The organism is Mucilaginibacter sp. (genome assembly GCF_025362475.1).
Taxonomy (GTDB): domain Bacteria; phylum Bacteroidota; class Bacteroidia; order Sphingobacteriales; family Sphingobacteriaceae; genus Mucilaginibacter.
On the sequence record NZ_JANYGH010000069.1, the window covers coordinates 1 to 56,203 of the forward strand.

51 protein-coding genes are annotated in these 56,203 nt (G+C 41.3%); 24 read left to right on the forward strand and 27 right to left on the reverse strand.

Annotated elements, in window-relative coordinates; translation table 11 throughout:
- Positions 1–147: 147 nt before the first annotated feature.
- Positions 148–654 carry a GNAT family N-acetyltransferase gene (locus Q0R88_RS24150; RefSeq protein ID WP_295720992.1) on the reverse strand — a complete coding sequence of 169 codons (507 nt, stop codon included), beginning with the start codon at positions 652–654 and terminating at the stop codon, positions 148–150.
- Between the two features lie 325 nt (positions 655–979).
- On the opposite strand from Q0R88_RS24150, the gene hisS reads away from it, so the two are divergent.
- The 4 genes from hisS to Q0R88_RS24170 all read left to right on the forward strand — a co-directional run bounded on the left by hisS (position 980) and on the right by Q0R88_RS24170 (position 6,474).
- Complete coding sequence (gene hisS / locus Q0R88_RS24155) at positions 980–2,356, forward strand: histidine--tRNA ligase (RefSeq protein ID WP_295720993.1); 1,377 nt, start codon at positions 980–982, stop codon at positions 2,354–2,356.
- Positions 2,357–2,723: 367 nt separating this feature from the next.
- Positions 2,724–3,329, forward strand: a complete 606-nt coding sequence (locus Q0R88_RS24160) for a DUF4142 domain-containing protein (RefSeq protein WP_295720994.1) — start codon at positions 2,724–2,726, stop codon at positions 3,327–3,329.
- 90 nt (positions 3,330–3,419) lie between these two features.
- Entirely contained in the window at positions 3,420–5,846 is a 2,427-nt protein-coding gene (locus Q0R88_RS24165) for a zinc-dependent metalloprotease (protein ID WP_295720995.1), read from the forward strand.
- 244 nt (positions 5,847–6,090) lie between these two features.
- A complete protein-coding gene (locus Q0R88_RS24170; protein ID WP_295720996.1) occupies positions 6,091–6,474 on the forward strand; it encodes a hypothetical protein in 384 nt (127 codons plus the stop codon).
- 66 nt (positions 6,475–6,540) lie between these two features.
- Here the strand turns inward: Q0R88_RS24170 and Q0R88_RS24175 are convergent, their stop codons facing one another.
- Both Q0R88_RS24175 and Q0R88_RS24180 read right to left on the reverse strand, forming a co-directional pair.
- Positions 6,541–7,440 carry a sugar phosphate nucleotidyltransferase gene (locus Q0R88_RS24175; protein WP_295720997.1) on the reverse strand — a complete coding sequence of 300 codons (900 nt, stop codon included), beginning with the start codon at positions 7,438–7,440 and terminating at the stop codon, positions 6,541–6,543.
- 86 nt (positions 7,441–7,526) lie between these two features.
- Entirely contained in the window at positions 7,527–8,642 is a 1,116-nt protein-coding gene (locus Q0R88_RS24180; RefSeq protein ID WP_295720998.1) for a M42 family metallopeptidase, read from the reverse strand.
- Positions 8,643–8,909: 267 nt separating this feature from the next.
- Between Q0R88_RS24180 and Q0R88_RS24185 the strand changes: the two genes are divergently transcribed.
- Positions 8,910–9,824 carry a DUF6340 family protein gene (locus tag Q0R88_RS24185; protein ID WP_295720999.1) on the forward strand — a complete coding sequence of 305 codons (915 nt, stop codon included), beginning with the start codon at positions 8,910–8,912 and terminating at the stop codon, positions 9,822–9,824.
- Positions 9,825–9,984: 160 nt separating this feature from the next.
- Here Q0R88_RS24185 and Q0R88_RS24190 read toward each other — a convergent pair whose 3' ends face one another.
- Both Q0R88_RS24190 and Q0R88_RS24195 read right to left on the reverse strand, forming a co-directional pair.
- Positions 9,985–10,425 carry a GNAT family N-acetyltransferase gene (locus Q0R88_RS24190; protein ID WP_295721000.1) on the reverse strand — a complete coding sequence of 147 codons (441 nt, stop codon included), beginning with the start codon at positions 10,423–10,425 and terminating at the stop codon, positions 9,985–9,987.
- 101 nt (positions 10,426–10,526) lie between these two features.
- Entirely contained in the window at positions 10,527–12,068 is a 1,542-nt protein-coding gene (locus Q0R88_RS24195) for an acyl-CoA carboxylase subunit beta (protein ID WP_295721001.1), read from the reverse strand.
- A gap of 107 nt (positions 12,069–12,175) precedes the next feature.
- On the opposite strand from Q0R88_RS24195, the gene Q0R88_RS24200 reads away from it, so the two are divergent.
- From Q0R88_RS24200 to can, 5 genes are all read left to right on the forward strand, one after another.
- Positions 12,176–12,508: a hypothetical protein gene (locus Q0R88_RS24200; RefSeq protein ID WP_295721002.1), complete on the forward strand. Its 333-nt coding sequence runs from the start codon at positions 12,176–12,178 to the stop codon at positions 12,506–12,508.
- Between the two features lie 77 nt (positions 12,509–12,585).
- Positions 12,586–14,190, forward strand: a complete 1,605-nt coding sequence (locus Q0R88_RS24205) for a SulP family inorganic anion transporter (RefSeq protein ID WP_295721003.1) — start codon at positions 12,586–12,588, stop codon at positions 14,188–14,190.
- A gap of 9 nt (positions 14,191–14,199) precedes the next feature.
- The gene (locus Q0R88_RS24210) at positions 14,200–14,922 is read left to right on the forward strand and encodes a carbonic anhydrase (RefSeq protein WP_295721004.1); all 723 of its coding nucleotides are present in this window, start codon (positions 14,200–14,202) and stop codon (positions 14,920–14,922) included.
- Between the two features lie 175 nt (positions 14,923–15,097).
- Entirely contained in the window at positions 15,098–15,835 is a 738-nt protein-coding gene (locus Q0R88_RS24215; protein ID WP_295721005.1) for a YoaK family protein, read from the forward strand.
- A 37-nt stretch (positions 15,836–15,872) separates the two neighbouring features.
- Entirely contained in the window at positions 15,873–16,535 is a 663-nt protein-coding gene (gene can / locus Q0R88_RS24220) for a carbonate dehydratase (protein ID WP_295721006.1), read from the forward strand.
- A gap of 162 nt (positions 16,536–16,697) precedes the next feature.
- Here can and pruA read toward each other — a convergent pair whose 3' ends face one another.
- Positions 16,698–18,335 carry an L-glutamate gamma-semialdehyde dehydrogenase gene (gene pruA / locus Q0R88_RS24225; protein ID WP_295721007.1) on the reverse strand — a complete coding sequence of 546 codons (1,638 nt, stop codon included), beginning with the start codon at positions 18,333–18,335 and terminating at the stop codon, positions 16,698–16,700.
- 152 nt (positions 18,336–18,487) lie between these two features.
- On the opposite strand from pruA, the gene Q0R88_RS24230 reads away from it, so the two are divergent.
- From Q0R88_RS24230 to Q0R88_RS24235, 3 genes are all read left to right on the forward strand, one after another.
- Positions 18,488–18,937, forward strand: a complete 450-nt coding sequence (locus Q0R88_RS24230; protein ID WP_295721008.1) for a hypothetical protein — start codon at positions 18,488–18,490, stop codon at positions 18,935–18,937.
- A 232-nt stretch (positions 18,938–19,169) separates the two neighbouring features.
- Positions 19,170–19,466 carry a hypothetical protein gene (locus tag Q0R88_RS27220; RefSeq protein WP_366087910.1) on the forward strand — a complete coding sequence of 99 codons (297 nt, stop codon included), beginning with the start codon at positions 19,170–19,172 and terminating at the stop codon, positions 19,464–19,466.
- Positions 19,467–19,515: 49 nt separating this feature from the next.
- On the forward strand, positions 19,516–19,863 hold the full coding sequence (locus Q0R88_RS24235) for an MmcQ/YjbR family DNA-binding protein (RefSeq protein WP_295721009.1): 348 nt from the start codon (positions 19,516–19,518) through the stop codon (positions 19,861–19,863).
- A 610-nt stretch (positions 19,864–20,473) separates the two neighbouring features.
- On the opposite strand, the gene rpsJ is transcribed toward Q0R88_RS24235, so the two are convergent.
- The 6 genes from rpsJ to Q0R88_RS24265 form a co-directional block, all read right to left on the reverse strand.
- Positions 20,474–20,779, reverse strand: a complete 306-nt coding sequence (gene rpsJ, locus Q0R88_RS24240) for a 30S ribosomal protein S10 (RefSeq protein ID WP_022830652.1) — start codon at positions 20,777–20,779, stop codon at positions 20,474–20,476.
- Between the two features lie 132 nt (positions 20,780–20,911).
- The gene (gene fusA / locus Q0R88_RS24245; protein ID WP_295721010.1) at positions 20,912–23,023 is read right to left on the reverse strand and encodes an elongation factor G; all 2,112 of its coding nucleotides are present in this window, start codon (positions 23,021–23,023) and stop codon (positions 20,912–20,914) included.
- A gap of 144 nt (positions 23,024–23,167) precedes the next feature.
- Entirely contained in the window at positions 23,168–23,635 is a 468-nt protein-coding gene (gene rpsG, locus Q0R88_RS24250; RefSeq protein WP_091149764.1) for a 30S ribosomal protein S7, read from the reverse strand.
- A 19-nt stretch (positions 23,636–23,654) separates the two neighbouring features.
- Positions 23,655–24,077 (reverse strand): 30S ribosomal protein S12, encoded by a 423-nt coding sequence (gene rpsL / locus Q0R88_RS24255; protein ID WP_067190071.1) that lies wholly within the window; start codon positions 24,075–24,077, stop codon positions 23,655–23,657.
- 750 nt (positions 24,078–24,827) lie between these two features.
- Positions 24,828–25,022: a hypothetical protein gene (locus Q0R88_RS24260; protein ID WP_295721011.1), complete on the reverse strand. Its 195-nt coding sequence runs from the start codon at positions 25,020–25,022 to the stop codon at positions 24,828–24,830.
- Positions 25,023–25,144: 122 nt separating this feature from the next.
- Positions 25,145–25,267, reverse strand: coding sequence for a hypothetical protein (locus tag Q0R88_RS24265; RefSeq protein ID WP_295721012.1), 123 nt, complete (start codon positions 25,265–25,267; stop codon positions 25,145–25,147).
- An 82-nt stretch (positions 25,268–25,349) separates the two neighbouring features.
- On the opposite strand from Q0R88_RS24265, the gene Q0R88_RS24270 reads away from it, so the two are divergent.
- Positions 25,350–27,104 (forward strand): DUF885 domain-containing protein, encoded by a 1,755-nt coding sequence (locus Q0R88_RS24270; protein ID WP_295721013.1) that lies wholly within the window; start codon positions 25,350–25,352, stop codon positions 27,102–27,104.
- 313 nt (positions 27,105–27,417) lie between these two features.
- On the opposite strand, the gene Q0R88_RS24275 is transcribed toward Q0R88_RS24270, so the two are convergent.
- From Q0R88_RS24275 to sucD, 7 genes are all read right to left on the reverse strand, one after another.
- The gene (locus Q0R88_RS24275; protein WP_295721014.1) at positions 27,418–27,627 is read right to left on the reverse strand and encodes a cysteine-rich CWC family protein; all 210 of its coding nucleotides are present in this window, start codon (positions 27,625–27,627) and stop codon (positions 27,418–27,420) included.
- A 184-nt stretch (positions 27,628–27,811) separates the two neighbouring features.
- The gene (locus Q0R88_RS24280; protein WP_295721015.1) at positions 27,812–30,184 is read right to left on the reverse strand and encodes a ribonucleoside-diphosphate reductase subunit alpha; all 2,373 of its coding nucleotides are present in this window, start codon (positions 30,182–30,184) and stop codon (positions 27,812–27,814) included.
- Positions 30,185–30,358: 174 nt separating this feature from the next.
- Positions 30,359–31,330 (reverse strand): ribonucleoside-diphosphate reductase small subunit, encoded by a 972-nt coding sequence (locus Q0R88_RS24285; protein WP_295721016.1) that lies wholly within the window; start codon positions 31,328–31,330, stop codon positions 30,359–30,361.
- 574 nt (positions 31,331–31,904) lie between these two features.
- Positions 31,905–32,276 (reverse strand): methionine-R-sulfoxide reductase, encoded by a 372-nt coding sequence (locus Q0R88_RS24290; RefSeq protein ID WP_295721017.1) that lies wholly within the window; start codon positions 32,274–32,276, stop codon positions 31,905–31,907.
- A 208-nt stretch (positions 32,277–32,484) separates the two neighbouring features.
- Entirely contained in the window at positions 32,485–33,108 is a 624-nt protein-coding gene (locus tag Q0R88_RS24295) for a serine hydrolase (RefSeq protein WP_295721018.1), read from the reverse strand.
- Complete coding sequence (locus tag Q0R88_RS24300; protein ID WP_295721019.1) at positions 33,087–34,034, reverse strand: serine hydrolase domain-containing protein; 948 nt, start codon at positions 34,032–34,034, stop codon at positions 33,087–33,089. The genes Q0R88_RS24295 and Q0R88_RS24300 overlap by 22 nt, the downstream gene beginning before the upstream one ends.
- A 468-nt stretch (positions 34,035–34,502) precedes the next feature.
- Positions 34,503–35,381 carry a succinate--CoA ligase subunit alpha gene (gene sucD, locus Q0R88_RS24305; protein ID WP_295721020.1) on the reverse strand — a complete coding sequence of 293 codons (879 nt, stop codon included), beginning with the start codon at positions 35,379–35,381 and terminating at the stop codon, positions 34,503–34,505.
- Between the two features lie 463 nt (positions 35,382–35,844).
- Between sucD and Q0R88_RS24310 the strand changes: the two genes are divergently transcribed.
- Complete coding sequence (locus tag Q0R88_RS24310; RefSeq protein WP_295721021.1) at positions 35,845–36,255, forward strand: hypothetical protein; 411 nt, start codon at positions 35,845–35,847, stop codon at positions 36,253–36,255.
- A 76-nt stretch (positions 36,256–36,331) separates the two neighbouring features.
- On the opposite strand, the gene Q0R88_RS24315 is transcribed toward Q0R88_RS24310, so the two are convergent.
- A complete protein-coding gene (locus Q0R88_RS24315; protein WP_295721022.1) occupies positions 36,332–36,934 on the reverse strand; it encodes a hypothetical protein in 603 nt (200 codons plus the stop codon).
- Positions 36,924–37,196: a hypothetical protein gene (locus Q0R88_RS24320; RefSeq protein WP_295721023.1), complete on the reverse strand. Its 273-nt coding sequence runs from the start codon at positions 37,194–37,196 to the stop codon at positions 36,924–36,926. Before Q0R88_RS24320 ends, Q0R88_RS24315 begins: the two co-directional genes overlap by 11 nt.
- Before the next feature lie 616 nt (positions 37,197–37,812).
- Between Q0R88_RS24320 and Q0R88_RS24325 the strand changes: the two genes are divergently transcribed.
- The 3 genes from Q0R88_RS24325 (at position 37,813) to Q0R88_RS24335 (ending at position 39,609) form a co-directional block, all read left to right on the forward strand.
- Entirely contained in the window at positions 37,813–38,373 is a 561-nt protein-coding gene (locus Q0R88_RS24325; protein WP_295721024.1) for a hypothetical protein, read from the forward strand.
- A gap of 92 nt (positions 38,374–38,465) precedes the next feature.
- On the forward strand, positions 38,466–38,867 hold the full coding sequence (locus Q0R88_RS24330) for a transcriptional regulator (protein ID WP_295721025.1): 402 nt from the start codon (positions 38,466–38,468) through the stop codon (positions 38,865–38,867).
- A 238-nt stretch (positions 38,868–39,105) separates the two neighbouring features.
- Positions 39,106–39,609 carry a hypothetical protein gene (locus Q0R88_RS24335; protein ID WP_295721026.1) on the forward strand — a complete coding sequence of 168 codons (504 nt, stop codon included), beginning with the start codon at positions 39,106–39,108 and terminating at the stop codon, positions 39,607–39,609.
- A gap of 97 nt (positions 39,610–39,706) precedes the next feature.
- Here the strand turns inward: Q0R88_RS24335 and Q0R88_RS24340 are convergent, their stop codons facing one another.
- The 4 genes from Q0R88_RS24340 to Q0R88_RS24355 form a co-directional block, all read right to left on the reverse strand.
- Positions 39,707–40,165 carry a hypothetical protein gene (locus Q0R88_RS24340; protein WP_295721027.1) on the reverse strand — a complete coding sequence of 153 codons (459 nt, stop codon included), beginning with the start codon at positions 40,163–40,165 and terminating at the stop codon, positions 39,707–39,709.
- Between the two features lie 399 nt (positions 40,166–40,564).
- Positions 40,565–41,791 (reverse strand): dicarboxylate/amino acid:cation symporter, encoded by a 1,227-nt coding sequence (locus tag Q0R88_RS24345; protein WP_295721028.1) that lies wholly within the window; start codon positions 41,789–41,791, stop codon positions 40,565–40,567.
- Between the two features lie 140 nt (positions 41,792–41,931).
- The gene (locus Q0R88_RS24350; protein ID WP_295721029.1) at positions 41,932–42,711 is read right to left on the reverse strand and encodes a hypothetical protein; all 780 of its coding nucleotides are present in this window, start codon (positions 42,709–42,711) and stop codon (positions 41,932–41,934) included.
- Between the two features lie 460 nt (positions 42,712–43,171).
- Entirely contained in the window at positions 43,172–43,957 is a 786-nt protein-coding gene (locus Q0R88_RS24355; protein ID WP_295721030.1) for a hypothetical protein, read from the reverse strand.
- Between the two features lie 238 nt (positions 43,958–44,195).
- On the opposite strand from Q0R88_RS24355, the gene Q0R88_RS24360 reads away from it, so the two are divergent.
- The 3 genes from Q0R88_RS24360 (at position 44,196) to Q0R88_RS24370 (ending at position 51,031) form a co-directional block, all read left to right on the forward strand.
- Entirely contained in the window at positions 44,196–47,168 is a 2,973-nt protein-coding gene (locus Q0R88_RS24360) for a class I tRNA ligase family protein (RefSeq protein ID WP_295721031.1), read from the forward strand.
- A gap of 231 nt (positions 47,169–47,399) precedes the next feature.
- Positions 47,400–48,356, forward strand: a complete 957-nt coding sequence (locus Q0R88_RS24365; RefSeq protein WP_295721032.1) for an acyltransferase — start codon at positions 47,400–47,402, stop codon at positions 48,354–48,356.
- A 131-nt stretch (positions 48,357–48,487) separates the two neighbouring features.
- Complete coding sequence (locus tag Q0R88_RS24370) at positions 48,488–51,031, forward strand: outer membrane beta-barrel family protein (RefSeq protein WP_295721033.1); 2,544 nt, start codon at positions 48,488–48,490, stop codon at positions 51,029–51,031.
- A 221-nt stretch (positions 51,032–51,252) separates the two neighbouring features.
- Here the strand turns inward: Q0R88_RS24370 and Q0R88_RS24375 are convergent, their stop codons facing one another.
- Complete coding sequence (locus Q0R88_RS24375) at positions 51,253–53,061, reverse strand: DNA mismatch repair protein MutS (RefSeq protein ID WP_295721034.1); 1,809 nt, start codon at positions 53,059–53,061, stop codon at positions 51,253–51,255.
- 67 nt (positions 53,062–53,128) lie between these two features.
- On the opposite strand from Q0R88_RS24375, the gene rlmH reads away from it, so the two are divergent.
- Both rlmH and Q0R88_RS24385 read left to right on the forward strand, forming a co-directional pair.
- Positions 53,129–53,602, forward strand: coding sequence for a 23S rRNA (pseudouridine(1915)-N(3))-methyltransferase RlmH (rlmH, locus tag Q0R88_RS24380; protein ID WP_295721035.1), 474 nt, complete (start codon positions 53,129–53,131; stop codon positions 53,600–53,602).
- Between the two features lie 257 nt (positions 53,603–53,859).
- Entirely contained in the window at positions 53,860–54,789 is a 930-nt protein-coding gene (locus Q0R88_RS24385; protein ID WP_295721036.1) for a cation diffusion facilitator family transporter, read from the forward strand.
- A 59-nt stretch (positions 54,790–54,848) separates the two neighbouring features.
- Here the strand turns inward: Q0R88_RS24385 and Q0R88_RS27225 are convergent, their stop codons facing one another.
- Entirely contained in the window at positions 54,849–55,043 is a 195-nt protein-coding gene (locus tag Q0R88_RS27225) for a GIY-YIG nuclease family protein (protein WP_366087921.1), read from the reverse strand.
- Between the two features lie 812 nt (positions 55,044–55,855).
- On the opposite strand from Q0R88_RS27225, the gene Q0R88_RS24390 reads away from it, so the two are divergent.
- The coding region (locus Q0R88_RS24390; protein ID WP_295721037.1) for an LLM class flavin-dependent oxidoreductase at positions 55,856–56,203 on the forward strand (348 nt) is incomplete at its 3' end.

The following is a 56,203-nucleotide window of genomic DNA, read 5'->3' on the forward strand; positions in this document are numbered from 1 at the left end:
CCTCAAATATCTTGTTTATTATAACTGGGAACGGCCACATCAGGGCATCAATGGTAAAAAACCTATCGATATGGTCACCCTAAACAACAAATAAAAATACCTAATTCTGTTACCGAATTACTAAACCCTTACAGCAATGACGTTATATTACAACGCTTTCCTCACCCTAAAAAACGGCAGATCTTCACCATACCAAAAAGCCTCTCCCCAGCGCTCAAAACCAGCTTTAAGTAAAACCTTTTGTGATGCAGCATTATTTGGATGGGTAACAGCACATATCTCCAGTAGGCCAACTTTATTTAAGCCATAATTAATCAAGGCTTTGGCAAGTTCTGTTGCAATGCCCTGTCCCCAATATTTCAAATGCAGGCGGTATCCAAGCTCAATTTTGTCGCCGTCAGATTCGCTTGGTTTTAGCATACATACACCTATAAACTCATTATCGCCCACATTAAATATACCCCAACGACCCAGGCCGGTTTTGTTCTTATAATCTTTAAGAGTATCCTTAAAAACCTGCTTGCTTTCGGCGGGTGTACGCTTTTTTACATATTGGGTAAGGCGTTCATCCTCGTCCATCAAAAGGGAAAGGTCTTCGTCAGCAGCAGTAAATTCGCGTATCAGCAGGCGGGGCGTTTGAATGATAATGTTCATGGTTTTCAAAAATATATTATTCCCCAATTATTGTAGAGATATTACAGTAATAAGTATGTCATTTATAAGAAAAGCCGGGCAAGAAAAGGTATGTGATTGGAATCGGAAGTTAAGACGGTCGGCCAAAACTGTTGTGCAACAGGTGAAACAGTAAAAAATATTATATATTTAATAATCAGTATATTATGAATTATCATAAAATAAAAAACGCAACAAAACCGCAACAGCGCGGCGAAATAGTATTGCCAGCGATGCGGAATCAAATTTTCCGCATCGCTAATTAGGCAACATATCCATATAATTTGCTTTTTTGTACATTTGCCGCATGGCATCTATTAAACCATCCGTACCTAAAGGAACCCGCGATTTTTCACCTGTTGAAATGGTGAAACGTAACTACATCTTCGATACTATTAAAAGCGTTTTCCGTAAATACGGCTACCAGCAGATAGAAACACCAACCATGGAAAACCTATCAACCCTAACTGGTAAATACGGTGATGAGGGAGATAAGCTGATATTTAAAGTGCTGAACAGTGGCGATTACCTGGCCAAGGTAAAACCCGAGAAACTGGCAACGCTTAACTCCAATGCCATAACGTTGGACATCTCAGAAAAAGCCCTGCGTTATGATCTCACCGTTCCATTTGCCCGCTACGTAGTAATGCATCAGAATGAGATTACGCTCCCGTTCAAGCGTTTCCAGGTGCAGCCGGTATGGCGTGCTGATAGGCCACAGCGGGGCCGTTACCGCGAATTTTACCAATGCGATGCCGACGTTGTTGGCTCCGATTCATTACTGAACGAAGCAGAGTTTGTACTGATATATGATGAGGCTTTAGGCAAATTGGGATTGAAGGATTTTACCATCAAGATCAATAACCGCAAAATCCTGTCGGGCATAGCCCAGATCATTGATAAGGCCGATAATATCATTGACCTGACCGTTGCCATTGATAAGCTGGATAAAATAGGCCTGGATGGCGTTATCAAAGAACTCATGGAACGTGGCTTTACCGAAGCCGATATAGAGAAAATAAAACCGGTCATTTTACTGGAAGGTACCAATAGCGAGAAACTGCAAAGCCTGCGTGTGGCATTGGCCAGCTCAGAAACCGGGCTGAAAGGATGCGATGAGATAGAAACTGTTTTTAAATACATCGAAAGCTGCCCGCTGCAAACGGCAAAGCTTGAACTGGATATAACCCTTGCCCGCGGACTTAACTATTACACAGGCGCCATATTTGAGGTGAAAACTAACGAGGCAGCCATGGGCAGCATCGGCGGTGGCGGTCGTTATGATGATCTTACAGGTATGTTTGGTTTAAAAGGCCTTACCGGGGTTGGCATTTCCTTTGGAGCAGACAGGATCTATGATGTATTGGAAGAGTTGAACCTTTTCCCATCGGCAGCCAACCAAAGCACACAGGTGCTTATCTGTAACTTTGATAAGGAAGGCGAAACTTACGCTTTGCCTTTATTACAGCAGCTCCGACGCCAAAATGTAAATACCGAACTTTACCCGGCAGGTGCCAAGATCAAAAAGCAACTGGATTATGCTAATAACAAAAACATCCCCTATACGGTTGTAATTGGCGGTGATGAAATGCAAAGCGGCCTTTTAACATTTAAAGATATGGCCAGTGGTGTACAGGAAAAACTGACTGCGGATGAGATTGTGAAAAGGATGGCAGCGAAATAATGATGTGTTCCCCATAGCGATGGGTTTAAAACCATAGGTGTTCGGAAGATTTATTAACGTTTTTTTAATTCCCTCCCTTGGGAGGGGTGCGGCTGAAATGTGTGCAATGGCAGGGAGGGGTTTCGCCGACATTTCCTCTGAAAAGGTACTTGAACGCCTGATTTAACCCCTACCTCCTCCTTCCCCGAGGAAGGAATCGCACATTGCCCCTGCCTTTTTATTTCTTTCGAACACCGATGGGTTTCAAACCCATCGCTCTCCGGAGGAACGAAATGTTCCAATATTAGATTAATATATTTTACAAATAAGAAAATAAAACTTATCGTAGTGAAAGTTGTTGACTATAAAAACAATATAAATCATCACTATGAAAAAGTTAAGTTTAATAACGATGCTGGCGATTGCAGCCTTATCGTTCCAATCATGCGGGGGAGCTAAAGACAGCAAAGAAGCTGCTGATAGTACAAACGCAAGTAAAGACTCTTCAACAATGGCAGTGAAAGATACCGCCGGTGTTACCGGGGCTCATGGTATAGCTGTTGACGAAAATGATGCCAAATTTGCTACCGCTGCAGCAAACGGTGGTATGGCCGAAGTAGCTGTTGGGCAGTTAGCCGGCGAAAAAGCTATGAACGCCAAGGTAAAGGCATTTGCCGCAATGATGGTAACCGATCACAGCAAAGTAAATGAAGAGTTAATGGCTATTGCCAAAGCTAAAAACATCACATTACCTTCTGCCCCTGATGAAGATCATCAAAAAATGAAAGCCGATCTGGCAGCAAAACCAGGTGCCGATTTTGATAAGGCGTATGTAGATGCCATGATTGATGGCCATAAGAAAACAATTTCTTTGTTTGAAGATGCTGCCAAAAATTGCAAGGATGCCGACCTGAAAGCTTTTGCAGAAAAAACCTTGCCTACTATTAAAGGTCACCTGACCGAAATTGAAGGTATTAAAAAAGGGATGAAATAATTTCTGATATATAAGTAATGGGAGGGAGGTGATTTTCACCTCCTTTCTTTTTTTATACCTATTTTAGGGCTGATTAATAAGTCGGCCCCTATGAAAAAAAGCTACTACTTCTTCTTATTCCTCCTTTCATTTTCCTGTTTTACCGCAAAAGCGCAAAAGGCAGATGATATTGAAACCAAAACCAAAGGTTTTACCAAATACTCAGGCTACTTTAACTTTTACTGGGATGATAAGACAGGGAAAGTATTTTTGGAAATAGATAAGTTGAACCAGGAGTTTCTTTATGTGAACTCTTTACCTGCGGGTGTAGGTTCAAACGACCTGGGACTTGATCGGGGGCAAATTGGTAACAGCCGGATTGTTAAGTTTGTAAAAAGTGGTCCTAAGGTGTTGTTGATCCAGCCCAATTACAGCTACCGGGCTATAAGCGATAATGTTGATGAACGTAAATCCGTTGCTGAAGCCTTTGCGCAATCAGCTATATGGGGCTTTACCGCCCTTGCCCAGGATGGCGATAAAGTACTGGTTGATTTTACTCCTTTTTTGCTGCGCGACAGCCATAAAATTACTGATAGGTTAAATGATAATAACCAAGGCAGCTTTAGCTTTGATGAAAGCCGCTCGGCGGTGTACTTGCCCAATACCAAAAGTTTTCCTGATAATTCGGAGTTTGAAGCCACCATTACATTGGCAGGTAAAGCTAAAGGAGCCGAAATTAGTTCGGTGTCGCCCGATCCTAATGCTGTTACGGTGAGGATGCATCAGTCATTTATAAAACTGCCCGATGATAATTATAAACAGCGTAAGTTCGATCCGCGCTCGGGTTATTATGATGTGGAGTATATGGATTATGCTACACCGATAGATCAGCCCATCATGAAACGTTTACTGACAAGGCATCGCCTCCAAAAAAAGGACCCTGCGGCAGCCATCAGTGAACCGGTAAAGCCCATCATATATTATGTTGATCGTGGAGCGCCCGAGCCTGTGCGCAATGCCTTAATAGAAGGGGCCGGTTGGTGGAATCAGGCTTTCGAAGCCGCGGGTTATAAAAACGCGTTCCAGGTGAAGTTGCTGCCAGAGGACGCCGATCCGATGGATATCCGATACAATATTATTCAATGGATTCACCGCTCAACCAGGGGATGGTCATACGGCGAGGGGATTAGTGATCCACGTACCGGCGAAATCATTAAGGGGCAGGTATCACTCGGTTCGTTGCGCGATAGGCAGGATTTTTTAATAGCCGAAGGATTGGTGCAACCGTATGAAGATGGTAAACCAGTAAGTGATAAAATGATGAAACTGGCCCTTGCCCGGTTGCGGCAACTGGCCGCGCATGAGGTTGGGCATACACTGGGCTTACAGCATAATTTTACAGCCAGTGTAAATGGCAGGGCATCTGTAATGGATTACCCGCCGCCCGTGATCAGTTTGAATACTGACGGCACCATTGATCTGAGCAAAGCTTACCGCACAGAAATTGGAGAATACGATAAACGCGCTATTCTTTATGGCTACCAGGATTTCCAGGCAGGCACCAATGAGGATGAGGCCTTAAAGGGTATTGTTACTCAAACTATTAAACAAGGCTTCTTATTTATCTCCGATGATGACGCCCGCCCTGCCGGCAGCGCCCATCCCCAGGCGCATCTTTGGGATAGTGGTACTAATGCTGCTGATGAATTGAATAGGCTGATGGTGCTTCGGAAGCATGTATTAGATAATTTTTCTGAAAAAGCCATTCGCCAGGATGCGCCAATGGCCACGCTTGAAGAGGTATTGGTGCCTATGTATTTGATACACCGTTTCCAGGCCGAAGCTGCTTCAAAAATGCTGGGCGGTTTGTATTATACCTTCGCTTTAAAAAACGATGGACAAACCATTACTAAGTTTGTTCCCCCTGCCGAGCAATGGAAAGCGTTTGATGCATTAATGGGAACCATAGCTCCCAATGCACTTGCACTACCTGAAAAGTTGATAGAAAAAATACCACCGAGACCAATAGGGTATCCACGTACAAGGGAAACCTTTAAATCGCACACAGGGCTAACGTTTGATCCTATGGCTGCTGCAGAATCTGCCGCTGGCGCAACGCTCTCTTTTATGCTGCAACCAGAGCGGGCGGCAAGGCTGATTGAATACCAATCGCGGGATAATACCCAGCCGGGCTTATTACCGGTACTGAATAAATTAGTGGCCCAAACCTGGAAAGCCCCACAGGCGGCAGGCTATAAAGGCGAATTGCAGCGACTGGTAAATAACTTAACCCTTAAACAGATCCTGACTCTTGCTGCTACCACCAGTGCCCCGGAGAACGTGCGCGGCATTGCCCTGCTGCAAATTGATGAGTTGAAGAAATGGATGCAAACTGCTGTAAACACCGCTACTGATCTCCGAAAAGCAAATTTGTTGTTCGGATTGTCGCAGATCAGTCAGTTTGAAAAAAATCCGGATAAGTTTCAACCGGCAGCAGTGTTGAACATGCCCGATGGCTCGCCTATCGGTATGGATTAACGGATATGGGCATTTATTACCGACGAAGCCTGAAATTACACCGATGAAGGCTGTGTATTGAACGATGAATATATAATTGATTGATTGTTAGTGTGTTTATGAGTGTTTGCCGAGTGGAATAGGCTTTTGGTCTATAATAATATAACGATGGTCTATTGCATTTTTTTGATGCCGAAAGATGTTGTTGATTTGAATATTGAAACTAAAAACAAAATTCAAAAACGATATTTAAAATCAAAAGATCATGAAAAATTCAATCAAATTATCAGCATTATTCTTTCTATTAAGCGCCGGCATTTTTGCCACAACAGCAGCAAGTGCTAAAAACCATACCCCCAAAACTAATGATGTTATCACCGTATCAGCCATGAAGAAAAATCTTGGGGTAGCGGTTAATATTATCAAAGCCGATGAAGGAAAATCAGTTGTAAGGATTTACGATAAAGAAAACCACATATTACTAAAAGACTTTTTGCCTAATAAAGCCGAAGCTTCAAAAGGTTATATTTTAACCAGCCTGGAAAATGGTGATTATACCTTTGAAGTGACTTCAAACAAGGAAGTAGTTACAAAAACAGTTCACGTTTATGATGAAGACCAAAAGAAAACATTTTTCTTTGTTGACTAATCCGGAGTGTTATAAAACAAAAAAATCCCGCCATGAGCGGGATTTTTTTGTTTTATATAAGGGATATTAATCCCAAAGGTTTGTTGGATAAGTGCCATTGGCAACTAATTCCGAAATACACTTTTGTACAATAGGTTTATCTTCTTTATAAGTTACACCAAACCATTTTGCGCCGGTAGGGATAACTTTAAATGATGCAGTACCTGCTTTGATCAGCTCATCAGCAACTAAAGGGATAAAGAACTCCGATTTTGGGTTATTCTCGTTAGCTGCAACAAATGTCCTGAACATTTCTTCGCTTTGCTTAAAAATAGCGGGGGTAAAGCCCCAGAAATTCATAGATACACGGGTTTCATTTGGTAATGGATGTTCGCCGGTGGCATCTTTATAGGCAACGCTGCCATCTTCTTTAAAATAAACCTCGGTGCGCTCGTTAATTGCTACCATATTGCCCTCTTCAACCTGGCAAACTCCACGTGATACGGAGCCGTAATCAGAAAGCGTTCTGTCTATCTGGTAGCCTATTATAGAGTAAGTATCATCGGAAACTTCAGTAGTTAAAAATTTTGCCATTTTTTCAAACGAATCGTAACCATAAAAATCATCGGCGTTAATTACACAAAAAGGCTCATTGATTTGGTTGCGGGCGGCAAGTACAGCATGTGCGGTACCCCATGGTTTTGCGCGTTCAATAGTTTTATCAATGCCAAAAGGTTTCAGGTCGAAGCTTTGAAAAACGTAATCTGTTTCTATACGGCCTTTTAATTTGGGTTCAAATATCGCTTTAAAATTATCTGCAAATTCTTCACGTATAATAAAGCTTACTTTGCCAAAACCGGCTTTTATAGCATCATATATAGAATAATCGATAATAGTCTCTCCGTTGGGGCCAAAGCCGTCAACCTGTTTCATGCTTCCGTAGCGGCTGGCCATACCGGCAGCCAAAATAAGTAGTGTGGGTTTCATAGAGTGTCTGTGGGGTATTTGTTAAGCTAATTTTTTAATTGTGTATTAAGGAAGGGTTTAAGGTCGAAAATGTTTTAATGAATAGATTATTTGATGTATCTGAAATCCTGTCCGGCTTTGATATTTAACAAAACTTCGTATATCAAACGGATAACATTATCAACATCCTCTTTGTGAATCATCTCCACAGTGGTATGCATATAACGTAGAGGTAAAGATATCAGCGCAGATGGTACGCCATCATTTGAGTAAGCAAATGCGTCAGTATCGGTACCGGTTGATCGTGATGAGGCCTGGCGCTGAAAAGGTATTCCTGCCTTTTGGGCAGTTTCAATTAGCAGTTTATTCAGGTTGTTTTGTACCGCAGGGGCATAAGATACAACCGGGCCACGGCCGCAAGCCAGATCGCCCTGGGTAATCTTATTGATCATTGGGGTTTGGGTATCATGCGTAACATCGGTAACAATAGCTACATTGGGTTTTATTTTATGAGCTATCATTTCTGCGCCACGTAAGCCAATCTCTTCCTGTACGGCGTTTACAATATATAAGCCAAACGGCAGTTTTATGTTGTTCTCTTTTAATAGGCGGGCAACCTCGGCAATCATGAAACCACCTGCGCGGTTATCCAGCGCGCGGCCAACATAATAACGATCATTCAGGATCATAAACTCATCCTCGTAGGTAATTACGCAACCAACATGGATGCCTAATTTTTCTACCTCATCTTTAGATGTACAGCCACAATCTAAAAAGATATTTTTAAGGGTTGGAGCTTCCTCTTTTTCGCCGCCAGAACGGGTATGGATAGCAGGCCAGCCAAATACTGCTTTTACAATGCCATTATCGGTATGGATATTTACCCTTTTTGATGGGGCTATTTGGTGATCAGAGCCACCGTTGCGAATAACGTATATTAAACCATCGCTGGTGATGTAGTTAACAAACCATGATATTTCATCGGCATGTGCCTCAATCACTATCTTATAATCTGCTTTTGGATTAATTATCCCAACTGCTGTACCATAATTGTCTACATAATGGTCATCAATATAGGGTTTTAGATATTCGAGCCACAATTCCTGGCCTTTCCATTCAAAGCCGGTAGGAGAGGGATTATTAATGTATTTCTCGAAAAATGGTAGCGAAGTTTCGTTTACTATAGAAATATGCGAAGCGGAATCAGATTTTTTTTTAGCCATGTTATTTTTAGTAACCCTACAATATGCAATAAGCAAATATAATAAAGCCGTTGATAAAGCCTTAAAATAACTTGCCATAATGGGAATAAATGTGTGTTTTTATTATAAATTTAATACTTCAATATCCTGAATTGGTGTTTTTTTTAATTATTGAGTGTTTTAAACCATTTGATTAATTATTTGTCATTAACTGTGTACTTTACAGTAATCTGTAAAGTCGGGTTATTTATAATATTTTTGTTCTTTGCTACTTTAATTTACTACATCGTGAAACGATTTGCGCCTTTTTTTATTTTGATAATTGCCTTTTTAACGTCATGCAATGTTGCTCAGTACGTTACTGTGCCGGTTAATTACGGCCCTAAAATGGGTTTCAGACACGATAGCACTACCATTGTAGTTATAAACAGGTATAAGCCCGATAGCATAAAGATAAGAGATCAGCGAAGGTTAACTGTTTTGAAAAAAATGGCCGTTACCTCTCTCCAGACCGCTGCTACACAGTTAAAATATTTACGCGGGGTACGTATCATCAATATTGTCGATTCTTTAAATTACGCCGTAAATACCGACTCTGTTAAATTCCTGGCATCAAAGTATGGTGCCCACTATGTTTTAGCGCTAAATGATATAACCGCGGGTATATATGCCGAGAATAGTTATTACAATGGTAATGTAAGTACTTATTATACAACCAAAGTTAAAACGATTCTTAACTTGTATGAAAACAACGGTCTTTATTCCAAAAGACTTTCAGGAATGGCCGAAGTGCCTCAGGATGAAGTGTATTCGGGCGGCTTTGCGGCATTATTTTATCGCCCCTCTTACAGGAGTAGTATTCCCACTTTAACAATAGCTACCCAAAATGCAACCCTGGATGCGTTAAAGGATTATTTGCCCTTCTCTATTTCAAACGAGCGACCGCTATACACAGATGGTGAAGCACTACAATCATCAGCAGCGCTGATAAAAGCGGGGAAATTTGATTTGGCTTTCAAGATCCTAAATCCCTTAATTGATGGTGCCGATGTAAAGCTGGCAAGTAAGGCAGCTTACAACCTGGCTGTAGTTTACGAAGCGCAGGGTGATATTGAGGAGGCATTGAAAACTGCTAAGCTATCAAACGACAAGCGCCGGAGCGAAATGGCCCAGGCCCTGATTGCCGATTTGATGAAGGAGTAGGTTTAAATGTGCAGATTTTTAATGTGCAGATTACAGATGTGCAGATTTTTTTTCTGAACCTGAATTTTAAGAATTTAGGAATGGGCAGAATATAAACGGCATTCTGTTAATTCATTAATTCGGTAAATTCTGATTCAGACATCATCTGACATCTGCACATCTAAATACCCTTCTCCAATATTTCGTAATGAAAGCCATTTTTAGCAAATAGAATACCGGTCTGTTTAAAGCCAGCCTTTAAGTAGAAACCGATGGCTGATAAACGGGCATTGCACCATAAACGTTTGCAGCCATTTGTAACTGCAAAATCTGTAATGTGATTTAGCAACTGTTTGCCAATGCCCATGCCTTGTACCGATTCATCAATCCCAAATTTTCGGAACTGGAAATCATCACCCTTTTGAAACAAGGATACCACCCCTACAATGGCATTATCCTTAAAAGCCGCAAAGTGCAGCCCTTCATTATCCTCGTCCATTTCCATTTCATATAGTTTTTGGGCAGGATATAAAACCTTTTGCCGTAATCGCCAGGTAAGCTCCGGGCGGATCTGCTCAATCGATATTTCGGATTTCGGATGTGGGATTTCGGAATTGGTCATTTTAAATGTAAGATTTCTGATTTTATGACGGCGGGCTATTTTTTAAATTATGCAATTCAAGATTTAAAATAAATCCTAAATCGAAATTCCCAATTCCGAAATCACAAAGGCATATTCCCATGCTTTTTTTTCGGGTTGTTTACTACTTTATTTTCCAGCATTCTAAAGGCCTGGATGAGTTTAATGCGCGTTTCTGCGGGTTCAATTACCTCGTCGATGAAACCACGCTCCGCGGCACGGTAGGGGTTGGCAAAGGTATCGGAATAGAGTTGCTCCATTTTCTTCCATTTGGCTTCCTTATCTGCTGCGGTTGTAATCTCCCTTTTAAAAATGATCTCGGCTGCGCCTTTGGCACCCATTACAGCAATCTCCGCAGATGGCCATGCGTAATTCATATCGGCGCCAATATGTTTGGAGTTCATCACATCATAGGCCCCGCCGTAGGCCTTACGGGTTATCACCGTAATACGCGGAACGGTAGCCTCGCAAAAAGCATACAGCAATTTGGCACCGTTGGTGATAATTGCATTCCATTCCTGATCCGTACCGGGTAAAAAGCCTGGAACATCTTCGAAAACCAGTAACGGAATGTTGAAACTATCGCAAAAACGCACAAAGCGCGCTGCTTTGGTTGAACTGTTGATATCTAAAACGCCAGCCAAAAACGCTGGTTGATTAGCTACAATACCAATGCTGCGGCCTGCAAGGCGGGCAAAGCCTACAACAATGTTTTCTGCAAAATCCTTATGGATCTCTAAAAAAGATCCGGTATCTATAACATGGTCAATAATCTCGCGGATATCATAGGGGGTAGATGCAATCTGCGGCAAAAGGGTGTTCAGCTCCGATCGATATTCGTTTCCTATATCATAAGGCAAGGCCGGAGCCCTATCCTCACAATTTTGCGGCATGTAGCTTAGTAGTTTTTTTATGTTTTGAATAGCCTCAATTTCATTGGTACACGCAAAATGTGTTACGCCCGATTTGGTGGCATGAGTTGTAGCGCCGCCGAGTTCTTCAGACGTCACCACTTCGTGGGTAACCGTTTTTACAACGTTAGGCCCGGTCACAAACATGTAGGATGTGTTTTCCACCATCAAAATAAAATCAGTGATGGCAGGTGAGTAAACCGCCCCACCGGCGCAGGGACCCATGATGGCCGAAATTTGCGGAACAACGCCAGATGCCATGGTGTTTTTATAGAATATGTCGGCATAGCCGCCTAAGGATACCACGCCTTCCTGTATGCGTGCGCCGCCTGAGTCGTTTAGCCCGATAACGGGGGCACCGTTTTTGATAGCGAGATCCATAATCTTGCAAATCTTTTCGGCATGAGTTTCAGATAAGGATCCTCCAAAAACGGTAAAATCCTGGGAAAATACGTAAACCAACCTGCCATTTATGGTGCCATAACCGGTTACAACGCCATCGCCCGGATATTTTTCTTTCTCCATTCCAAAATCGGTAGAGCGATGCGCTACCAGCATTCCGATCTCCTGGAAGGAGCCTTCATCCATTAAAAAATGCAGGCGTTCCCGCGCTGTTAATTTCCCTTTTTTATGCTGACTTTCAATACGTACTGTGCCGCCGCCTTCAAATGCCTTCTGGCGTTTTTCCCTTAATAATCCAAGCTTTTTATCCACAATTCAGGTTGTTTGTAACATGATAAAAATAGTAATTAAATTGTAAGATAAGGGTAAATCTGCTGTACATGCTTTTAACAACCCCATTTTTACCTATATTTGTAATAATGAAGATCAGGAATTTTAAAATACTGGTAGCAATAATGTTTTTGGGTGTCTTTGTCATAAAGATGGCCATATCTCTTGCTCCTGCATTTTTATATCTTGACAATAAAACTGTAAGCGCAGTTATCCTGCAACTGGAGCAGGAATCAAAGGCCGAAAAGGACACACCTGATAAGGATACTTTTAAAGAAAAAAAGGTTTTTGATGAATATGATTTGCACGCAATTGATTTTATCACCTTTGTGGTAGAAACCAATGTGCTGCATAATCAGGAACATTCGCTCTACAAGCAGGTTTACCATCCTATAGTACCTACCCCGCCTCCCAACGTTTAAATGATTTAACCGGATATTCCTTATCCGGAAGCAACGCTTTATAATTCATTTAAATTTTCATTCAAACATTCATTCTCATGCAAATTAAGCAAGGTGGGTTTGCCGTTGGCAATCTTAACCTAAAAAAGTACTTTTTACCCAAAAATCTAAAAAGAGATCTTCCGGCAAGTCTTGTAGTTTTCCTGGTAGCCTTACCACTATGTCTTGGTATAGCGCTGGCATCTGGCGCACCACTGTTTGCGGGTGTACTTACAGGTATTATTGGTGGTATAGTTGTTGGTTCATTAAGCGGCTCGCAGTTGAGCGTTGCTGGTCCGGCGGCAGGTTTAACGGTTATTGTATTAAATGCCATTACCAGCCTCGGTTCCTATGAAACATTTTTACTTGCCCTGGTACTGGCTGGTGCTTTCCAGATTTTGCTTGGTGTTTTAAAAGCAGGTACCATTGCCAATTATTTTCCATCATCGGTAATTGAGGGAATGCTGGCGGCTATTGGAATTATCCTCATCATGAAGCAATTTCCGCATGCGGTGGGTTACGATGCTAATTTTGAAGGGGATGAAAGCTTTAGCCAGGCAGATGAACATAACAGTTTCTCCGGGATACTTGGCGCCTTCGCTAAAATAAACTACGGCGCGGTAATAATCAGCGTGGTTTCATTGGCATTCATGATCTACTGGCCTAAATTTAAAAAGCTGGCAATGATACCCGCTCCATTATTAGTGGTGCTTGCTGGTATTGGTTTAAGCACAGTGTTTGCGGGTACCGATTTAGCGTTGCTGGATAAGCAGTTTGTGCGTATACCCATTGTGAATAGCAGCAGTGAATTTTTTGCTTTATTTAAAACAGCCGATTTTAGTGGAATTGGTAATAAACAGGTTTGGATAACCGCTTTTACCATTGCTATTGTGGCCAGCCTGGAAACGCTGTTGAGCCTGGAGGCCGTTGATAAAATTGACCCCATAAAGCGAATTTCGCCTACCAATCGTGAATTGGTTGCACAGGGAATAGGTAATATTACCAGTGGACTATTGGGTGGCTTACCCATGACTGCCGTTATTGTACGTTCATCGGCTAACGTAAATTCCGGTGCCCGTACCAAGATGAGCACGGTGGTTCATGGCTCGTTGCTACTGGTGTCGCTACTGTTTATACCTGTACTTATCAACCTGATACCACTATCATGCCTGGCAGCTATCCTGCTCATGACCGGCTATAAACTGGCCCGCATATCGCTATTTAAGCATATGTGGCATTTAGGTTTAAGCCAGTTCATTCCTTTTGTGGTAACTATAGCGGCAGTTGTGTTAACAGACCTGCTTATTGGCGTTGGTATTGGTATGTTGGTTGGGATCTTTTATATCCTGCGCACCAATTTACGCAACCCCTATTTTTACCAGATCTCCAAAAATGGCGATAAAAAGGTGATTAACATAAAGCTTGCCGAAGAGGTTTCCTTTTTGAATAAAGCAGCGATACAGATCACTTTAACAAGTTTACCAAGTGGTACAGATGTGATCATTGATGGCTCCAACTCGCGCTATATTGACCCGGATGTGCTGGAGATCATCCATAATTATAAGCACAACGCCTATACCAAAGGCATAATTGTGCAATTACTTGATATAAAGGATAAGTACGACGTACCTCCTTTAAAAGAATTAATGTATAACCCTAACTAAGAAAAAATCATGGCACTTATAGAAAATAAAAAAAACGAGAAACCGGTAATTGATACCACCAATCTAAAACTGGCCCAGTCTGATAGCTATAACGCGTTATTACGCGGAAACAATGAGTGGGTGGAGAGAAAGCTAAAAGAAGATGGCGACTTTTTTAAAAACCTGGCAAAAGGCCAGCACCCGCAGGTATTGTGGATAGGCTGTTCAGATAGCAGGGTACCTGCAAACGAGGTTACCGGTACCAAGGCAGGCGAGGTATTTGTACACCGTAATATTGCCAACGTATGTGTACACTCGGATATGAATATGCTGAGCGTATTGGATTATGCGGTAAACGTGCTTAAAGTAAAACATGTTATAGTAGCTGGTCATTATGGTTGCGGCGGTGTGGCAGCTGCCATGAGCAACAAGCAATTCGGTTTGATAGACAACTGGTTGCGCCATATTAAAGATGTGTACCGCTTGCATAGTCATGAACTTGACCGCATTACCGACGAGACTCAAAGGCAGAATCGCCTTGTAGAGCTTAACGTGAGCGAACAGGTTTATAACCTATGTAAAACATCCATCATCCAAAATGCCTGGATGGAACGTAATGATCTGGAAGTACACGGCTGGGTGATTGATTTGGGTACTGGCTTGGTGAAAGACATCAAGGTAAGCAGTAGCAGTCCGCATAATTTAGGTTATGTGTATGAGCTGGATAGCATCGAAGCTGTGGCTTCGCATTAAAAATAATAATATAATAATTTCTCTGTGCCGAAGGGGCACAGGGAGGTTTTTTTTAGTTTGCCCCGGTTCATGCAAATGGCCGGGGTTTTTTGTTTACAGGAGGTTAACGATAGCGTAAGCAATAACTATAAATTTTTATCCTATTTTTATGCGTTGTTAATAAACAGCATTTACTATGCTAAGGCAATCAAAAGAAGAACGCACCCTTAAACAAAATTTATTGCTGGCTTCGTCAACGGCTTTTGTATCGGGCGTTACCAATGTTGCGGGGATGGTTGCTTTTTTAGCTTTTACCTCCAATATTACAGGGCATGTGGCCAACCTTGCCAAACATATTGTGGAGCAGAATTTCAGGGAGATTGTGGTATTTGTAATCTGGTTGCTGCTTTTCTTTGCAGGAGCTTTCTTGTCCAATTTTATAGTACGCTCGCTGGAGCATAAAAGCCGTTACCGGGCACATTCCACGCCAATCATCATCGAAATTATATTGCTATTATTTGTTGCCGTGTATGGTCATAACTTTTATAAAGAAACAGATCTTGAACGCGAGATTGTTATAGGAGTTATTATTTTTTCGATGGGTTTGCAAAATAGCCTGGTATCAACCATATCCGGCGGGTTGATCAAATCGACCCATTTAACAGGTTTGTTTACTGATTTGGGTGGTGATGTTTCCGAATGGCTACATCCCAATGTCGAAAAAACAACTGTCATTCGCAATAAAATAATTGTTCGGGTTACGGTGCTCTCCTTTTATTTTATTGGGGCAATATTGGGTGGCTTTCTTTTTAATTTGTATGAGTTTGCTATTTTTTATTTCATACCATTAATTTTGCTTACTATATTGTATTACGATCTTTCGCCCGTTGCGCTGCACAAAATAACCCGTTTATTTTGGACGGAAAAAAGGTGATAGGCTTAAAAAAAATCTAACTATAAAACTATAAACTATGTGTGCCAAAAAAATTTTCCATGATACCAGCCATATCACTTACGAAAGCTTGTTAGATGGCAATAAGCAATTTATTGAAGATGCTTTAGCCGAAGACCCTGAGTATTTTTTGAAACTTGCCAACGGGCAAACGCCACCAGTACTTTGGATTGGTTGTGCCGATAGCCGCGTGCCGGCCAACCAGATCACCAATACCTCTCCGGGCGAGATTTTTGTGCACCGTAACATTGCCAATATGGTTATCCATTCGGATATGAATATGTTATCGGTACTGGATTATGCTGTAAATGTATTAAAGGTAAAACACGTTATTGTAACCGGTCATTACGGTTGTGGTGGCGTAATAGCGGCAATGAGCAATAGTGAATTCGGCTTGATAGATAACTGGCTACGCCATATTAAAGATGTTTACCGTCTGCATGCTGACGAACTTGACGCGATTGAAAACGATCAGGAACGCACTAACCGACTGGTAGAGTTGAATGTGATAGAAAACGTTTACAACCTATGCAAAACCTCCATTGTGCAAAATGCCTGGAAACACGGCCAGGAACTGGCAGTACATGGCTGGGTATACAGCATCAGCACCGGTATAATTAAGGATATGAAAGTGAGCACCAGCGACAATGCCAATTTGGGAGATGTGTTTAAGTTTAAATAGGGAATTAAGAATCAAGAATCAAGAGACAAGAATCAAGAATCAAGACGGGAGAAAAGCCGACAATAAATTATATAAAAAAAGCGCAGGGAATAAATTTCTCTGCGCTTTTTTTTGATCTATTCAAAAGTCTTAACTCTTGATTCTTGTCTCTTGACTCTATACTTATATTTCTTTAGCCAAGAACGGGTACCTGTAATCCTTTGGTGGATCAAAAGTTTCTTTGATGGTGCGTGGCGATACCCAGCGCAACAGGTTGATCATAGAACCAGCCTTGTCATTGGTGCCTGATCCTCTTGCGCCGCCAAATGGCTGCTGACCAACAACTGCTCCGGTTGGTTTGTCGTTGATGTAGAAGTTACCGGCTGCGTTGCGTAGCTGATAGGTTGCTTTGGCAATAGCATATCTGTCTTGCGATATGATAGAGCCTGTAAGGGCATAGATAGATGTTTTGTCTACAATGTTAAGCACCTCGTCAAATTGATCGTCCTCGTACACGTAAATGGTTAATACAGGGCCAAAAAGCTCTTCACACATGGTTACATAGTACGGATCCTCTACTTTTAACACGGTTGGTTCAACAAACCAGCCTTTTGTTTTATCATAGCTGCCACCGGCTACAATTTCGACACCTTCGTCTGTTTTGGCAGCATCAATGTATTTGGCCAGTTTATCAAATGAAACCTCGGTGATTACGGCATTGATGAAATTTTCAAAATCCTCAACCGGACCTATCTTGAACGAGGTGATATCGCGCTGCATGTTGGCTTTTACTGCAGGCCATAATGAGGCTGGCACATAAGCCCTGGAAGCAGCAGAACATTTTTGCCCCTGGTACTCAAACGCACCACGAACAAGGGCTGTACTTACCACATCGGCATTGGCGCTTGGGTGGGCAAGTACAAAATCTTTACCACCTGTTTCGCCCACAATGCGCGGGTAGGTTTTGTATTTATGAATGTTGGTGCCTATTGTTTGCCAGATGTTTTGGAACACCTTGGTTGATCCTGTAAAGTGGATACCTGCAAAATCCGGGTGGTTAAATATTACTTCGCCTGCAACGGGGCCGTCAACGTAGATCAGGTTGATCACGCCATCAGGTACGCCGGCTTCTATAAATACCTTCATGATCACATCGGCAGCGTAGATCTGCGTGTAAGCAGGTTTCCACACTACAACGTTACCCATCATGGCTGCAGAAGCAGGTAAATTACCCGCTATAGCTGTAAAGTTGAAGGGGGTTAAAGCAAATACAAAACCTTCCAGCGGGCGTTGCTCTACACGGTTCCAAACGCCTTTGCCAGATACAGGTGGCTGTTGCTTGTAAATCTCGGTCATGTATTCCACGTTAAAACGCAGAAAATCTATCAGCTCACAAGCCGAATCAATCTCGGCCTGGTAAGCGTTTTTGGACTGGCCAAGCATCGTTGCCGCGTTTATAGCAGCACGGTACGGACCTGCAAATAAATCAGCAGCTTTTAAAAATATAGCGGCACGCTGCTCCCATGGCAGGTTTTCCCAGTCGGCTTTAGCGGCAAGCGCTGCATCAATGGCAGCTGTTACGTGGCTGGCATCACCTTCACTGAAGGTGGCTAACAAATGTTTATGATCATGCGGTGGACGAATTTCCAGCTTTGTGCCGGTGCGTACTTCCTTGCCGCCAATGTACATGGGTATGTCTAACTGCTGCGCGCGGGCCTCGTCTAAAGCAGCTTTGAGTGCTACTCGTTCAAGACTTCGAGGGCCATAGTTTAAAACCGGCTCGTTTTGCGGAGCAGGAACATTAAAAAATCCTTTAAGCATAATGGGTCGTCAATTTATTGGCGCAAAGATAGGGATTTTGGAGAGGATGGCGGGTGAGGGGATTGTCAAATTGTTAACGTAAGAAATACAAACGCGATGAGAGTAGTAATATTTTTATTATTTAATGCTTTTATTATTAATATATTTATTGTGTGAAAGAAAAGGAAGAATTATTTTTTGAATTAAATATAAATGGAGATTCAATCACGATGATCCCATTAAAAATAATTAATTATAATTCGGAATTATCCTGGGATAACAATTGGATAAAAACTCAAATAATAATTAAAGTTGGCGGTTTTAAAGGAGATTACACAGGCGAATTTATGGTTAGTGATTTCCTTAGGTTTAGGGATGAGTTAAAAGTACTGTATACCAACTTAGATAGTTCGGCAAAATTTAGCGGTTATGAAGGTTATTTAGAAATTGACATTAAAGGAGATGGTACAGGGCATTTGAACGCGGCATGTGTAGCTGTTGAGCGGAGTGCTACTCTCTTTGGGTCTGAATTGAAGTTTGAATTAGCTTTTGATCAGACATATATTCCAGGTTTTATAAAGCAACTTGATGACATCGCAAATCGATTTCCCGTTATTAAATAATATGAATAAATAAATTTGTAGTTTAATAAATAAATTTATAGGTTTTTTTGAAGGCCTGATGCCTTATTTTGAACCCCACAACCCTGCTAAATTGAAAGGCTATGTCATGGCAAAGAACATGTATTTATATGCATTGTAATTGTTGAGGTATGATAGAATTTCCGAAAACATTGTTTCAGTCAATTTGGTGCAACCATTCTAAAAAGGACAAATCGATGAATATTTAGGGGATATGGAAATTGACAATATCTTAGAAATTGGGATTGACAATGTGGGTAGATTATATATAAAGCCCGAAAAGGAAAAGTTTAGTATGATTTACCGGTTGGCTAACGAGGTTCATTGGGATAATAATGGAAGTTTTCTATATTCACCTAAGCCCAGGGAATGGTCCTATTTTGATTGGTTTAAACATATGATACTTGTTATTAATATAGAGTGCGGCGTTACCTTAAACGTAAAGCCTGATACTATCTGGACTTCCATTCATGAACCCTTGAAAACAGAAATTTTAAATTTTGTAAGATAATTATTGGCCAACTTGGCATGTCCACCATAAAACCTATTCTCCGTATAGCATGACCATAGAAGATATTCAAGCCATTTGCCATCAACTGCCCGGCGTTACCGAAGATATTAAACTCGGCGAACATTTATGTTTTAATGTGGGTGGTAAAACCTTCCTGTTTACAGGCCCCGATTCGGTGCCCGCGACTGCATCTGTTAAAGTGACGGATGAGGATTTTGAAGAAACATTGCAGAAGGAATGTTTTTCGCCCCAGGCATATATTGGCCGGAATAAATGGGTGCATATAGCCGATATCAGCTGTTTGAGCATTCCTGATTGGGAATTTTACATCAAACAATCGTACCGGCTTATTGCCGAAAAGCTTCCGGCCAAAGTGCGGAAGGAAGTAGGGGTATAGTGTTGTATCAAGTGGTTAGTATCAAGTATCAAGATAGATCAACAGAATCAATAATGTGTGCTGACGTAACGCTGACATTCTGTTAATTTTTGAATTCGGTAAATATTCAGGTTCAGACAAATATCGCGTTAGGGACAGTCGCGGATACCGGCCGGAAGCGTAATGCCTGCAGGCGTATGAGCAGATGGCCCGGCCGCAGGCAACGCCCTAAATGGGGACAAAGGATAAAGAAACTTTTCGTCTCGCGTCATTGCGGTACGAAGCAATCTCTGCACAGGCAGGTCGATCAGGCAAGTTTTACACTATCATGTCCGCTCTGTATAGTTTGGAGATTGCTTCGTACCTTATAATGACATATTGGATTTTGAGGCGTGTGGGCCTGTCAGTCTGAGCCTGTCGAAGACTCGCGTGGAGAGGCCTTTACCCGCTATCCTTCGACAGGCTCAGGATGACAGCCATTTTTGTTACGTCATTTTCTCTTTCAGAGTCCACCGGATTTTCAAACTTATAATGACGCGTAGGAGAGGTTTGCCGCAGAGGTGGTTTTATAACAAAAAAAACACCATCCTATTACGAATGGTGTTTTTTATATCGAAGGTAATCTTGCCTATCAAACTTTGATTTCAACTTCAACTCCGCTTGGCAACTCAAGCTTCATCAGGGCATCTACAGTTTTTGAATTTGAGCTGTAAATGTCTAATAAGCGCTTGTATGAGCATAATTGAAATTGCTCACGTGCCTTTTTGTTTACGTGTGGTGAACGTAAAACAGTGAAAATTTTCTTTTCGGTTGGTAACGGAAGTGGTCCGCTAACTACAGCGCCTGTTGGCTTTACTGTTTTTACGATCTTCTCAGCAGATTTATCTACCAGGTTGTAATCGTAAGATTTTAATTTGATCCTGATTCTTTGGCTCATGTTAATTTGATTTTAACCACCCTAAGAGCTATTTATTAGGGCAATTGTTGAATTATTGATTTATTGAATTACTGAATTAGCTTTCTTGTGTTTTTGATTCACTCAATCACTAATTCAATAATTCAAAATTATTTATGCGTTTGCAGCAGCTTTTTTGCCTTTTACTTTGGCAACTACTTCTTCCTGTACGTTACGTGGTGCTTCAGAATAGTGATCAAACTCCATTGTTGAAGTAGCACGGCCTGAAGTGATGGTACGTAACTGAGTTACATAACCAAACATCTCTGAAAGAGGTACAGTAGCTTTAATTACCTGTGCACCTGCACGTGAATCCATACCTAAAAGCTGGCCACGACGACGGTTCATGTCACCGATAACATCACCCATGTTTTCTTCTGGGGTAAGGATCTCGATTTTCATGATCGGCTCAAGCAATACTGGTTTACATTTTGGCAATGCCTCACGGTAAGCCATTTTTGCAGCTAACTCGAAAGATAGCGCATCTGAATCGACCGCGTGAAATGAACCATCAATTAACCTTACTTTTAAGCTGGTTAACGGGAAGCCGGCTAATACACCGTTTGCCATTGAAGCAGCAAAGCCTTTTTCAACAGATGGAATAAACTCACGAGGGATTGAACCACCGCTAATTTCATTCACAAACTGTAAACCTTCTTTACCTTCATCGTTTGGAGAAAGGATAACCTGGATATCGGCAAATTTACCACGACCACCGGTTTGTTTCTTATAAGTTTCACGGTGTTGAATAGTACCTGTAATTGCTTCTTTGTAAGCAACTTGGGGCGCACCCTGGTTAACTTCTACTTTAAACTCACGTTTTAAGCGGTCCATGATGATATCTAAGTGAAGCTCGCCCATACCTGAAATTACAGTTTGTCCGGTTTCTTCGTCAGATTTTACGTGGAAAGTTGGATCTTCTTCAGATAATTTACCAAGAGCGATACCTAATTTATCTACGTCGGCCTGTGTTTTAGGCTCAATAGCTAAACCGATAACCGGCTCAGGGAAATTCATCGATTCAAGAATGATCGGGTGTTTTTCATCACAAAGGGTATCACCTGTTTTAATATCTTTAAAGCCTACTACCGCTGCAATATCACCTGCACCTACATTAGGGATAGGGTTTTGCTTGTTAGCGTGCATCTGGAAGATACGGGAAATACGCTCTTTGTTATCTGAACGCATGTTGTGTACGTATGAACCAGCCTCTAAATTACCAGAGTATACGCGGATAAAGCACAAACGACCTACGAAAGGATCGGTAGCAATTTTAAACGCTAATGCTGCAAATGGTTCTTTTTCTGATGGCTTACGTAAAATTTCTTCGCCTGTATCAGGGTGATGACCAATAATACCTTCAACATCCATTGGTGAAGGCAATAATTCCATCACATAATCAAGCATGGTTTGTACACCTTTGTTTTTGAAAGATGAACCACACACCATAGGCACAATTTTAGCATCTAACACTGCTTTACGCAATGCATCTAAAATTTCTCTTTCTGTGATTGATTCTGGCGCTTCAAAGAATTTCTCCATCAGGCTTTCATCATAATCAGCTACTGATTCAAGAAGTTTTTCTCTCCACTCAGTTGCTTCTTCGATCATATCCTCAGGGATAGGCACTTCTGTAAAAGTCATACCTTTATCATGCTCATTCCAAACAATACCTCTCCAGTTAATTAAATCAACAACACCTGTAAATTTCTCTTCGGCACCAATAGGTAACTGAAGTGGTACAGCGTTGCTGCCTAACATGCTTTTTACCTGTTTTACAACATTTAAAAAGTCGGCACCAGAACGGTCCATTTTATTAACGAAACCTATACGGGCAACGTTATAATTGTTTGCAAGTCTCCAGTTGGTTTCTGATTGTGGCTCAACACCATCAACAGCACTAAAAAGGAATACCAAACCATCTAATACACGCAGTGAGCGGTTTACCTCAACGGTAAAATCCACGTGACCTGGTGTATCAATAATGTTGATATGATATTTTTGTCCTCTGTAGTTCCAATCTACTGTTGTAGCAGCAGATGTAATGGTAATACCACGTTCCTGCTCTTGCGCCATCCAGTCCATTGTTGCAGCACCTTCGTGTACTTCACCAATTTTGTGGCTTACGCCCGAGTAATAAAGAATACGCTCGGTAGTAGTGGTTTTACCGGCATCAATGTGAGCGGCAATACCTATATTTCTTGTAAATCTTAGATCTCTTGACATGTTTTTTATTTTATGATTTCACTGATTTAATAAAACGATTACACTGATTTATTGATTTTGCTGTTTAGGGCGCAATCATAATAAATCAGTGTAACCTTAATATATAATCGGTGTAATCCTTTCTATATCGGTGTAATCCTTTAATTAAAATCTAAAGTGAGAGAACGCTTTGTTGGCTTCAGCCATTTTGTGCGTATCTTCTTTCTTTTTCACTGCTGCACCTTCACCTTTAGCTGCTGATATGATCTCACCGGCTAATTTCTCCATCATGGTTTTTTCACCACGACGACGGGCATAGCTGATTAACCATTTCATACCTAAAGCGATTTTACGCTCAGGACGAACTTCGGTTGGTACCTGGAAGTTAGCACCACCAACACGACGGCTTTTAACTTCAACTGCAGGCATAACATTGTTTAAAGCCTTTTTCCAGGTTTCTAAACCGCTTTCGCTGGTTTTCTTTTCAACAATATCAACTGCGTTATAAAATATGGCGTATGCGGTTGATTTTTTACCATCATACATCATGTTATTTACGAACCTTGTTACCATGGTATCATTGAACCGTGGATCAGGAAGGATAATTCTTTTTTTTGGTTTTGACTTTCTCATTGCTTTCTATCCTCCTTAATTATTTCTTTTTCTTAGCTGGTGCGCCTTTTGTAGGTGCAGCTGCCTGACCTGGTTTAGGGCGTTTTGTTCCGTATTTACTACGACGTTGGTTCCTGCCGGCAACACCTGATGTATCTAATGCACCACGGATGATGTGGTAACGTACACCTGGTAAATCCTTAACACGACCACCGCGGATCAAAACAATAGAGTGCTCCTGTAAGTTGTGACCTTCACCTGGGATGTAAGCATTTACTTCTTTTCCGTTGGTTAAGCGCACACGGGCAACTTTACGCATTGCTGAGTTTGGTTTTTTAGGGGTAGTGGTATACACGCGTGTGCATACTCCTCTTCGCTGTGGACAGCTGTCCAACGCTGGTGACTTACTCTTGTCAACCAGAGCTACTCTACCTTTTCTAACTAATTGCTGAATAGTAGGCATTTTTTCCTTTTTGTATTTACTGTTTTATCCTTATTTTAAGGACTGCAAAGGTATGGAGTATTTTTTGATTTTCAAGGGGTTGAGACGAAAAAGTTTTGTAAAGGGTTGATTGGGTGGGCGAAGGGGGGGGATAGCTGGGAAATTATTGTCATTTTAGGTGTTAGGGACAGTTTTAACATCTGTCATCCCGCCATTGTCATTGCGGGTTTTATTATCCTGGGGACATTGAACGGAAAATGACATCTCCATCACGTCATGCTGAACTTGTTTCAGCACCCCACTTGCTAAGTGTACTTCATGCGGTCCACCCGTCCTGTGGGATCCTGAAACAAGTTCAGGACGACTTCAGTTTTATAATTTGCCATAGGTAGGTACGAAGCAATCCCCGACATGCAGAGGCACTTAGTAGGTTTGCAATATGGTTACTGATATCTAAAATGATGGAGCGAGCAAAGTCCTTAATCCTTACTCCATAAACAGCGAAGCACTGAACAGAGTTAATCCTTTACCCAATAATGCGGCCCGGGCTGTACGTTTATACTGCGCAGGCCTTAATCACAGGCCGGTATTCACTTCCATCCCTATTGCGGGCGTAGGGAGTCTACAACATGTTATTCTCCTTGTTTAATAAAATAATTCGGCTGGATTTTTCAGAAAGCAAGCGGTAAAAACCAATCGCCTATAAACAAACAAAGCGGTGATCACTCACCGCCTTGCCATCAATCACTCAAAAACAACACTCTTTATAAATTAATAATGGTTATAACCACCCTGGTTATAGTCGTGGTTATGGCCACGATCATGTCCGCGGTCATGATCATCATCATCATGGTACCTGCCATGGTGATTTCCGCGGCCGTATCCATCACGTACAACACAACCAGATGATACCGATATTACTACTGTTGATATTAATAATGCAAATGCAACAAATCTCTTTTTCATGGTAAATAATTTTAATGGTACACCTTATTTAAACGATGTACATATGTATGATACTTTTTTAACGTAAAGGTTTAATTTCAATATAAAAGCCTTTAACTGGTTATGGTTAAAGGCTTTTATTGTTATGCTGCTGCCGGCTTTGGCGGCGGTGGTGGATGCGGCATGTTCTTTGGCGGAGCGCAGCTTGTGGCTAATGTGGCAATCATTACTGCAAGTAATAATATGCCGGTGAATCTCTTTTTCATAGTAGTAGGTTTATTAATACAATACCAACAGGCGGAAAATTGTTTTTAAAACCATTATCTTAGATTCTCCAATTCCATCTGTATGAAAAAGTTAGCTTACCTTATCATTCCTTTTTGTATCCTTATTAGTTGTAAACCAAAGCCCGCAGCTGAAAGTGCGTTATCGGGTGATGCCGCATTTCAGAAACTGGCAGATGATTATCTTGATGGTTACCTGGCCTGGCGCCCTGCCAATGGTGTTGCATTGGGCTATCATCAGTACGATGGTAAGGTTACTGATATCAGTAAGGCCTCGATAGATAAGGAATTGGCACGTTTAAAGGATTTTGATACCAGGCTAAGCGGAGCGGATACCGCATCTTTTAGTCCAAAGGTTTTTTATGATTACCGCATTTTACGTTCGGCTGTAAAAGGAGAGATCTGGACTTTTGATGATCTGGCCACTTTTACTAAAAACCCCATGACCTATGCCGGGATAGTTGATGTAAGCATTTATGTGAAACGCAATTTTGCACCGATAGAGGAGCGTGTAAAATCAATCATCGCTATTGAAAAAATGGCCCCCAAGCTGCTGGCTGATGCCAGGCTTAATTTGAATGATACTTTGGCCAGGCCGTATGTAGAAACCGCTATCCAGATAGCGCAGGGTTCGGCAGCATTTTTAGGCGGCGATCTTAAAGTGGCACTGAAGGATGTTAAGAACGATACGCTGATGAAGGCTTTCAATACCGCTAACGATGCGGCAATTTTGGCCGTTAATGCTTTCGCCGATTACCTGAAGAAGGAAAAGCTGCCAAAGGCAAATAATAAATATGCCATTGGCACGGCCAGCTATCAAAAAATGCTGCTTTATAGCGAGGGAATTAAGCTGTCGCCAGATAAAATATTGCAAATTGGCCTAACCGAATTGAAAGATGAACAGAATGCTTTTAACGATGCTGCTAAGATCATCAACCCAAATAAGAAACCGGTTGATGTATACCACGACCTGCAAAAAGAACACCCTACCGCCGAGAGTCTGATTCCTGATGCCAAAAAGAACCTGGAACAAATCAGGCAGTTCCTGATCGATAAAAAGATCGTGACCATGCCATCAGAAGTAAGGGTTAAGGTAGAGGAAACCCCGCAATATGCACGCGCCACAGGCACGGCATCAATGGATACGCCCGGTCCGTTTGAAACTAAGGCAACTGAGGCTTATTACTACATTACTCCGGTTGATTCCAAATGGACAGCACAACAAAAAGAAGATTGGCTGAAACAGTTTGATTATTATACTACCGATAATGTAACTATTCATGAAGCCTATCCCGGTCATTACACCCAGTTTTTACACCTGAATGCCTCATCGGCGACAAAAATTGAAAAGATATTTGGTAGCTACGCCTACATTGAAGGCTGGGCGCACTACTGCGAGAAAATGATGGCAGATGAAGGTTATGGTCATAATGGCGATTCGGTAAAGGCTGCAAAATATCGCCTGGCACAAGCCGGTGATGCACTGTTAAGGCTCTGCCGTTTATGTGTATCTGTTAAAACCCATACCCAGGGTATGAGTGTTGATGAGGCTACTAAGTTTTTTATGGACAACTGGTACCAGGGCGATAAGCCATCCAGGCAGGAAGCCCTGCGCGGGACCTTTGATCCCGGTTACCTGTTTTATACCATCGGCAAGCTGGAAATATTAAAGCTGCGCGAGGATTACAAGAAACAGGAAGGCGCGAACTTTTCCCTCAAAAAATTCCATGATGAAGTGCTTGACCACGGCATGCCTCAGATTGGTATGCTACGTGAAATTATGCTGAAGGATAAAAGTACCTGGGGAGATGTGCTGTAGGGGTATTCGATGGAAAAGAGGTCGTGCTGAACATGTAAAATTTTGCAAAACCTGAAAAGAAAATAATTTAAAAAAGAGGCTGTCAGTCTGAGCTTGTCGAAGACTCGTGGGGGAAGGCCTTTGCGCGCGACCCTTCGACAGGCTCAGGGTGACCGTCCTTTTTGAGGAATTTTAAGGTTAAAACTTGCACAGTGTGCATCATGCGGGCTACCTGTCCTGTGGGATGCCGAAATAAATTCGGCACGACTGAATTAGATAGGTTGGAAGCTCAAATCATAGTAATCCCTGAATCCTTTAATCCCGGTTCAGGCAATTAATCCAACCCCATCTCCACCCTGTATTCCTGCTGAATAACAAGCAGGCAATTAGCGCATAGGCATCCATCATATAATTCACTCACATACTGCACTTCGTTAATAGTGAGCTGCACGGTACTGCACTGGCACTTGGTGAATGAATTGGCTTTACATTCAAAAGTGGCCTCACAGCGTTCGCAACGGATGATCTCGTGTTTTGGGTGCATAGTTTTAGTCCGGAAGTCGGGAAAGTCCGGGAAGTCCGAAAGTTTGTTTTTTGTTGTTTGTCAAAGGTCGACAAGTTTGATAGTAAATAAAAGCTTTGCGAATCATTATAATGTAAAAGACCGGTAAGCTGTTGAGCTACCGGTCTTCTTTTATCTTTCGGACTTGCTGACTTTCCGACTACGCTTACGCAGAGCAGGTAACGCAACCTTCTTCCATTGAGCAGCTTGGGCCTTCTGGAACATTATCTGCAAGTTGATTTACATGTTCCGGAATAACAGGCTCCATGTTTGATCCACCCTGGTTCTCTACTGTGAACTTAACAGCTTGCGAAGCAGCTTGTGTACGCAGGTAATACATACCTGTTTTTAAGCCTTTCTTCCATGCGTAGAAGTGCATTGAAGTTAGTTTTGAAGCGTTTGGCGAGTTGATGAAAAGGTTTAATGATTGCGATTGACAAACATAAGCACCTCTATCAGCAGCCATATCAATGATGTTACGCATCTTTATTTCCCAAACTGTTTTGTACAGTTCTTTGATATCTGCAGGTATTTCGGCAATGTCCTGTACAGATCCGTTTGCTGTGATGATCTTATCTTTCATAGCAGGGGTCCATAAGCCAAGGTTAACCAGATCGCGCAATAAGTATTTGTTTACTACGATGAACTCACCACTTAATACCCTACGGGTGTAAATGTTTGAAGTATATGGTTCAAAGCACTCGTTGTTACCTAATATTTGTGACGTTGATGCAGTTGGCATTGGCGCTACTAACAGTGAGTTGCGTACACCATGGTTCATTACATCCAGGCGCAGATTTTCCCAATCCCAACGGTTAGTGGCAGGTGATACATTCCAAAGATCAAACTGGAATTTACCTTTTGATAACGGTGAACCTTTAAATGTTTCGTAAGGGCCATCTTTTATAGCCAGATCTTTAGAAGCCGTCATGGCAGCGAAATAAATGGTTTCGAAGATCTCTTTGTTCAGTTGTTTAGCCTCATCGCTTTCAAACGGCATACGCAGCTGGATGAAAGTATCCGCCAAACCTTGTACACCTAAACCAATAGGGCGGTGACGTAAGTTTGAATATTCGGCTTCTTTAACCGGGTAGTAGTTATAATCGATGATCTTGTTCAGGTTTAAAGTAGCCTGATAAGTAACATCATACAGTTTATTATGGTCAAATGTTCCGTTGCTGATGTAACGTGGCAATGCCAATGAAGCAAGGTTACAAACCGCTATCTCGTTAGCATCGGTATACTCCATAATTTCGGTACAAAGGTTTGAGCTTTTTATAGTACCTAAATTTTGCTGGTTTGATTTGCTGTTGGCAGCATCTTTATACAAAAGGTATGGTGTGCCGGTTTCTACCTGGGCATCTAATACAGCAAACCAAAGTTCCTGTGCTTTGATGGTTCTGCGGGCACGACCTTCTTTTTCGTACCTGGTGTACAATTCAACAAACTCGGCACCAAAACAATCAGCCAAACCTGGTGCTTCATGCGGGCAAAACAAGCTCCACTCTTCGTTGGCCTCAACACGCTCCATGAACAGGTCTGATACCCAAAGGGCGTAGAACAAATCGCGGGCACGCATTTCTTCTTTACCGTGGTTTTTACGCAGATCTAAAAATTCAAATATATCTGCATGCCATGGTTCAAGGTAGATAGCGAAAGCGCCTTTACGCTTGCCACCGCCCTGGTCAACATAACGGGCGGTATCGTTAAATACACGCAGCATCGGGATAATTCCATTACTTGTGCCATTTGTACCGCTGATGTATGAGCCTGTAGCCCTTACGTTGTGGATGCTTAAGCCAATACCACCGGCACTTTGTGAAATTTTAGCAGTTTGTTTTAAAGTATCGTATATGCCATCAATGCTATCATCTTTCATGGTTAACAGGAAGCATGACGACATTTGTGGTTTTGGTGTACCTGCATTAAAAAGGGTAGGAGTAGCGTGAGTGAACCAGCGCTCGCTCATTAAATGATATGTTTTGATGGCGCTTTCAACGTCTTCTTTATGGATACCAACAGATACACGCATAAACAAGTGTTGCGGACGCTCCACAATTTTGCCATCCACCTTTAACAGGTATGATTTTTCAAGCGTTTTAAAACCGAAATAGTCGAAACCAAAGTCGCGGTCATAAATGATCGTACTATCTAACAGTTCGGCATTTTCTTGAATAACTTCCCATACATCATCGGCTATAAGTGAAGCATTTTTGCCTGTTTTGCCATCCACGTAATAGTACAGGAGGCGCATAGTTTCTGAGAACGACTTGATCGTATTTTTGTGCAGGTTTGATACTGCTATACGCGAAGCCAGTAAAGCATAATCCGGGTGCTTCGTCGTTAATGATGCTGCAGTTTCGGCCGCAAGGTTGTCAAGTTCTGAAGTTGTTACTCCATCAAATAAACCTTCAATTACCTTTTTTGCCACATCAATTGGGTCAACCAGTTGGAACCCATAACACAGTTTTTCGATACGAGCTGTGATCTTGTCGAATTTTACCGATTCTTTTCTACCGTCTCTTTTTACTACAAGCATGTTTAATAGTATTTAGTAGTTAGTATCAAGTAGCAAGACCTGAACCAACTTGTGTGTATATTGTATTTTGTTAACTCTTATTTTTTGTATCAAGTAGTTAGTATCAAGTAGTAAGACCTTTTACCAACCGGTGATTTTTACAGATAACTAAGCATTCCGATACTTGATACTGACTTAAAAGTCTTCATCTAATGAGAATGCTTTGCTTTCGGCATTGTTTAATACACCGCTTTTTTGATAATCGCCAACGCGTTTTTCAAAAAAGTTGGTTTTGCCTTGTAGTGATATCATCTCCATAAAATCAAACGGGTTGCTGGCGCCGTAATGTTTTTCGTATCCCAGTTCGCCCAGCCACCTGTCGGCCACAAACTCAATATATTGACTCATTAATTTGGCATTCATCCCTATCAGGTTAACAGGTAATGCGTCAGTAACAAATTCTTTTTCAATTTCAACAGCATCGGTAATAATGCTTAAAACTGCTTCGGCGCTTAATCTTTTGCTTAGCATTTTGTAAAGCAGGCAGGCAAATTCGCAATGCGAACCTTCATCACGGGAGATCAATTCATTGCTGAAAGTTAATCCCGGCATCAGGCCACGTTTTTTAAGCCAGAAGATGGAGCAGAAACTACCTGAGAAGAAGATCCCTTCAACAGCAGCAAAAGCCACCAAACGCTCGGCAAAATTACCGTTGTTTATCCAGCGTAAAGCCCACTCGGCCTTTTTGCCCACACATGGTACCGTGTCAATGGCATGGAACAGGCGGTCTTTTTCGGCCGGATCTTTAATATAGGTATCAATCAGCAAGGCATAGGTTTCTGAGTGGATGTTCTCCATCATGATCTGGAAACCGTAAAAGCAACGGGCTTCTGGTAATTGTACCTCGCTCATGAAATTCACAGCCAGGTTCTCATTCACTATACCATCGCTTGCCGCAAAGAAAGCCAGGATGTGCGAGATGAAATGCTTCTCGCCTGAATTCAGATTTTCCCAATGCTTCATATCGTCCGAGAGATCGATTTCTTCGGCTGTCCAAAAACTGGCTTCAGCCTTTTTATACATTTCCCAAATGGCCGGATACTTAATAGGTAGTATCACAAACCTGTCTTTATTCTCTCTCAGTAATATTTCGTCTTCCTGTATCATTGGTACCTGTTTTTTATTCGTTTTATCCCTACGTAGCGCCATCAGACACCAAAGCGAGCCTTATTAAAAATAAAGCTTTCAAGTTTTTGTGATTTAGCTTGACCAATCACAATGTTTAGTATGTAAATCTATGACAGCTAAGTGTTTGTATTGTGGATGACGAATGCATCCGCTGCCTGTTGAATACCTTTTTTATTACCTTGTAGAACAAAGTTAATGTTTGAGTTGGAATGCTTATAATGATAGTTTTTAACAAAGGCCAGAGTTATTAACACTTTGTGCCATAACTTTTAAAGCCGCCTGGCTAAACAGAAAATTAATGAACTTGATTACAGCTAATTAAAATTGAACCCTAAAAAGCATAGTGTAAAAACTTGCCGAAAACAATAATTTAACATTGTAAATTACTTTACTTAACACCGACAATCATTGAAAAATGCATAATGGCTTTGCTAAAGCCGGATGGGAATCTCGAAATCTGGCTCTGAAAATCGCCTCAAACCCGGTTTGTGGAAAACAAAACATCCCGGTCGACTTTAATCGACCGGGACATTCCTGAATTGTTTAAAGAAAATTATTTAATATCATCTGCCGATACAAATTTCATCGACACTGAATTTACACAATGGCGGGTGTTTTTTGGGGTGAAGTATTCACCTTCAAAAACGTGACCTAAATGCGCGCCGCAATTAGCGCACTCAATTTCAACACGGCGACCATCCGGATCTGGTACTCTTTTTACTGCACCGGGTATTTCATCATCAAAACTTGGCCATCCGCAATGCGATTCGAATTTTGACTCGGAAGTGTAAAGCGGGGTGTCACAGCGTTTGCAAACATATAAACCCTGAGCATGATTGTTTAGCAAAGCGCCTGTAAACGGACGCTCGGTGCCTTTATGTAATATAATATATTCTTCTTCGGGTGTTAACTTGTTGTATTCCATTTTTATTTAGTGAGTTTATGAGTGGGTGAATTAGTGATGTTAGCTCACCTTTTTGCTACATAAAGATACGACAATTTAAAGGTTTTGATTGTTTTGGAAGGGGATGTTTACATTGGGTTGACTTGAGATTAGGTGTGCAGATGTGCAAATTTCAGATGTGCAGATATAACATTACGGTTCAGACAAATGCCGCATTGATACTGCCCCTTCAGGGGGCCGGGGGGCTAACATCCAAATGATATTCCTGTATCAAAGGCGGATTCTCGGGCGTTAGCGTAAAGCTTACTTTAATATTGGCATTTTCGCCCTTAATAATAAAATATCCCCTTAACTGGTTCTCTGCAACTACATCACCAATACTTATGGTTTTGCCTGCTTTGGCAAAGGCTTCTGCGGTAGCAATTTTTAGCTTTTCGGGGAAGTAATCCATAAAGAAGTTATCGGCAAAGATGCCGCTTTCTTTGGCCTTGCTCCAGTCGGCAATAACTTTGAGAAGGTCGTTTTTGCGCTGATCAAGAATCAGGGATGCTGGTAGCTGGCGTGGTTTGATGCCTGATAAAGCCAGCAAGGTATCCAAAACCTGGGAGTTGGGATAACCCGCGCGGGCATAAGTAAGGTTGGCAAAGGAGACTACACCGATGCCATAATCGGGCATGATGTTCCATTGGCTGCCGAAACCCGGTAGGCCACCGGTGTGCCCTATATAAACCCGGTTATCACAATCCTTAGCCCACCGCAAGCCGTAGGCATAGGCACTCACATTGGGACAGGGACGACCGGTTGTAGTTTTGGCATTTGCCGTTAAATAATTTACATCCCATGGGTATTGCATTTCGCGGATAGAGCTCCTTTTATCGGGCCGGTTTCAGCGTTATCCCGTGGTGGCCAGGCATCCAGGTGAAGAGCCATGTAGATGGTGAAATCCTCAATGGTGGTGATGAGGCCCCCCATGGCGCCATAAGCACCATCATGCAGTAAAGGTTGCTCTACCCATTGGTTATCAAGCCATCTGTAACCCAGCGCCAGTTGCTGCTTAGGCACTTTGGTATATTCCCAGTAAGTATGGGTCATGCCTAATGGTTTCAGGATATTTTCGGTAATGTAAGTTTCATAGGTTTTGCCCGAAACTTTTTTAATGATGTAGCCTAAAGTAGCAAAACCAAGGTTACTATACTCATAGCCTAAACCAGGGTTGTTGGAAAAGGAGACGCCTTTTTTATAGAGGGCTATCAGTTCATCGTCGCTTACGGCCAGTTGCCTGTCGCCCCAGGGATTATCTTCGGGGTAACCGGCGGAGTGGGTTAACAAATTCCTTACAGTTACCGGTGTGGCATCTTTGGTAAGGTAATGTGTGTTTTTCATTTCGGGGATGTACAGGTAAGCGGGGTCATCCAGTTTCAGTTTACCTTCATCGCGCAGTTTTAAAATGGCCATGGCGGTAAGACTTTTGGTCATGGATGCAATGCGGAAATCGGATTTTGGGGTAGCCGCTATTTTATTAGGAACATCGGTATAACCGAGGCCACCTACATGTATCAGTTTACCATCTACAACGATGCCATATGCCAGGCCCGGCCAATGGTTCTTTTCTGCGTAGTCTTTATAAATCTGGTCGATGACAGGAAAAGTCGCCTCTATCTTTTTTAACCTGTCGGGATCGGTGAAAACGGCGGGTTTGTAGGTTTGAGCGAGAGCTGTTGCGCAACAGCCAGATAGCAGAATTAAGCTGAGTAGTTTATGCAGATTCTTTGTGATCATAAGTAAGTTGAAGCTTTACTTTCTAAAAATAAAGAATTTATGGCTGGTAAGGAAACAGGTGTTCGCTTTTTCAGGAGTATCCGTCGTTAGCGAAAAGTTGAATATTTAACCATTTGTAAATCAGTAATTTAAGTGTCCGCTTGGTTTGGGTGTGGAAATTGCTGACGTTGATTATCAGTAATTTAAGTGTTCGGGGTGTTCGGGCTGTGAGGTGATTTTTGAAAAATCCGAACACCTGTTTGGGTGAGGTGCTCAGTATGTAACTATTTTCAAATTTGCAGTGAGGGCTGCGCCGCTTGAAGCCAAGTACACGTAAGCTGGAAGCTTACACCATGTCTCCCACGAGTTACGCTGCGCTAACCTCGCGGGAGTGATATGTCGATTTGATTCTAAATAAAAAATCCCGGCCAAAACTGACCAGGATTCAAATATGTTTTTCCAGTTCCCCCTTTAGGGGGTTAGGGGGCTTTAAACTAATTTAGCCAATTCTTCTGCCATGGCAGCGCCAATTTCGGCAGGAGATTCAACTACGCGGATACCGCACTCGCGCATGATCTTCATTTTAGCGGCAGCTGTATCGTCGGCACCGCCAACAATAGCACCAGCGTGACCCATTCTACGGCCCGGAGGCGCAGTTTGGCCGGCAATAAAGCCTACAACTGGTTTAGTGCCAAATTCTTTAATCCAACGGGCTGCTTCAGCTTCCATGCTTCCGCCAATTTCGCCTATCATGATGATACCATGAGTATCAGGATCATTCATTAACAATTCAACAGCTTCTTTAGTAGGCGTACCAATGATCGGGTCGCCACCAATACCTATAGCGGTAGTGATACCTAAACCAGCTTTAACCACCTGGTCAACCGCTTCATAAGTTAGCGTACCTGATTTTGAAACCACACCAACATTACCTTTTTTGAAGATAAAGCCTGGCATAATACCAATTTTACTTTCATCAGCAGTAATAATACCCGGGCAGTTAGGGCCAATAAGGCGTGCATCCTTATCTGTTAAATATTCTTTTATCGCAATCATATCCTTTGTCGGGATACCTTCGGTGATACAAACAATAACCTTAATACCAGCCTCGGCAGCTTCCATAATAGCATCAGCGCCGAAAGCAGGAGGTACAAAAATGATAGATACATCAGCACCTGTTTGGTCAACAGCGTCTTTAACGGTGTTAAAAACAGGCCTGTCTAAATGCGTCTGACCGCCTTTACCTGGTGTAACACCTCCAACAAGCTGGGTGCCATAAGCAATCATTTGCTCAGCATGGTAAGTGCCTTCTTTACCGGTGAAACCTTGTACAATAACTTTTGAATCTTTATTTACGAGAACACTCATTGGTTTTTTTCGTTTAGTACGGCAAAGCTAAAGTTTTTGTCCGAATGTCAACCCCCTAATTTTCTAAAGGGCGAATAATTTTAAATGTTAACAAAAAAGTGACTTTGTGGTAATTAAATAATTGTTTCACCGGGTAGGTTTTGGATGTTTCCCCCGATAAAATCGGGAGCAGGGCTTTCCGTTGCAAGCACTCGTTTTGCCTTTGCCGCAGGTCCGCGTCAACGGTGGGCTTTCACGCAAATCCTGGACGTGAGTTTCATCCGGAATTTTGTATTTTTAAAATCTGCAAATTGATGGTGGAATGTTAAACATGTGGTTAATAAATTGAATTGTGCAGAAGAGATTTATGAAATAACTGCCTTTTCATGAAGTCACGAGTACTCCACGCTTTTGGCCATGGCTGCATACTCGCGCCAAATAAGGCACGCGGTTTATACAAAACTGGCTAACCAGAAGATTAATTATGAAAAAAATAGTACTACTGATTGTAGTAACATTAATTCTGTCATGTGGAAGTGATAACGAATTAAAAAAGATATTAACCTCACAAAGTGCATCGGGATTTTGGATTTTAAAAGAAAAAGATTCTCTTGGACGGTACAATTACAATCATAATCAATGGACTTTCAGCCCCGATGGAACTTCAATGTCTTACTTTTCCAAGGATGAAAATAAAAAAGGCGATCCCCTTCTGCTGGATATGGAAGGCTCAAGTAAATCCAAATGGTATTATCAAAGTAAAGATAGTACCTTAGAAGTCTGTTGGCTTGTGAATTATAAAGTAGAAAAATTTACGACAGATACAATTTTTATGGAAGGAAAGACTACCAGTGGAAGTTTTTTGTTAATTAGGACCAGCCCATGCTGTCCATAGCCTTCCACAGTTCGAATCTTCCCATATTTGGCGCGAGTATGCAGCGGCAGCTTGGGCTTTGATACTCTACCCACCTTTACATAGAACTTCCAGTATGCACCAATATTTCAATTCGCTCTGTGTCGGCCAGTCTATAAATCTTATCTATCGATTTCAAATTAGAGATATATTCTTTTTTATAACACCCGTTATCAGGAAAACTTTCACTAAATGTTGTCTTGTTTGCTGGCAATGTCCAAAACTCACCTGATATTTTAGCAATGTTCAGCGTCAGGTGCCTTCCATTTGATAACTTAGCCGTGCTAAATTCCGTCATCTTTTTAGAAAGCGGCAGCAGCCTCTTATAGTAATTTTTAGAAAATATTGCTTCTTGTTCAACGCTGTTAAACTGGTAACGTAACCGGTTTTTTTTTAATGTGAGAAACGGCTCTTCAAATAATATTAATTTTTCAGTCAGTCTACAAATGATTGAGTCCTGGTCGCCAGCTTTTAAACACCTGTAAATAGAAGGCAAATCTTTACTTAGTAAATATTCCGTCACAGGTCGTCCATTATCTAATGTTCCCGAAACCAAGCAAATGAACACTGTATCTTTTATAGATTTACTGGGCTGTCCGTAAGATCGTTGCAAACAAGGCAGCAAAATAATAAGTCCCAGGATTCTAAGGTTACTTTTCATCTTTCTTTTCTGTTTTTGATTTGTCATCAGGGGGAGGAATATTCGGCAGCTGATCAATAACGGTACTGACATCTAGATCATTGGGCATATCCTGTTTGTCGTAAGAACCGATCCCCGACCCAGCGCCATCATAATCATAAAACAATGTATGAAAAATTTCATGGATTCTATTTCTTTTTGTATCACGTTTGTCATTCATTGCGACGCCCTGATGGCCATCTGTCACGCCACGCTGCCGCAAGGCTTCAGCCTTGTGGCCCACATTCAAGGTATTGAATCTGTAAATCGCGGATATTTTTTCATCCAGGATTTTGTATTTTAGAGCCTACCTGTATGCATTAATTTGAATCATAGTCTCTGCCCTAAAGGCGTGGCGCATACCTATACATGTGGGTAGTTTTAAACTACCGGCATAATCGTTCGAAGTCGGAGATATTCGAACAGCGGGAGACTTCAGACAGCATGGGGGAATGATTTTTCCTTCGCTAATACCGAAAGACCAGTCGCTGTTGTTCGCCTGGCACTATTATTAAGTTATTAAGTATTCAGTATATAAATCCAGCAGGTTTTCCACATTCATATTCCTAATTTAGTTATTTTAGTGCGAAACATAAGTACATAACTTAAACCCTAAATACATGAACGATCAATTAGACCCCCATCTAAATGAGACAAACCTTAAGCTAATTCAAGATGCATTTTATAAAGCATTACACAAAATGTTTTGGAAAGCGATATTGTACATTGTATTACTAAATATTGCCATCCTTGTTTTCAATCTCATGTTTGGTCAGTATAGTCTTCATATCGGATACTTCTTTTGATTAGTCGTCTTTTTAATGGTACCCAGTAAATTTTTTTCAGGACGACACATAGCGATGAGTAGAATAATAAAATTTTTAACAACTGCGAATTTTGGTTTGGCCGTATTTGCTTTAATAGCAACAATCCTGGAATGGAAATTTACCTATATATCCGAAGATGTTTTTTTTCGGGTTGCTGTTATTGGATTTGTTTGTTTAATCTTAGTCATCACGATTAAAAAGATAAGAATTCTAAATAAATTGGCGAGTCATGTTATCATGTTTTTGATAATAGTTCTAAATATTTTTTTTGTTTGTCGGGATGTTTTTATTGTCAACGGCTTCGTAATTGCTGTCCCGCCTAATTTCAAGGGGCAGATTTATATAAAAATGAATGACAAAAACTCAGATTTCCGATTGAGACCGTTTAATGGAGTTGTCGTTTTTCCGATTGACTCAAAAGGGCAAGTATTTACGAAATCCATTTTTGACGTATCAGAGTCTACAATATTTCCTATGGAACTTGTAAATGGGCATCTGGTTAGCAATGAAAATTTAAAAATTACAGAGGTAGTGATTCATCCCCGTGGTTTAAATAATAGTTCTGAAGTTGTAATCACTGCACATATATACTGATATAAGCTGTCGCGTTTACCCCCTCTTTTGTCATTTTCTACCCTTGCCCGGTTCAAACTGATGAATTACTTTTATTCAGCAAAACTTTTGACATGGAAAAATATACGATTGAAAGAGATATTACTGTCATTTATGTACAAGCAACCTCTTTCCCGATGGGTGTTGGTGGCGCATTCGCGGCGTTGGATGCTCTTTTACCAGGCCGGGACAGGCTTTACGGTATTTCAAACCCAGACAAAGAAGGCCAGATCATTTACCGCGCTGCTGCTGAAGAGGCGTATCCGGGCGAGGGTAAAGAAAAAAAAGCGGAAACTTTCCTGGTAAGGAAAGGAACTTATATCAGTTTGTATTTAAAGGACTGGAAAAAAGATGAGGCCAGTGTAGGCCACGCGTTCAGGCAATTACTAAGCTATCCTAATATTGACCCGAAAGGCTATTGCCTGGAAATTTATGAAAACGATAGCGATGTACGATGCCTGGTACCCTTGCTGTGATGCAGATATTAACCATTTGATTCATAGTGGATTGTCATAAAGGTATGGCGCATACTTAGCATGCGGGTAGTTTTAAACTACGGGCATAATCGTTCGAAGTCGGAGACATTCGAACAGCAAGGGTGGACCCTTGCGACAGCGGGTGATAACCCCAGCTTTGCGTACAAGGCCAGTAGAAAAATAATACTTAAGAAAGAGAATCTCTATTTAATTATAATTACGATCTAAACACATACTTATGAAAATATTTAATATACAACCCATTAAAGTTACGAAATACATATTCAATGAAGAGCATTTGGATAAAAGCATTGCTGATTTCGGATATGAATCTGGTTTTGGCTATGGCGGTACGAAAACTGAATCATTAAGCACGCTCCTAATTACATTTGGTATCCTTTATTATGGGGGTAAGGGTAAAGAGACAATTCTTTCCCATGATATTATTGGTGATAACCATTATCAGTTTAGCTTTGCAACTGAGAATTCTGATGATAACCTACTGCTTTCTTACGATAGCTCCTGTCAATTTAACTTTGAAAGTGAAGGTTTAGAAGCTGATGTGCTGTCGATAACAGAATTTTTAGGCGCATATTATGCGCATACAGAAAAATTTTTTCAACTATATGGATTTAAAACTCTACCAGAAATAGAACAAAAAATTGGCGTAAGACGTGGGTTAGAATTAAGCGCTGTTTCGGCAATTGACAGTTTGCGGGCAAATAATATGTATGAGTTTTAAAAGATAGGTTATATTGATCATTTGCTGGACTTTTATGGAAGAATTGCACTACATGTTTGAGTTGTGTCTACTTAGCATGCGGGTCACAAGGGTGCTTTTATGACAGTACCTCATATCTTTTGGCCAAAAAATCAATTAGCTCTTCAAACTCTTTTTCAGATACCTCGTTCTTCTTAACTACAAATGCGGATTTGTATTCTTTACCTGGCAACATAAATAAACACTCGTTGTATAAACGATAACCCGATATTCTGCTCCACATCGTCCGAATATACGTTTCAAGCGTTTGCAATGAAATAGACGAATCGTCAAATTTAAGGTTAATGAAATCTTTTGCTTCGTTCCTTTTGAAGCTGTCCTTCAATAACCTTCTTTTATTTGTTTGTTGAATAGCTATTTGGTAATAAAACATTAGTGAAGCTCCGATGCCCCCACCCCCTATGCAAGCGTTTTCGGGGCTTGAATTATTTAACCCGTAAACCGCGATTACCAGGCCGAAGGCAAATAAGCTTAATATTTGTTTATACTTTTTACGTGCATCCAGTTCAAATTTCATTTTATTAAGCAAAGCATCCTCCGCAGCGGTTCTTTTGATAATTATCTCTATTGGATGACAAAATTATTTTTTTTAATTAAATCGTAGAGCGTTGGTATGTCAATTTGTCGATGAAGTTTTGTATTTTAAATGTTTCAGCTTCTGGCAGGTATTATCATCAAATCACTGCTGCGCTTGTCAAATAATAGAATTCAATTACGCCGATAAGCACCAACAACACCCATGAAGAAATGAAAATTATTCCAGCTTTTTTAAGCTTCTTTTTATCTCCCAAAATTCCGGGTATGAAATAAGCCAGTGTATAACCCATTCCGGCAAACATGATTATAATTTTGAGCGCAAATATCATCGCAGATGTGTTAGGAGCATAAATCTAACTTTCTAATAAAAACTCCCCCTTTAGGGGGCCGGGGGGCTAAACTCACCCTCGCTTTTCGCAATCACAATAGTAGCTACACCATTGCCAATTACATTGGTGATGGCACGCGCTTCTGACATAAACCTGTCTACACCTATCAGGATAGCCAAACCTTCTACCGGGATAATTTTAATAGCCGCCAGTGTGCTGCTCAATACAATAAAGCCACTGCCGGTAACACCGGCCGCGCCCTTTGAAGTGATCATCAGGATGCCTATGATAGTTAATTGCTGGGCAAGAGATAGCGGTACATTAAATACCTGCGCCAAAAAAATCACACACATAGATAAGTAAATGGTAGTGCCATCCAAATTAAAGGAATAACCGGTAGGGATCACCAGGCCCACCACTGATTTGGAGCAGCCGAATTTTTCCATCTTCTCCATCATGGCCGGCAGGGCCGACTCGGACGAGGATGTCCCCAGCACAATCAATATTTCTTCCCGGATGTATTTAAGGTATTGCCAAAGGCTGAATTTGTAGATGCGGCAAATGATATTCAGCACCACAAAGATGAACAGGAACATGGTTAAATAAACCGAGCCCATGAGGATAGCTAATGGCTGTAACGTTTTTAAACCGTACTTACTGATGGTAAATGCCATCCCCCCGAATGCGCCCAAAGGGGCTACCTTCATCACAATTTTCATGATGTTGAAGAATACTTTTGACAGCTTATCAAACAGTTGGATAACTGATTGCCCGGTTTCGCCCATGCGACTTAGCCCGATGCCAAACAAAATAGCGAAGAACAGGATCTGTAATATATCGCCTTTGGCAAAAGCCTCAAACACGTTGCCGGGTACAATGTGAGCAATGAAATCGCCCCAGTGCATTTCGGCGGCAGCTTTTTCATACACGGCAAGCTTACTGGTATCGGCAACGGTATGGTTTACAAAGCCAGCGCCGGGTTTAACAATATTGGCCACGGCAACGCCAATGATAAGCGCGAATGAGGTAACTATTTCGAAATAAAGCAAGGCCTTGCCACCCACGCGGCCCACCTTTTTCATATCGCTCATGCCGGCAATGCCCAGCACTATGGTGAAAAATATGATTGGCGCTATCAGCATGGTGATTAAGCTGATGAATGTTTTGCTAATGAGTTCGGCAGTTGGGGCAAAGCCCTTAAAGTTTAGTCCGACGATGACACCGAGGGCAATAGCGATAAGAACCTGGAAGGTGAGGTTTGAGAATAGGCGTTTCATGGTTTAACAATCCCCCGGCTCCCTAAGGGGGGAGCAAAAGGTTTTATTTTGCCAATATAATAAGTTATTAGTTCTGATTATAACAAAAAGAGCTCCCTCCGGAAACCGAAGAGAGCTCTTTTGTTATTTAATGCCTTGTGTTAATTAGGCTTTACTTCGCCTGTTAGTAAATCAACAAGGTATTCGTGGTTTAAAAATGTCATTTGAGCTTTATGATTGCCTAAAAACTTAAGCGTTCCGCTATAATCCCATCCGCCGCCATTGGTTTTTCCTTTTGAATTAAAAGTTGCAGAGCCGCTTGTGATATCAAAGTTATCATCGGCATGTACGTACAGATTGCTAAAGTTATAAACGTTATGAACAGACATGAACGTGTTATACTTGGTGTATTGATTGTCGGTAAAAGATTTTAATTTTCCATCCAATGAAAAATTGGAATTGTTGGTATTTAAACCTCTTACATGGTAATCCTGAATAATGGCATAAGTAAAAGCATAGCCAGGGCCGCTGCCTTTTGTTGTAATGGAATCTATCAGATCGTATCCTATGGTTTTGTTATTGTTACATACAAAGTAATAGTTTACGCCACCTGTTTTATGCGCCTTTAAGGTATCGCCCTGGTTAAAAGTAAGGTTTAAGCTGGTATCAATATAAAAGCCGCAATTGTAATTGTTGCTTTGTACTTTAAGCTTTGATGTTGAAAAACTGGCAGATGGATTAACACCATCTTTAATACTGGCACCACCAAAAGCACCAACAATTGATTGTGCAAGGTTTTTACCAATTTCAACACTTGCCTGGGTTGTAGCCGGGGTATTGGGGGTGGTAGGGGTGGCGGTATTTTCAGTTTTTTTACATGCCGAATAAGAAATGACAACACCCATTAGTAACGGCAATACGATGCGTAGGTTTAGATTCATGATTTTGATTTAGATATTTTTATTGGAAAACGATACTCAATAAATATTCCAATCATACATTATATATAAAAGGATATTTTAATACCCTAAAACGCAATAATTAATTAATTTTCAGTTAAAGATTTGCCGACTGAAAGCTTGTTTTTTGGTTGCGGGAGGGGTGTGTTTTGCACCAAATGGGGAATTGTTTGCAATGTTTAATTTCCCGCTACGGATTTTGGGATTTTTGGAGCAAGGAGCAAGGACTTTTGGAGCAAGGATCTTTGGACAAAGGACTTTTTAGACAAAGGCCTATAAAACAGAAGTCATGCCGAACTTGTTTCGGCACCCCACATGCAAAGTCTGCAATATAATGTTGTTGACCTGTAATGTGGGATGCCGAAATAGTCGACATGACTTCGTGGTTTTTTTATAGCAATTTCCCCGATAGTAGTCGGGGGATACATATTTTAAGTTCGGGTTATAACACCTGTCCGGTTTTAATATTGATGGTGTAAACATCGCCATTAATGGTCACCTTGGCTTTATGGCCACCGATGAATACTATGGTTCCCGAGTAATTCCAGGTACCTTTATCATAAGTTCCTTTGGTAGAAAATTTCCCGTTTCCGCTTATAATATCGGCATCTGCAGAGCGGTCAATAACCAGCGCAGATAAACTGAAGTTGTATGAAGCTGCAACGGCTTTTGTAGTTGTGTTTTCTTTATAGGTGCCGTTTACGGATAAGTTCAACTTTCCATCCAGCTGAAGTTTTGCGCCTGTTTGGCCCGGGCTAAGGCTTTTTAATAAAAAGCTTTTGCCATATTTTGCTGTAATGTTATTGCCGCCACCAACTATAACTAAACGTAAGCTATCATTAACATTTACGCTTGAAGGTATGCTGTTGGTGCACAAAACTTCGTACTTGATTTTTTCCCACAGGTCGAGCTTTGCACTGTCGGTATCAAAGTTAGCCGAGAAGGTGGTATCAATTTTAAAACCGCAAACCAGGTGATGGTTTGATTGAACTTTAATTTTGCCTTTGTGAGCAAAATCAAGATTGCTTGGGTAGTCAATACCATCTTCGATGCTAAAGCCACCTTGCGCGCCATACAAAGATTCGCTAAGGCTTGAAGCCATTTGTGTGCTAACTACTTTGGTGCTAACTGTGCTGGTGTTGGGTTCGTCTTTTAATTTTCTGCAGGCCGACCATGTGAAGGCCACGCATAATAAGGCTAATAAAAGCAGTTTGTAATTGTGTTTCATGTTTAAGTTTAATAAGTGTCACCAAATTTAACTTTAATACGGTTAATTATATAATTAGTTAACTAAAAATATTAATATCTATTAATAATGATGAGGATGATGTTATTATGGAGGGTTTTGCAAGTATAACAAAGGTTATGTACCTTAAAAGGAATAGGTTAATCAACTAATCGCCAATAAACTACCATACTAATAGAGATTTTCTTAATTTCGCAACCTCATACGCGTAAACAATAAAATGGACTATCAATTTAAGGATATAGAGCAAAAATGGCAGCAGTTTTGGGCACAGAACGGAACGTTTAAAGCCGAAGACAAAAGCGCCAAACCCAAGTATTATGTGCTGGATATGTTCCCTTACCCATCGGGTGCGGGGCTGCATGTGGGTCACCCGCTGGGCTACATCGCATCTGATATTTTTGCACGTTATAAACGGTTAAAAGGGTTTAACGTGCTGCACCCCATGGGTTATGATAGTTTTGGCTTACCGGCCGAGCAGTATGCCATACAAACAGGGCAACACCCTGCGGTTACTACCGAAGATAATATTGCTACCTACCGCCGCCAGCTAGATCAGATTGGTTTCTCTTTTGATTGGAGTCGCGAGGTGCGCACCAGCTCGCCCGATTATTATAAATGGACACAGTGGATCTTTATGCAGCTGTTTAACAGCTGGTATAATAAGGATGCAAACAAGGCCGAATCTATTGCCAAACTGGTTGCCCATTTTGAGCAAGAGGGTTCTGCAGGCATCAACGCTGTATGTGATGAAGAAATATTAAGTTTTACTGCCGGTGAATGGAATGCCATGAGCAACCCAAAGCAGCAGGCCGAACTTTTAAAATACCGCCTAACCTACCTGCGCGAAAGTACCGTAAACTGGTGCCCCGCTTTAGGAACCGTATTGGCTAATGACGAAGTAAAAGACGGCTTTAGCGAGCGCGGCGGCTACCCGGTTGAGCAAAAGAAAATGATGCAATGGAGCATGCGCATTACCGCCTATGCCGAAAGATTATTGCAGGGACTGGATACTATTGACTGGCCCGAGCCATTAAAAGAGATGCAAAGGAACTGGATAGGTAAAAGTACCGGTGCCAGTGTTAAATTTCCGGTGCCAGGATCGGGGAGCGAGGTTCGGGGTGCGGCACACGCAACCGGCAACGCGAACCACGCAACCTACATCGAAGTTTTCACTACCCGTGTTGATACCATTTTTGGTGTTACATTTTTGGTGATAGCTCCTGAGCATGAGTTGGTGGCAACTTTAACTACGCCAGAGCAAAAGGCAGATATCGATGCTTATATAGCTGTAACCAAAAAGAAATCTGAACTGGATAGGATGGCCGATGCCAAAACGGTTTCGGGCGCGTTTACAGGGAGTTATGTGTTGAATCCGCTTAATGGCGAAAAGATCCAGATCTGGATTGCTGACTACGTTTTAGCCGGATATGGTACCGGGGCTGTAATGGCCGTACCATCGGGCGATCAGCGCGATTATTTGTTTGCAAAACATTTTAACCTCCCGATAGTACCTATCCTCGATATACAAAATATTGAAACAGAAGCCGACCCTACCAAGGAAGGTAAATATATCAACTCCGACTTTATGAACGGGCTGGACTATAAAGCAGGTACAGCAGCCGTTATTGCCAAACTGGAGTCAATTGGTGCCGGTAAGGCAAAAATAAACTTCAGGATGCGTGATGCTATTTTTGGCCGTCAGCGTTATTGGGGCGAACCGGTACCGGTTTATTTTAAAGAGGGCTTGCCACATTTAATTGAAGAAAATCACCTGCCATTGTTATTGCCCGAGGTTGACAAATACCTGCCAACCGAAAGCGGCGAACCTCCATTGGGCAGAGCCGAAGACTGGAGCTACAAGAGTGAAACGGGGGGTGATAGTGCGAGCTATCATTACGAACTTTCCACCATGCCGGGTTGGGCTGGCTCAAGCTGGTACTGGTACCGTTATATGGATGCGAAAAACGATAAGGAGTTTGCATCAAGAGAGGCTATTGAATATTGGAAAGATGTTGACTTATATATCGGCGGCAGCGAACATGCCACCGGCCACTTATTGTATAGCCGTTTTTGGAACAAATTTTTAAAGGATCTTGACCTGGTGGTTGAAGATGAGCCCTTTAAAAAGTTGATTAACCAGGGGATGATACAGGGTCGCTCAAGTATTATTTACAGGGTCGTCTTTGACGATAATCCTAACGGTTATCCGCCTTTGTTGCTGTCGAAAAATATTTATGTAGATTTCAGAGAATCTGTAACTTCTGAAGGACAACCTTTCTTAAATGATGATTTAAAGAATATTATCGAACAGCAATATGGTAAAGAGATTGCTGATAATATACCTTATTCAAATAGCAGAGTATTTATTCCTACTCGCATTGATGTTAACATAGTAGAAAATGATATTCTTAAAACTGAAAAATTAGGATTACATCTCCCGGAATTTAAAGACGCAATCTTTGTTAAAGAAAATGGGAAATATTACTGTGGACACGAAGTTGAAAAAATGTCCAAAAGATATTTTAACGTAGTGAATCCAGACGATATCGTTACCCGTTACGGTGCTGATACCCTGCGCATGTACGAGATGTTCCTTGGTCCGCTGGAGCAGAGCAAGCCATGGAATACCAATGGTATTGAGGGGGTATTCAAATTCCTGCGTAAATTTTGGAGGATGTTCCATAACGAGGCATGGGAATTTAGTGTATCTAATGCCGAGCCTTCAAAAGCCGAGTTAAAATCATTACATAAGATCATCCGCAAGGTTGAGGAAGATGTGGAACGCTTCTCGTTCAATACCTCGGTTTCCAGCTTCATGATCGCCGTTAATGAACTAACCGACCTGAAATGTAATAACCGCGCGATATTGCAGGATATGGTGATCATACTATCGCCATACGCCCCACATATTTGCGAAGAATTATGGACATTGCTTGGTAACCCGGCTGGTACGTTGTCGTACGCGCCTTTCCCTAAGTTCATCAGTTCGTACTTAATTGAGGATGAATTTGCATACCCGATATCTATCAACGGTAAAATGAAAATGAACCTCAGTATTTCATTAAGTCTTGATGTAAAGGAAATAGAAGCTGCTGTTTTAGCCAGCGCCGATGTACAAAAATATCTCGACGGCAAAGCCCCTAAAAAGGTAATTGTTGTTAAAGGCAGGATTGTGAATATGGTTGTGTAGACGGCCGGTTTAAATATTCGTCAACCCAGTAGCCATGTTCTGGAAAATGTCATTGACGATCATTTTTCAATAAATGACGTTTTAAAAAATTTGTCATCCTGAACATAGTGAAGGATCTATTCGCAGACTTTACAGGGCGAAGAAGCATAGTGCATAATAGATCCTTCACTATGTTCAGGATGACAAAAAAAGTTTTTTTTTAATTTCGTTGTTAACCCGGTTTAAGTGGATGTGCTAACAATACCTCCTATCAGTACGCAGCAAAAAAAGCATATACCGCAGGTTGATTATATCCGCGCCATTGCTGCTATGGCTGTTGCGCTTTTTCATTTGGGCGGTAAAGCCCTGCCGGTTTTAAAGTATGGCTGGCTGGGTGTATACATGTTTTTTCTGCTCTCGGGTTTTATCATTTGCTGGGCCATCCCGCAAAACTATACCTGGAAATTAAGCGGGCGCTTCATTTTAAAACGTATTATCCGCATCGAGCCTCCCTATATTATTTCTATTGTACTGGCCATCATTATTAAATTTTTTTGGGTAGAAAATTATAGCCCCGACTGGTTTAACGCCTTATGCCATTTGGCTTACCTCAATACCTTTGTAGGGCAATCTTATCTTAGTCCGGTTTATTGGACTTTGGGTATCGAGTTTCAATATTACCTTTTTGTTGCCCTGTGTTTCCCCTGGTTTACCAGTAAATGGGGGCAATGGTTGGTGTTACTATTAAGTATTTTGCCCATCATGATAAATGTACCGGAGGCTGGTTTGATCAATAGCTTTCCGGTGTTTGCGTTGGGCATTTTGTATTACCTATACCTGGTAAAAGGGAAAAACTTAATAGAAGTATTGGTTTTAGGCATTTTGATAACTACATGTGGTATATATACCCTTGGCTGGCTGCCAACCTGCGCTGCATTATTTGCTTTGGGGCTGTTGTTGTTGCCTTTAAAAAAGCACCCGGTAATTAGTTTCCTCTCCCGGATCTCGTTTTCATTATACCTTACACATGATATGATTGGCAGCAACCTTGTTGTTTATTTAGGTACGCTACTGCCCAAAACATTTATTTTTAAAGGATTGGAGTTTATGACAGGGATTGTAGTCAGTGTGTTATTTGCGTGGCTATTTTATTTTCTGGTGGAAGGGCCTTGTATAAAACTTTCCAAAAAAGTTGCTTATAAAATATAAATAGGCATGGTGTTTACCTGTGTTAACTTAGTGTAACATATACATGACAAAAGGCGCTTTATTGAAAAAATAAAGGTTTACGGTGTAACATTTGAAGTATTTTCGCCTCCAATTACGAAAATATATAATAAATGAAACGTTTTTACATACTAATAGCACTTTTTTGTTTTACTCTTTCGGCCAAAGCCCAGTTTAGTGTGGGTGGTGGCGGGCCAAGCATTGTTGGCCGTATTTCAGGTACCGTTATAGATTCAATTACAAAAAAGCCAATGGATTATACTACTGTAGGCTTATACCGCAGTGGTGGTAAATCGCCTATAAACGGCGTTTTAACCGACGAAAAAGGAAACTTTAAATTAGATAACGTAAAGCCAGGTTCTTATAAACTGGTTATATCTTTTATCGGGTATCCATCAAAAACAATTGAGCCAATAACTACTACAGCTTCAAAGCCTGATAATAAAATGGGCGCTGTTTTTATATCTCCGGGGGCAAAAACATTGGCTACAGTTAATGTAGTTGGCCAGGCGCCGCTGATTGAAAACAAAATAGATAAGATTGTTTACAATGCCGAAAAGGATCTTACATCTGCCGGTGGTAACGCTACAGATGTACTGCAAAAAGTGCCATTGGTGGCTGTGGATATTAACGGTAACGTATCTATCCGTGGCGACCAAAACGTGCGTGTATTAATTAACGGTAAACCATCGGGTGCAACATCGGCCAGTTTAGCTGATGTTTTAAAAACCATCCCTGCCGATCAGATCAAAAGCATCGAGGTGGTAACATCTCCATCAGCAAAATATGATGCGGAAGGTTCTGGTGGTATCATCAACATCATTACCAAGCAAAAAAATGTTTCGGGCTTTAGTGGTTCGGTAAGCGGTGGCGTAGGTACGCGTCAAAATAACGGTAACGTTAACTTAAACTATAACAAAAACAGGTTTAGCCTGGGCATTAACGCGGGAGGGAACTTAACCTGGCCGCAAACATCAACAACAAACTTTGATCAGGTTTTTAGAGGTGAAAATGGGGAGGTTATCCGCCATAACTACAATAATTCATCAAGCCGTATTAAAAGGCATGGGGCAATTGGTTCTGTAACTATGGGTTATGAGGTTAATGCTTTTAACAGCTTTAACAGCACTTTCAGACTTAATGACGGTGGTTTTAATACCGATGGAAAAGGAATCAATAATGTTGATTTAGCAGGTATAGTAAGCAATTACAAAAGCACAACCCGATCGCATAATCACTTTGGCGGTTTTGACTGGAATCTTGATTATACGCACAAGTTTAAAAAAGAGGGAGAAGAGTTTACCCTTTCGGGCCAATGGAGCCATAGTATAATTACAACTAATTATACCAACTTATTTACCGCGGTTAACCCAAGCCAAATGGGCGCCAACAATGGTAAAAACAACGAATATACTTTCCAGGGTGATTATACATTGCCGGTAAGTAAAGTGCTAAAGATTGAGGCTGGTGGCAAAACCATACAACGCCGTATCAATAGTAACTATGATATATTTAACACAGACAGCCTTGGCAATAACGGGCTACGTGATTCATTAAACTCCAACCTGTATAACTATAACCAAAATGTATATGCTGGCTATGCGGTATTAACCTTCACTTTGCCTAAAAGCTACTCGTTGCTTGTAGGTGGTAGGGTTGAAAACACAAGGATAAAAGGTGATCCACAAAATCCTTTCCAGGACCCTAATAAATTGGGCGACCTTTACCAGGATTTAAAACCGTTCTCGTCCAGCTATACTACTTATGTACCAAGCTTAACCATACAAAAACAGTTGGGTAGCCAAACTTTAAAGCTATCATACAGCAAGCGTATTCAAAGGCCAAGTTTGCAGTTTTTAAATCCATTCATTAACCGTAGTAACGTACAAAGCCAAACTGTGGGTAACGTGAATTTATCGCCCGAGGTATCACAAACTGTGGAGTTAAACATCAATAAGTTCGTGAAATCATCTGTGCTTAACTTTTCGGTTTATTACAAGCATACCAATAACCTGATAGAAGGTATTGCGGATACTTTAACCGAAAAAATAAATGGCCAGGTAATAAACGGAACGCGTACTGCTTACCAAAATGTTGGTAGAAACAATTCATTTGGCGCCAGTTTCTTTGGGTCGATAAACCCGATAAAGCCACTTACCATCCGTGCCAGCATTAACGCATATACTTATAATCCATCTATATTCCCTCAGTATGATATTGCTGCATCAAAAACAGGTGTTTATTTTCAATACTCTGCTTTTGGAAGCGCTTCATACCAGTTTCCACATAACTTTCTGGCAGAATTATTTGGCTTTACCAATTCATCACGAAGAACCATCCAGGGTACTAACCCCGCGTTTGGAATATATGCCTTTGGTTTTAAGAAACAGTTTATGGATAAAAAACTGGCTATCGGTTTTAACACTGTACAGCCATTTGCCAGGGACAAACATTTTGACTCCAACATCAGCAATGCTTCATTTACGCAAACCAGTTCAACTGCGTTTCCGTTCCGTTCATTTGGTTTAACGTTTAGCTATAGCTTTGGTAAACTAAGCTTCAGCAATCCGCAGCAACAGAAAAAAGGTGTAAACAATGATGACCTTAAACAAGGCGATCAGGGTGGACAGGGTAATACCCCAGCAGGCGGACGATAGGTTAATAAATTAGAGTCGGAAATTGAGACTTGAAAAATATAAGGGCCGGGAGATTTTATTCTTCCGGCCCTTTTTATGTTCCATAAGGTCATGCCGAACTTGTTTCGGCATCCCATTTGCAAGGTGTACAACATGTTGGCAACCTGTCCTGTGGGGTCCTGAAACAAGTTCAGGATGACTTCGGGGGAGAGGATTTTTGCGTTATGCTTACTCTCTCCCTTCTATTCAGCTTCTACATCAATTCCTATCTGTTTCAGCAATAACGAGGCATTAAAGGTTTTGCATTCGCCGTGTTTGATTTTATAGTCAAACAGCATTTCACCATCTTTTACCTGGATATCGAAGTAGAAGTTGCGTACATAATCAGGGTATTTATCTTCCAGGCGGGCAATCTGCAGGTCATGAGTAGCAACCATGCCAACCGCGTTTTTACGGATCAGCTGCTCTATTACCGCTTTTGAACCGAGGTATTTATCAACCGAGTTGGTGCCGCGCAGCATTTCATCAATCAGGAAAAATATCTTGGGATGGTTCTCTACTGCGGCAAGCAGCATTTGCAGGCGGTCAAGCTCGGCTTTAAAGGTGGATGTACTTTCGTTCAGTGAATCCTTGATACGCATATAGGTAATCATGGTTATTACAGAAACACGCATGCTTTTAGCGCATACAGGTGCACCGCAAAGGGCCAGTACAGTATTTATGCCAATGGTGCGTAAAAAGGTGCTCTTGCCCGCCATATTTGATCCGGTGATGATGTCAATCTTGTGGGTGTCTTCCAGCTCATAATTATTTTCAATACGTTTTGCGGCACTAATAAGCGGGTGGGCAAGGGATTGCGCAATGAGTGTATAACCAGGTTTATCCTCAATTTGCGGAAAAGCCCAATCGGGATAGTTAACTGCCAGTCCAGACAGACTGATAAGCGCTTCAAATTCGGCAATTACGTCAAAGGCTGTTTCCAGGCTCTCGGTATTTTGGCGTTTCCAGTTTTCTATGGCAATAACCTGGCGGATATCCCACAAAAAAAACAGGTTCAAAATAAAGCCTACAATCATATTTAAATGATAATTGAGCTTATTGATGAGTGAAGCCAGCTCTTTTATTTTGCTGGATGTTTTACCGGATTTTAACATTCCTGCATGTGATATGTTATAAGTGGCATGCCATTGCTCTTCTTCAATGCGTTTAAATACATCGGCATAGTTGGTTAGCGTATTGCCAATTTTACCGGCAATCATATCCGCTTTGCTGATATACATGGCTTTTGAAAACACGATACCCATATTGGCTATACCAATTATAATAGCAGCCAGTTTTGCCTGGGGGATAAACCATGCCAGTATCAATATACCCGTAAATAAATAAGGGGCAATTTTGGCATATAGCGCAAGCCATTTTTCGCCGGGCATATCCAATGGCAGGTGCAGGTATTTAAACAGGTTTTTAAGCTGATTGGCATCCTGCTGGATACCAAATAGCAGGCGGGTTTGGATCTCCAGTTTCCAATCTTTTTTGGTTGCTATTTCTTTAATCGCTTCCTGCCTTGGTAAAATAATCTCTTTGATTGATGGCTGGTCAAACCAATCGGCAAGTTTGGCATTACCGGTTGATGTAGCGGTGCGGTTTACCAGTTGATATAGGGATGCATTGCCAAAAATATCGAGGTCGGCAGTGTAAAAATGTTTTTCGCTGGCAAAGCGGGCTCCATCGCTATAAATATTGGCGTGTGTTTGTATGGTGGCAACTTCGTTAAGGTTTACTTTTTGCAGATCATCAAAGTATTGTTTAAGCTTTTCGAACCGGCTTTGCCGCGATACCAGCCAGGCAAAAGCAAAAATAAGAACAACAAAAGCCACCGCCACAATAGTGAAATTATCTTGCTGCACGGCAATGCTGATAGCTACAACAATCAGCGCGAAAATACTTAGTCTGAGTAACGAATAAGTATTGGCCAGCTTTTTATATTTAGCGGCTTTCTGCTGTGCTGCGCTGGCCCTTTGATTGTAATCGTTAATAATATCCTGTTCCATTTTTTGTTAAAAAAGTTGAGGCTAAATAAACACATATATTTCAAATAAACGTTTATTTGTTTCAGATATGAAGATCACGTTTTTAACTGTTGGCAAAACCGAAGATGCCTATTTAAAAGAGGGCATAGATAAGTATGTAAAGCGCCTGAAGCATTACACTAAAATAGAAATAGTTGAAATTAACGAACTGAAAAATACCAAGTCGCTCACTGCCGAGCAGCAAAAGGCTAAAGAAGCCGAGCTGATTCTCAAAAAAATAGCACCGCTTGACCATGTGATACTGATGGATGAAAAGGGGACCGAATATTCGTCGACCCAATTTGCGGCCTATATCAGCAAAAAGGAGCTCAGCTCATCAGCCACCCTGGTATTTGTTATTGGTGGTCCATATGGTTTTGATCAATCAGTGTATCAAAGGGCAAATGATAAAATCGCCCTTTCAAGAATGACATTCTCGCATCAAATGGTTCGCCTGTTTTTTGTAGAGCAGCTGTACCGGGCGTTTACGATCATGAAAGGTGAGCCGTATCATCATGAATAGATGTGCAGATATGCAGATTTCAGATGTGCAGATGATTGTTTGATTGTCTGAACCGGAATTACACGAATTGATGGAATTATTCGAATTTTAAAATCCCGTGTTCGGAAATTCCATTAATTCTTCAATTCTAAAAATTCGAGTTCAGACAAAAATATTACCAAATGTTTAATCGCTGTTCACATGAACTTTTGATTAAGACAAACAATCTGCACATCTGAAATCCACGCATCTAAAATCATATTTCGTACCTTTGCTATATGTCAGGTCACGATCATTCTCATGCACACGGTCATCATCATCATGATCATGCCCCCAAGTTAGATCATTTGAACAACGCGTTCATCATCGGTATTATATTAAACTCGGTGTTTGTGATTGTGGAGGCTGTAGCCGGTTTTGTAACCCATTCCCTGTCGCTGTTAACAGATGCCGGGCATAACCTGAGCGATGTAGCTTCGCTGGCCCTTGCGTTGCTGGCCTTTAAACTCACCAAAGTAAGTTCCAATAGCAAATATACCTACGGCTATAAACGATCAACCATCATCGTATCTTTCTTTAATGCTATGATCCTGTTTGTTGCGGTTGGCTTTATAGTTTACGAGGCGATAATGCGCTTTATAAATCCCGAAACCATATCCGGCGGAACAATGGCCTGGGTAGCTTTTATAGGGATAGGCATCAACGCGCTTACCGCCTGGCTTTTTGTAAAGGATAAGGATACCGATCTTAATATTAAAGGAGCCTACCTGCACATGGCGGTTGATGCCATTGTATCTTTCGGCGTAGTGATATCGGGTATTATTATTTATTTTACCCGCCTGTATTGGATAGATAGCGTAGTGAGTATAGTAATTGCGGTGGTGATACTTCGGGGCACCTGGGGGCTGTTAAAAGCCAGCCTGCGCCTGGAAATGGATGGCGTACCTGCCGAAATGGACCTGGAAAAGATAAAAGCCGAACTAATGAAAGGCAAAGGCGTTTTAGATGTGCACCACATGCACGTTTGGGCACTAAGCACTACAGAAAATGCCCTGACTGCCCACCTGGTTATTAAGCCCGAAGCTGTAGCCGATTTTGATAGCATCAAACATGATCTGCGGCACCGCCTGCAGCACATGGATATTAACCATAGCACTTTTGAGCCGGAGTTTGCCGATGAGGAGTGTAAGCATGTGGATTGCTTGTAACGGAGATTGCTTAAAATAAGAGCTTGCGTCATGCCGAATTTATTTCGGCATCCCACGTGCTAAGTAATCCAACATACAGACCAAAAATATTCGTAGTAAACTGAATCGTAAAGTTTATATTTATTCACAAAGGCTGATCCCTCATTATTAATATATTGCCAAATTCTAGAATCTAAGCTACAAGTTACGCCAATATAGAATGTAGTTCGATATTGATTAGTCATTATATAAACATGACCTTGTTTATAAAGCATGACTTAAATATGAAATGCTATTTACTATGCATGTGAGATGCCGAAATAAATTCGCATGACGGGTGCGTTATTTATTAAATGCCGGATTTCACTTCACTTTTTACGCATTTACCATTCCTCAATAATTAAGAAAAGCCTTCCTGTCTGTGAATAAGTAGGTTGTGAATAACCGAAACTTTACGGATATACAGTAATCGACTGATAATGAATAGTATGCTAAATTTAAGAGGAAAAGCCATTTTTACTCCAGAGTCGATCAAATTAAAGCTGTTTAAAAACGGCCTATAATTGTTAATAAACCGTTGATAAAAATCATCGAAAAAGTTTTGGAAATCAGCTACTTGTCCCGATATTTAAATCATCAAGAACGAAGTACTTTGACAGCCTTACAGGATAACAGAAAGTGAATCGGGCAAATTTTAGGAGGAGCTAAAGATCACGGGACTGCCTGAGTTACACCAAACAGAAACTGCGCAAGCGACGGAAACGCAGTGTTAACTACCATAGGGTATTAACAGAAGCTGTAAATTTTTACGGAGATATACAGCCTAAATAATGACTTCGACGCAACCTTAACCTGCAAGGGCACAAAGGCAGAGCTAGTTGGTTAATTTACAGAAAGCTTAGTGCTTTATGGATGACTATGGTTACTCATAAGGATAAAACGGGAGACAAATCGAAAGAGGCGGCTCCCGTTTTTGTTTTATAAGAATTTTAAATAGACACCACAGTCATTGTTTCGATAAATTTACCTCTCGCTGATCTGTCTTTCATAATCTTTATAGATATTTGTTTAAACATTTATCATAGCTATGGAAATTGGAATAGACAGCTTTGCCGCCGCAAACGTAAAAGGCACAACTAACAACAGCGATGCTTTGGTGCAATTGCTGGATAGGATGGAGCATGCCGATAAAGTAGGCCTTGACGTATTTGGCATTGGCGAGCATCACCGTAAAGAGTTTTTAGACTCTGCCCCAACCATGATCCTGGCCGCGGCAGCTGCCCGCACCAAGCGTATTAAATTAACCAGCGCCGTTACCGTTTTAAGCGCTGCTGATCCGGTTAGGGTATTCCAAAATTTTGCTACGTTGGACCTAATCTCAAAAGGTCGCGCGGAAATGGTTGTGGGTCGTGGTTCCTTTACCGAAGCATTCCCG

Bases quoted from the DNA above. Each gene is read 5' to 3' on its own strand.
- Q0R88_RS24280 (WP_295721015.1), bottom strand. From the start codon at position 30,184: ATGCTTGTAGTAAAAAGAGACGGTAGAAAAGAATCGGTAAAATTCGAC.
- hisS (WP_295720993.1), top strand. From the start codon at position 980: ATGGCATCTATTAAACCATCCGTACCTAAAGGAACCCGCGATTTTTCA.
- Q0R88_RS24160 (WP_295720994.1), top strand. From the start codon at position 2,724: ATGAAAAAGTTAAGTTTAATAACGATGCTGGCGATTGCAGCCTTATCG.
- Q0R88_RS24275 (WP_295721014.1), bottom strand. From the start codon at position 27,627: ATGCACCCAAAACACGAGATCATCCGTTGCGAACGCTGTGAGGCCACT.
- Q0R88_RS24205 (WP_295721003.1), top strand. From the start codon at position 12,586: ATGCAAATTAAGCAAGGTGGGTTTGCCGTTGGCAATCTTAACCTAAAA.
- Q0R88_RS24210 (WP_295721004.1), top strand. From the start codon at position 14,200: ATGGCACTTATAGAAAATAAAAAAAACGAGAAACCGGTAATTGATACC.
- pruA (WP_295721007.1), bottom strand. From the start codon at position 18,335: ATGCTTAAAGGATTTTTTAATGTTCCTGCTCCGCAAAACGAGCCGGTT.
- Q0R88_RS24190 (WP_295721000.1), bottom strand. From the start codon at position 10,425: ATGACCAATTCCGAAATCCCACATCCGAAATCCGAAATATCGATTGAG.
- Q0R88_RS24285 (WP_295721016.1), bottom strand. From the start codon at position 31,330: ATGATACAGGAAGACGAAATATTACTGAGAGAGAATAAAGACAGGTTT.
- Q0R88_RS24200 (WP_295721002.1), top strand. From the start codon at position 12,176: ATGAAGATCAGGAATTTTAAAATACTGGTAGCAATAATGTTTTTGGGT.
- Q0R88_RS24165 (WP_295720995.1), top strand. From the start codon at position 3,420: ATGAAAAAAAGCTACTACTTCTTCTTATTCCTCCTTTCATTTTCCTGT.
- Q0R88_RS24265 (WP_295721012.1), bottom strand. From the start codon at position 25,267: ATGAAAAAGAGATTCACCGGCATATTATTACTTGCAGTAATGATTGCC.
- rpsG (WP_091149764.1), bottom strand. From the start codon at position 23,635: ATGAGAAAGTCAAAACCAAAAAAAAGAATTATCCTTCCTGATCCACGG.
- Q0R88_RS24300 (WP_295721019.1), bottom strand. From the start codon at position 34,034: ATGATCACAAAGAATCTGCATAAACTACTCAGCTTAATTCTGCTATCT.
- rpsL (WP_067190071.1), bottom strand. From the start codon at position 24,077: ATGCCTACTATTCAGCAATTAGTTAGAAAAGGTAGAGTAGCTCTGGTT.
- Q0R88_RS24290 (WP_295721017.1), bottom strand. From the start codon at position 32,276: ATGGAATACAACAAGTTAACACCCGAAGAAGAATATATTATATTACAT.
- Q0R88_RS24350 (WP_295721029.1), bottom strand. From the start codon at position 42,711: ATGAATCTAAACCTACGCATCGTATTGCCGTTACTAATGGGTGTTGTC.
- Q0R88_RS24375 (WP_295721034.1), bottom strand. From the start codon at position 53,061: ATGGAACAGGATATTATTAACGATTACAATCAAAGGGCCAGCGCAGCA.
- can (WP_295721006.1), top strand. From the start codon at position 15,873: ATGTGTGCCAAAAAAATTTTCCATGATACCAGCCATATCACTTACGAA.
- rlmH (WP_295721035.1), top strand. From the start codon at position 53,129: ATGAAGATCACGTTTTTAACTGTTGGCAAAACCGAAGATGCCTATTTA.
- Q0R88_RS24340 (WP_295721027.1), bottom strand. From the start codon at position 40,165: ATGAAATTTGAACTGGATGCACGTAAAAAGTATAAACAAATATTAAGC.
- Q0R88_RS24325 (WP_295721024.1), top strand. From the start codon at position 37,813: ATGAGTAGAATAATAAAATTTTTAACAACTGCGAATTTTGGTTTGGCC.
- Q0R88_RS24315 (WP_295721022.1), bottom strand. From the start codon at position 36,934: ATGAAAAGTAACCTTAGAATCCTGGGACTTATTATTTTGCTGCCTTGT.
- Q0R88_RS24295 (WP_295721018.1), bottom strand. From the start codon at position 33,108: ATGCAATACCCATGGGATGTAAATTATTTAACGGCAAATGCCAAAACT.
- Q0R88_RS27225 (WP_366087921.1), bottom strand. From the start codon at position 55,043: ATGCTTTATAAACAAGGTCATGTTTATATAATGACTAATCAATATCGA.
- Q0R88_RS24180 (WP_295720998.1), bottom strand. From the start codon at position 8,642: ATGGCTAAAAAAAAATCTGATTCCGCTTCGCATATTTCTATAGTAAAC.
- Q0R88_RS24270 (WP_295721013.1), top strand. From the start codon at position 25,350: ATGAAAAAGTTAGCTTACCTTATCATTCCTTTTTGTATCCTTATTAGT.
- Q0R88_RS24310 (WP_295721021.1), top strand. From the start codon at position 35,845: ATGAAAAAAATAGTACTACTGATTGTAGTAACATTAATTCTGTCATGT.
- Q0R88_RS24345 (WP_295721028.1), bottom strand. From the start codon at position 41,791: ATGAAACGCCTATTCTCAAACCTCACCTTCCAGGTTCTTATCGCTATT.
- Q0R88_RS24335 (WP_295721026.1), top strand. From the start codon at position 39,106: ATGAAAATATTTAATATACAACCCATTAAAGTTACGAAATACATATTC.
- Q0R88_RS24360 (WP_295721031.1), top strand. From the start codon at position 44,196: ATGGACTATCAATTTAAGGATATAGAGCAAAAATGGCAGCAGTTTTGG.
- fusA (WP_295721010.1), bottom strand. From the start codon at position 23,023: ATGTCAAGAGATCTAAGATTTACAAGAAATATAGGTATTGCCGCTCAC.
- Q0R88_RS24150 (WP_295720992.1), bottom strand. From the start codon at position 654: ATGAACATTATCATTCAAACGCCCCGCCTGCTGATACGCGAATTTACT.
- Q0R88_RS24175 (WP_295720997.1), bottom strand. From the start codon at position 7,440: ATGAAACCCACACTACTTATTTTGGCTGCCGGTATGGCCAGCCGCTAC.
- Q0R88_RS24385 (WP_295721036.1), top strand. From the start codon at position 53,860: ATGTCAGGTCACGATCATTCTCATGCACACGGTCATCATCATCATGAT.
- Q0R88_RS24370 (WP_295721033.1), top strand. From the start codon at position 48,488: ATGAAACGTTTTTACATACTAATAGCACTTTTTTGTTTTACTCTTTCG.
- rpsJ (WP_022830652.1), bottom strand. From the start codon at position 20,779: ATGAGCCAAAGAATCAGGATCAAATTAAAATCTTACGATTACAACCTG.
- Q0R88_RS24215 (WP_295721005.1), top strand. From the start codon at position 15,098: ATGCTAAGGCAATCAAAAGAAGAACGCACCCTTAAACAAAATTTATTG.
- Q0R88_RS24355 (WP_295721030.1), bottom strand. From the start codon at position 43,957: ATGAAACACAATTACAAACTGCTTTTATTAGCCTTATTATGCGTGGCC.
- Q0R88_RS24260 (WP_295721011.1), bottom strand. From the start codon at position 25,022: ATGAAAAAGAGATTTGTTGCATTTGCATTATTAATATCAACAGTAGTA.
- sucD (WP_295721020.1), bottom strand. From the start codon at position 35,381: ATGAGTGTTCTCGTAAATAAAGATTCAAAAGTTATTGTACAAGGTTTC.
- Q0R88_RS27220 (WP_366087910.1), top strand. From the start codon at position 19,170: ATGGAAATTGACAATATCTTAGAAATTGGGATTGACAATGTGGGTAGA.
- Q0R88_RS24330 (WP_295721025.1), top strand. From the start codon at position 38,466: ATGGAAAAATATACGATTGAAAGAGATATTACTGTCATTTATGTACAA.
- Q0R88_RS24235 (WP_295721009.1), top strand. From the start codon at position 19,516: ATGACCATAGAAGATATTCAAGCCATTTGCCATCAACTGCCCGGCGTT.
- Q0R88_RS24170 (WP_295720996.1), top strand. From the start codon at position 6,091: ATGAAAAATTCAATCAAATTATCAGCATTATTCTTTCTATTAAGCGCC.